Source organism: Vibrio mangrovi, from assembly GCF_024346955.1.
Taxonomy (GTDB): domain Bacteria; phylum Pseudomonadota; class Gammaproteobacteria; order Enterobacterales; family Vibrionaceae; genus Vibrio; species Vibrio mangrovi.
Map to the genome: position 1 here is coordinate 346,029 of NZ_AP024884.1, position 57,671 is coordinate 403,699.

General features: G+C 44.5%; 39 protein-coding genes (1 of these 39 only partly in view). 17 read left to right on the forward strand and 22 right to left on the reverse strand.

The features are described from left to right. Positions 1–468 precede the first annotated feature (468 nt). The 3 genes from OCU74_RS17860 (at position 469) to OCU74_RS17870 (ending at position 7,699) form a co-directional block, all read left to right on the forward strand. Positions 469–2,724: a two-partner secretion domain-containing protein gene (locus OCU74_RS17860; RefSeq protein WP_087481013.1), complete on the forward strand. Its 2,256-nt coding sequence runs from the start codon at positions 469–471 to the stop codon at positions 2,722–2,724. Positions 2,725–2,796: 72 nt separating this feature from the next. Continuing rightward, positions 2,797–6,768 carry a DUF637 domain-containing protein gene (locus tag OCU74_RS17865; RefSeq protein ID WP_159457416.1) on the forward strand — a complete coding sequence of 1,324 codons (3,972 nt, stop codon included), beginning with the start codon at positions 2,797–2,799 and terminating at the stop codon, positions 6,766–6,768. Then, complete coding sequence (locus OCU74_RS17870) at positions 6,761–7,699, forward strand: immunity 49 family protein (protein WP_087481011.1); 939 nt, start codon at positions 6,761–6,763, stop codon at positions 7,697–7,699. The genes OCU74_RS17865 and OCU74_RS17870 overlap by 8 nt, the downstream gene beginning before the upstream one ends. A 576-nt stretch (positions 7,700–8,275) precedes the next feature. Here OCU74_RS17870 and OCU74_RS17875 read toward each other — a convergent pair. The 10 genes from OCU74_RS17875 to OCU74_RS17920 all read right to left on the reverse strand — a co-directional run bounded on the left by OCU74_RS17875 (position 8,276) and on the right by OCU74_RS17920 (position 19,257). Continuing rightward, positions 8,276–9,076 (reverse strand): AraC family transcriptional regulator, encoded by an 801-nt coding sequence (locus OCU74_RS17875; protein ID WP_087481010.1) that lies wholly within the window; start codon positions 9,074–9,076, stop codon positions 8,276–8,278. 16 nt (positions 9,077–9,092) lie between these two features. After that, on the reverse strand, positions 9,093–9,695 hold the full coding sequence (locus OCU74_RS17880; RefSeq protein ID WP_087481009.1) for a LysE family translocator: 603 nt from the start codon (positions 9,693–9,695) through the stop codon (positions 9,093–9,095). 17 nt (positions 9,696–9,712) lie between these two features. Continuing rightward, entirely contained in the window at positions 9,713–10,360 is a 648-nt protein-coding gene (locus OCU74_RS17885; RefSeq protein WP_087481008.1) for a molybdopterin-dependent oxidoreductase, read from the reverse strand. Between the two features lie 14 nt (positions 10,361–10,374). Then, positions 10,375–11,127, reverse strand: a complete 753-nt coding sequence (locus tag OCU74_RS17890; RefSeq protein WP_087481007.1) for a formylglycine-generating enzyme family protein — start codon at positions 11,125–11,127, stop codon at positions 10,375–10,377. Next, positions 11,124–11,528 carry a DUF2000 domain-containing protein gene (locus tag OCU74_RS17895; protein WP_087481006.1) on the reverse strand — a complete coding sequence of 135 codons (405 nt, stop codon included), beginning with the start codon at positions 11,526–11,528 and terminating at the stop codon, positions 11,124–11,126. Before OCU74_RS17895 ends, OCU74_RS17890 begins: the two co-directional genes overlap by 4 nt. After that, positions 11,528–12,160: a hypothetical protein gene (locus tag OCU74_RS17900; protein WP_087481005.1), complete on the reverse strand. Its 633-nt coding sequence runs from the start codon at positions 12,158–12,160 to the stop codon at positions 11,528–11,530. The genes OCU74_RS17895 and OCU74_RS17900 overlap by 1 nt, the downstream gene beginning before the upstream one ends. Before the next feature lie 530 nt (positions 12,161–12,690). Then, on the reverse strand, positions 12,691–13,758 hold the full coding sequence (locus OCU74_RS17905; protein ID WP_087481004.1) for a polysaccharide deacetylase family protein: 1,068 nt from the start codon (positions 13,756–13,758) through the stop codon (positions 12,691–12,693). A gap of 189 nt (positions 13,759–13,947) precedes the next feature. Beyond that, positions 13,948–14,796: a hypothetical protein gene (locus OCU74_RS17910; protein WP_087481003.1), complete on the reverse strand. Its 849-nt coding sequence runs from the start codon at positions 14,794–14,796 to the stop codon at positions 13,948–13,950. 279 nt (positions 14,797–15,075) lie between these two features. Next, entirely contained in the window at positions 15,076–18,114 is a 3,039-nt protein-coding gene (locus tag OCU74_RS17915) for an AAA family ATPase (protein WP_087481002.1), read from the reverse strand. A gap of 9 nt (positions 18,115–18,123) precedes the next feature. Beyond that, positions 18,124–19,257 (reverse strand): exonuclease SbcCD subunit D, encoded by a 1,134-nt coding sequence (locus tag OCU74_RS17920; protein WP_087481001.1) that lies wholly within the window; start codon positions 19,255–19,257, stop codon positions 18,124–18,126. A 340-nt stretch (positions 19,258–19,597) separates the two neighbouring features. On the opposite strand from OCU74_RS17920, the gene OCU74_RS17925 reads away from it, so the two are divergent. The 4 genes from OCU74_RS17925 to OCU74_RS17940 all read left to right on the forward strand — a co-directional run bounded on the left by OCU74_RS17925 (position 19,598) and on the right by OCU74_RS17940 (position 27,397). Next, entirely contained in the window at positions 19,598–20,815 is a 1,218-nt protein-coding gene (locus OCU74_RS17925) for a YopJ family acetyltransferase (RefSeq protein WP_087480999.1), read from the forward strand. Between the two features lie 436 nt (positions 20,816–21,251). Next, positions 21,252–23,516, forward strand: a complete 2,265-nt coding sequence (locus OCU74_RS17930; RefSeq protein WP_159457415.1) for a two-partner secretion domain-containing protein — start codon at positions 21,252–21,254, stop codon at positions 23,514–23,516. Between the two features lie 67 nt (positions 23,517–23,583). After that, on the forward strand, positions 23,584–26,427 hold the full coding sequence (locus OCU74_RS17935) for a DUF637 domain-containing protein (RefSeq protein WP_087480997.1): 2,844 nt from the start codon (positions 23,584–23,586) through the stop codon (positions 26,425–26,427). Positions 26,428–26,572: 145 nt separating this feature from the next. Then, entirely contained in the window at positions 26,573–27,397 is an 825-nt protein-coding gene (locus OCU74_RS17940) for a metallophosphoesterase family protein (RefSeq protein WP_087480996.1), read from the forward strand. Between the two features lie 244 nt (positions 27,398–27,641). Here the strand turns inward: OCU74_RS17940 and OCU74_RS17945 are convergent, their stop codons facing one another. The 7 genes from OCU74_RS17945 to OCU74_RS17975 form a co-directional block, all read right to left on the reverse strand. Beyond that, positions 27,642–28,277 (reverse strand): LysE family translocator, encoded by a 636-nt coding sequence (locus OCU74_RS17945; RefSeq protein ID WP_087480995.1) that lies wholly within the window; start codon positions 28,275–28,277, stop codon positions 27,642–27,644. Positions 28,278–28,553: 276 nt separating this feature from the next. Next, a complete protein-coding gene (locus tag OCU74_RS17950) occupies positions 28,554–30,389 on the reverse strand; it encodes a M4 family metallopeptidase (protein ID WP_087480994.1) in 1,836 nt (611 codons plus the stop codon). A 642-nt stretch (positions 30,390–31,031) separates the two neighbouring features. Further along, a complete protein-coding gene (locus OCU74_RS17955; protein WP_087480993.1) occupies positions 31,032–32,015 on the reverse strand; it encodes an ABC transporter ATP-binding protein in 984 nt (327 codons plus the stop codon). Then, positions 32,015–33,016 carry an ABC transporter ATP-binding protein gene (locus OCU74_RS17960; RefSeq protein ID WP_087480992.1) on the reverse strand — a complete coding sequence of 334 codons (1,002 nt, stop codon included), beginning with the start codon at positions 33,014–33,016 and terminating at the stop codon, positions 32,015–32,017. The genes OCU74_RS17955 and OCU74_RS17960 overlap by 1 nt, the downstream gene beginning before the upstream one ends. Then, positions 33,013–33,903 (reverse strand): ABC transporter permease, encoded by an 891-nt coding sequence (locus tag OCU74_RS17965; protein ID WP_087480991.1) that lies wholly within the window; start codon positions 33,901–33,903, stop codon positions 33,013–33,015. The genes OCU74_RS17960 and OCU74_RS17965 overlap by 4 nt, the downstream gene beginning before the upstream one ends. A gap of 10 nt (positions 33,904–33,913) precedes the next feature. Then, positions 33,914–34,867, reverse strand: a complete 954-nt coding sequence (locus OCU74_RS17970; RefSeq protein WP_087480990.1) for an ABC transporter permease — start codon at positions 34,865–34,867, stop codon at positions 33,914–33,916. An 11-nt stretch (positions 34,868–34,878) separates the two neighbouring features. Then, positions 34,879–36,669 carry an ABC transporter substrate-binding protein gene (locus OCU74_RS17975; protein ID WP_087480989.1) on the reverse strand — a complete coding sequence of 597 codons (1,791 nt, stop codon included), beginning with the start codon at positions 36,667–36,669 and terminating at the stop codon, positions 34,879–34,881. A gap of 761 nt (positions 36,670–37,430) precedes the next feature. Here OCU74_RS17975 and OCU74_RS17980 point away from each other — a divergent pair. Further along, the gene (locus OCU74_RS17980; RefSeq protein WP_200807714.1) at positions 37,431–39,866 is read left to right on the forward strand and encodes a beta-glucosidase; all 2,436 of its coding nucleotides are present in this window, start codon (positions 37,431–37,433) and stop codon (positions 39,864–39,866) included. A gap of 341 nt (positions 39,867–40,207) precedes the next feature. After that, complete coding sequence (locus tag OCU74_RS17985) at positions 40,208–41,218, forward strand: AraC family transcriptional regulator (protein ID WP_087480987.1); 1,011 nt, start codon at positions 40,208–40,210, stop codon at positions 41,216–41,218. 107 nt (positions 41,219–41,325) lie between these two features. Here the strand turns inward: OCU74_RS17985 and OCU74_RS17990 are convergent, their stop codons facing one another. Continuing rightward, positions 41,326–41,934 carry a Yip1 family protein gene (locus OCU74_RS17990; RefSeq protein WP_087480986.1) on the reverse strand — a complete coding sequence of 203 codons (609 nt, stop codon included), beginning with the start codon at positions 41,932–41,934 and terminating at the stop codon, positions 41,326–41,328. 266 nt (positions 41,935–42,200) lie between these two features. Between OCU74_RS17990 and OCU74_RS17995 the strand changes: the two genes are divergently transcribed. The 4 genes from OCU74_RS17995 to OCU74_RS18010 are packed head-to-tail and all read left to right on the forward strand — an operon-like array spanning position 42,201 to position 47,216. Then, positions 42,201–43,685 (forward strand): pyridoxal-dependent decarboxylase, encoded by a 1,485-nt coding sequence (locus OCU74_RS17995; protein ID WP_087480985.1) that lies wholly within the window; start codon positions 42,201–42,203, stop codon positions 43,683–43,685. Further along, entirely contained in the window at positions 43,682–44,686 is a 1,005-nt protein-coding gene (locus OCU74_RS18000) for a ligand-gated ion channel (protein WP_087480984.1), read from the forward strand. Before OCU74_RS17995 ends, OCU74_RS18000 begins: the two co-directional genes overlap by 4 nt. After that, complete coding sequence (locus OCU74_RS18005) at positions 44,683–46,074, forward strand: cache domain-containing protein (protein ID WP_087480983.1); 1,392 nt, start codon at positions 44,683–44,685, stop codon at positions 46,072–46,074. The genes OCU74_RS18000 and OCU74_RS18005 overlap by 4 nt, the downstream gene beginning before the upstream one ends. Then, a complete protein-coding gene (locus OCU74_RS18010) occupies positions 46,071–47,216 on the forward strand; it encodes an MFS transporter (RefSeq protein ID WP_087480982.1) in 1,146 nt (381 codons plus the stop codon). Before OCU74_RS18005 ends, OCU74_RS18010 begins: the two co-directional genes overlap by 4 nt. Positions 47,217–47,526: 310 nt before the next feature. Here OCU74_RS18010 and OCU74_RS18015 read toward each other — a convergent pair whose 3' ends face one another. The 3 genes from OCU74_RS18015 to OCU74_RS18025 all read right to left on the reverse strand — a co-directional run bounded on the left by OCU74_RS18015 (position 47,527) and on the right by OCU74_RS18025 (position 51,846). Next, on the reverse strand, positions 47,527–48,747 hold the full coding sequence (locus OCU74_RS18015) for a glycoside hydrolase family 30 beta sandwich domain-containing protein (protein WP_087480981.1): 1,221 nt from the start codon (positions 48,745–48,747) through the stop codon (positions 47,527–47,529). Between the two features lie 368 nt (positions 48,748–49,115). After that, positions 49,116–50,060, reverse strand: a complete 945-nt coding sequence (locus OCU74_RS18020) for a substrate-binding domain-containing protein (protein ID WP_087480980.1) — start codon at positions 50,058–50,060, stop codon at positions 49,116–49,118. A 163-nt stretch (positions 50,061–50,223) separates the two neighbouring features. Then, on the reverse strand, positions 50,224–51,846 hold the full coding sequence (locus OCU74_RS18025) for a methyl-accepting chemotaxis protein (protein ID WP_087480979.1): 1,623 nt from the start codon (positions 51,844–51,846) through the stop codon (positions 50,224–50,226). A gap of 686 nt (positions 51,847–52,532) precedes the next feature. Between OCU74_RS18025 and OCU74_RS18030 the strand changes: the two genes are divergently transcribed. Continuing rightward, positions 52,533–53,483: a glutathione S-transferase family protein gene (locus OCU74_RS18030; RefSeq protein WP_087480978.1), complete on the forward strand. Its 951-nt coding sequence runs from the start codon at positions 52,533–52,535 to the stop codon at positions 53,481–53,483. Positions 53,484–53,603: 120 nt separating this feature from the next. Here OCU74_RS18030 and OCU74_RS18035 read toward each other — a convergent pair whose 3' ends face one another. After that, on the reverse strand, positions 53,604–54,995 hold the full coding sequence (locus tag OCU74_RS18035; protein WP_087480977.1) for an aminotransferase-like domain-containing protein: 1,392 nt from the start codon (positions 54,993–54,995) through the stop codon (positions 53,604–53,606). 117 nt (positions 54,996–55,112) lie between these two features. On the opposite strand from OCU74_RS18035, the gene OCU74_RS18040 reads away from it, so the two are divergent. The 3 genes from OCU74_RS18040 to OCU74_RS18050 all read left to right on the forward strand — a co-directional run. Then, on the forward strand, positions 55,113–56,123 hold the full coding sequence (locus OCU74_RS18040; protein ID WP_087480976.1) for a threonine ammonia-lyase: 1,011 nt from the start codon (positions 55,113–55,115) through the stop codon (positions 56,121–56,123). A gap of 210 nt (positions 56,124–56,333) precedes the next feature. After that, positions 56,334–56,516 carry a hypothetical protein gene (locus tag OCU74_RS18045; RefSeq protein WP_143693192.1) on the forward strand — a complete coding sequence of 61 codons (183 nt, stop codon included), beginning with the start codon at positions 56,334–56,336 and terminating at the stop codon, positions 56,514–56,516. Positions 56,517–56,573: 57 nt separating this feature from the next. Beyond that, positions 56,574–57,671, forward strand: partial view of a hypothetical protein gene (locus OCU74_RS18050; protein WP_087480975.1) — the 5' portion only. Its footprint extends 3,234 nt past the window's final position; only the first 1,098 of its 4,332 coding nucleotides appear in the window; its start codon is at positions 56,574–56,576; the stop codon falls past the right edge of the window.

Genomic DNA, 57,671 nt, shown 5'->3' on the forward strand with positions numbered 1-57,671 from the left:
CCGAGGGTCACCTAGCCAACTGACGTTGTTAGTGAACCTATTTTTGTTCATATTGACAGCCAATCACAATCTTGTGATTGGCTTTTTTTATGTTTGTCACATCTGTAATCTGGTAAGTTTTTACGATAGAAAAATATAATAAGCAACTATATGTTTAGTGGTTTATTTCATATTCTGGGGAAAGTAAATATATATTTATATAACAATGTTCATATAAAAATTATTTATTAATAAATTTCAATAAAAAACAGAGAAATATCCAGAAATTCACTGAGTTGAATATCAATAAATATTGTTTATTTTTATACCGATGATATCCTTCTGGCCTATATTTGTCATTTCCATGACATTCCTTGTAGCTTTAGTTGCCATAACAAATTGATATTAATCATTATATTATAAAATGAGCATATATTAATAGGTTGGTTCTATCTGGATTCACTAAATTCCGGGGTCAGTGCTGGTTATATGTATTCTGTTAAAAGAGTTCAATTATTTATCTGCGTATTTCTGTTGTTTGTTTTTCGACCAGCTTTTGCTGGTGTAGAAGCGGGGAATCAGAAGAGTGGAGCCGAACAAGTATCGGTTAGTCAAAGTTCAAATCAATATTATATCCGAATTGCGAAAGCAAATGACTATGGTGTATCACTGAACTATTTCGATAGCTTTGATACTCAGGGGAAAAATATTGTTTTACTTAATTCTCCTGTGATGAATACCAAAGTCGCTCAAGCTCCGGCTCAGACTATTGTGTTGATTGTGGATAGCGGTAATTTTGCCAACATCAAGGATATCCGGGTTGAAGGGCATGCAGCAGACGTTGTTCTTGCTGCGCCGAAAGGGATTCGCTGTAATGGTTGTTCCATCCACAATGCCGAGCGTGTCACGCTGGCGACGGGTACGATTGTTTCAGACTACGGTGAACTGGAAACGATTAAGATAACCAATGGTAGTATGGAAATTACCGGAGAGGGATTGAAAGCAACAGATTTATCTCTATTAGATATTGCTGCCGGTCGTGTGTTGGTGGATGCGCCATTCAGAACAAATATGAAAGGTAGTCTTTCAACCCGGAATAATCAGGAAGTCAAAGAAATTGATGCTGCCGGAGATCTGGAAGTTTCAAACGGAGACGTACAGATTATCGTTGGGCAGAATCATTTCCGGTATTCTGACCGACAATCCGATGCTTATTATAAGAACTTTTCAGAAAAAGATTTTTCGACATTATATGCACTTGAAATCACCAGCAAAGGCAAACTTTCTGTTGGTAACCTTCACCTTGAATCGACTTATGATAACGGTGCTGTTTTTGTTGGTGGTCTGATTAAAGTTCAGGGAGCCTGGTCTTATGTCGGACGTTATAATGATCAAAGTGTCGTTCCCTTAGAGTCGGTTAAAATCAGATCAAATGGTCATATTTATCTCTCCGATCAAATCATTGCTGCAAATAAAGTTGATATTGAAACGACGAATTCGGTTGATATTGCCGCTTTATCTGCCGGAGATGGTTATCTGCTGGATGGTATTCTCGGTACTGAAGTAAATATTGCCGCAGTTGGTTCTATTAATAATAAGGGTGCGATTGCCGCAGAGTCAGCCTATTTTTCAGCAGAAAATATCACCAATGAAGGAGATATTGAAGCCACCCGAGATCTGTATTTTAACGGAAAGAGTGGTGTGGCGAACCAGTATGGTGGTGTTATTTTAGGCGAAAATATCAAGCTGACATCCTACGGGGATGTAATCAATGGACAGCTTTACCCGTTTAAGTCATCTGAACTCTGTGCTTATAGCCGCACAGTGAATAGTTCATCTTCAGCTGAAGTTGGTGGCAAATTGGCTGTTCCCCCGTTTAAAGGTTGTGGGAAAGTCGCCGTTGATTCACTTAGTGCTTATATACTTGGGCAAAATATCAAAGTTGTTGCATTTAATTTTATCAATGCCAACCCTTATGAAGTTTCAAGAAATAGCCATACCGAGCCGGAACTTAATCTGGATTATGTAAAGAGTAGTCAGGTTGTTGTTTCGGCAGAATCAATTCTGGAACTTCGAGTGAAGGAGCGGTTCTGGAATATGTCGGCAATTGCTGAATCCTGGACGGGGAATGTTGTTTTACAGGTGCCGATTATTGACAACGAGCGATACCATATCTGGGCCGATACTTACAAAACAGTGATCGGTGATCCTAACGGGACTCATACCGACCGCTTCACTCAGTACATTAAAGCGTTGTCTCCTCCGGCAAGAATCAATGTTGGTGGCAGTTTAGTTCTGAAAAATAGTACGCTGAATAATGAACATAGCAGTGTTGAAGTGAGACAGGATGTTGTCGGTACGGTCAAGAATGTCTGGATGGAAGGGTTACAACTTCGTGAGATTGATGAAAATACGACAGTAACCCATCATTCCAGACGTTATTGTACTCGAAGAGTTCTTGGTCATTGTATGCATCATCATACCGATCATTGGAAAACATCTGTCACAGCATTGGTGAAGAATGAAGTAACCGCTGAATACCCGTTTATTTTCTATGTAGACGGCCATATTTATGAAGGCTTTGGTAGTGATTCCTATATATTACAGAACATTACATTTGGCCCTTATGCGACAGCTTATACCCCCCGACCTGAAACGCCGAAGGATTATCCGAGCCCCAGTAAATATCTTCCGATTGTCAGTGATGGCATGACAATTTTCATTGTGAATCCGGCCTATCAGTAGGCAGAAGAAACGTGAATCGTTGTGATGTTTTATAGAAATGATTATCAAGTAGATCGGAATCTGGTAAATAAAATGATGAAAAACAACCAAATACCATTATGGCAGCGTCTGACTTCCTCGGTTCTGTTGCCGGTTATTCTTACCCATCTGGCTTTCCCGGTTTATGCCGCAGTAAAGCAGAATGTTGCGCTGGAATCGATTACCAATGCTGTCGCCGGTTCCGCACGTTATGAACTGCAAGAGCAGGTCCGGGATTACCTTTATTCCGGGACAATAGAAAAAGATGAACTGGCAATTTTTGACGGATTCGAATTTTTCTTTACCCAGATTAAAGCCAGCTATCCTGAAATGTTGTCAGCCTATCAGGGCGAGAACACCTCGCTGGATGACATTCCGACCCGCTTCGGAACACCTTATGTTGAGCGGGGAATCATAAAACAACAGTTGACTCAACTGTTGAACAAGAGCTGGATTTCGGCGCCCGGCTACTCAAGCTATAACGAACAGACGAAAAAGCTGTATGAAAATGCCGTCAGTTATGCAAAATCTTCCGGAATTAAACTGGGACAGATGTTAACCGCTGAACAGATCACTCAGCTTTCTGCGAATATGATCTGGCCGGAGAGCCGGGTGATCAATGGACACGAGTATCTTGTTCCATTTGTGTATCTGACACCGGCTACGATTGAAGAACAGCGCTTATCTGAATCCACGTTATCTGCCAATTCGGCGGAAATACAAACACGTAGTTTTGTGGTCAATGGGGCACGTGTTGATTTCAGACATGATGCACTGCTGGACATCACCAATGACTTTATCAATACCAAAGGTATCATTTCCGGCGGACAGCTGACGATTCGTACCGGACGTGATTTGCAAAACCTTTCCGGAACCATTACCGGTGATGATGTTTCTCTGATTGCAAACCGGCTGGTCAATGACACGCTGGTGACGCGTATCGATTATGGTCATGGTTATGCGGAAGCTTTTGATCAGATTGGTTCGATTGTTTCACTGGGCGATCTGAATATTCAGACGACATCTGATGTGATCAGCCACGGCGGACAGTTCTCCGCTCAGGGTGATTTGCAGATTAAGTCACAGGGCAACATCATTCTGGTTCCTCAGGTTACAAAGAGTGAGCGGGCAGAATCCGGTGAACACTGGTCGGAAAGTGAATCATCACTGGTTAACCTGCAAACCAATCTCTCTGCTGTCGATGCGTTATCTCTGATTTCCGACGGACAGGTTTACCTTGAAGGTGCCGTACTGGAAAGTCAGGGATTACTGGAAATCCTTGCAGCACACGGTATTACCCTGAAAAGTGCCGCTGACATGCACTCCTTCGAGAGTCGTTTTGAAGCGGAAAGCGGTGGTGTTTTCGGGACCAAAGAAAGTGAGTCCGAGAGCCGCACTGAAGCCGAAATTGTCCGAACCCTGCTGAAAGCAGGGCAGAGTATGGTATTGCGTACTTTGCAGGGCAATATTCTTCTCGAAGCTGTGACTGTCGACAGCCGGGGCATTTCAAAAATTATTGCCGAGCAGGGTTCGATTGATTTTGAACTGGCGAAACTGCTGGAAACCTACAGTTATGAAAAGTCTTACGATGGTGCGTTGTCATTCCGCCATCAGGGGCATGGTTATCAACGCGAGGTCTCTTATTACTCCGAGTTCATTAACTCCGGTGGCATTATGCTCAATGCCTATAGTGGCGTTCGGATCCAATATGCCGGAGATAAACATAATTTAGATGCAACTCTGGCAACACTGGCGGAATCACCGGAACTGGCGTGGATGCAGGACATCCGCAATGATCCTTCGCTGAATATTGACTGGCAGGAAGTGCAGCTGGTCATGGAAGAATGGGATTATGACCAGTCCGGACTGACACCTGCAGCGATGGCAATTCTGGCGATTGCGATGGCAATAGCCACAGGGGGCGGAGGACTGGTCGTTCTCAGTGGTGAAGGTGCGGTGGCCGGTACGATGGCTGCTGCGGTGAATGCCGGTATTTCAACACTGGCTATGCAGGCATCTGCTAGTTTGCTGGCCAATGGCTTTGATATCAAAGACACGCTGAAAACGATGGCATCGAAGCAAAGCCTGACATCTCTGGCAACCAGTATGGTGACAGCCGGTGTGCTTGAAGGCATGAACACCGAATGGCTTTCTGGCGGTACTTATTCACAAGCCGCTCAGATGGTGATGCGCTCTGCGGTGAGTTCCGGCATTTCAACCGTTATCAATGGTGGAAGTGTCAGTGATTTCGGGGATTCATTTAAGACCAGTTTCGCGACTGCGGTGGTAACGACCATTGGTGCTGAGCTGGCTGAGAAAATTGGTGATGCTGCCGGTGCGCATGGATCGACCGAATCAAACCCAGGCGGCACGCCGCAAATCAGTGAAGCCACCAAATATATTGCTCATGCCGCGTTAGGCTGTGGTCTGGGCAGTGCGATGACATCAATCAGCGGCGGCAATAGCTCAGATTATAAGAGTGGTTGTGTTTCTGGTGCTGCCGGAAGTGTTATTGGGGAGTATGTTTCATCTCAGTATAAAGACCATGTTCAGGAGATCGAGACTGAGGTTGAAAGTAGTGCCAGAAGAATGCTGACTGGTGAGGAAACATTATCACGGCCAGAGCTGGAAAAAGAACTAAGGAGATTACAAAGCCTTGGTGTGGATATTTCCCGGTTTGCTGCTGCGGTGACCGTCTTTGCATTTGGTGGCAATGTCGATATCGCTGCTTATACTGCCGGAAATGCAGCCCAACATAATGCACTGCTTTTACTGGTGCTGATATATGCCATTGACGGCGTGATGTTGGCGATGACACTTTATGATGTAAAAAATGCTTTGGATCGGATTGAAGCGATTATTCAGGGAACGGCTCCGGTAGAAGAAGCAATCAGAGATGTCCTGATTGATTTGTTAGTCGATGTATCTCTTGGCAGGCTGAATAAAGCGGAATTTGTTGGTAAAAGCCTAGCATCTCTCATTGAGATAGTCACCAAGAAGCTGGATGACTTGAATCCATCTTTAGCCCATGCCTTTGAAAATATGGCATCGGATATCAGAAAAAGACAAAATGGAGAATCACCAGATCATCAGTACAGAACATCCGACGATATTCACTTAATCAGCGACAAATATCGGCCAGATTATGAGAAATATCGTAGCGAAATAAAGGGTAGAGGGCTTTCCCCAGAAGATTTTGAAAGAAATCGTGAAAAAGGATGGTATTTTGATGGTGATGCCGGTCGCTGGAAAAGCTCCAATCCAGGAAAAGTTTCAATCGATTATGATACAAATTTTGATGAAATAGCAGATATTGAGTTTGATATACAAAAACTCGGCTTAGATAGCAAGCGAACCTATCGTATTGAAATCGATGGTGAGTATGTTGAAAGGGATATCGAAGATTTAGTGGTAGAACGTGTCAATGCCAAGAAACAGTTGGAACATTTAGGTACAAATTCTGAACTAGATGATGAGATTACTTCTCTTGAACGCCTGAAATGGCAACATCGTCAGAAGCAATCTAGTGAAGCGATTGGCGAGCTGGTTTCTGATGGTGTTGTTCGTAATGAACTTTTCCCAGGAAGAGTCGTCGAAAAACTAAGAACATTACCGCCAAATCGTAAAAATAAAAATGGTCAATTTGACAGTGTTTATGTGGTTGATCGGGGTATGCCTAGTGAACAGGTCATCATTGTTGAGGCAAAAGGTGGGTTACCTGGTTCGGTGTCAAAAATGACGGGACGGAGTGTCAATAATAAAGGTTATGCCCAGGGGCATCCGGTATATAACAATGATATCCTTGATGTGATGAGAAAAGATTATTCACTGTCAAAAGGGCAGGTCGCTGTAGATAAAGCTGAGTTAACAGAGTTTAAAGAAACAATAGAGCTACTGACAAAGCATAAGACGATTAATAATGCAAAATATTATCGGATTGAAACAAAACTCAATCCGGATGGTTCGATTATGGATAATCAGGCTATTCGCTATAAACAAGTAAAAGAGGCTTTTACTAATGACTAAGGTTCAATTAGCGCATCATATACAGTATGAATATGATGAGGATGAGCGGAACGAGTTGCTCGAAGATATTTCTAAATTCCATCAGCTAAGCTATGAATATATAGAGTCAAAACCGTTAAGTGTATCTATCGGTGGATACGAAGATGCATTCAGTTTTCTAGGCAAAATGAACTATATGAACTGGGATAAGCAACAGACGATCTGGATGTTGCAGGAAGCCTGGGAATTGTTAGAGGTTCACTATCAGATTGCCCTGCATCCGGGAGAGCAGGTGATGTGCCAGTATGCCGGATTGTTATTTGAAGCCGAGGGGAAAATCACCCGGGCTTCGAATTCTCTATGGAGTTGGATTGATGCAATGTCGATCGCTATGATCCTGCGTCAGTCGGATTTACTGAATGTATTGTTGGCATTTGATGAAAGTTTTCTGGATATTGATGATGGTGCTCAATGTGCAGATCCAACGCACCGTTTTGAGAAAGCTCTACTGGCCCTTTATAAAGGCCTGTTTACTCCGAAGGCAGATATAGCAACATTGCTGCGTGATGTTGCAGAGAAATCAGCTCCGGAATATATCGGAGACAAGTACGCTCAAAATTTCGTATATGGGTTTTATCTGCCCTTGATCCCTTTAATCGAAGCGATGTACCGTTCGGACAGAGAGACTGCGTATCCGAAGGCTCTGTTGCGGGCTCTGGAAGCACATAAAAATCAGGCGAATTTTGAAGCATCAGAAGAAGAGTATTTTGTTTCTGATCATAAGTGGGACAGCAAAACCTGGGTGTCTCTGCCAATTACCGGGTTAGCTGCATTGGCCTATCAGCGCTGGAAACTGGAACCCAATGTTGAAACCAAGTATTTGCCTCAGTGGTGGGTGACTGGTGAAAGTATTCCGAAAAAACGTCTGTTTATTAATGAGGTGTTTAAATAACAGAGACAATTTTTTGGTTAGTTTGGTAGTGTTCAAATTTCTGTGTCATTTCTTTAAACTGAACCAAAAAGGAAATGACACCTTATGTCTGACGATAAACTGACCAGAGAAGTATTACTATCGATTGCGACCACGACATTCGACAATGTGGACTGTTTTCATCAGAACATCAACAGTGGCAATGAAGTGGAATAGTTTGAAATTGAATGATTTTGCAAAATGAAAATTGATTTGCATTTTAAGAAATACATATGAGTGCTACTGTATTGTAATTAGGTTAATATTTGTACGAATTAAATGAAATCAAATGGTTAAAAGCAAATAAAAAGTTGGCACACATACTGCAATAGTTATAGCGACCCTTATTAAGCCGAGGGTCACCTAGCCAACTGACGTTGTTAGTGAACCAAATTGTTCATATTGACAGCCAATCACAATCTTGTGATTGGCTTTTTTTATGCAAAGTCCTATATCCTCTTCTCATCATATCCAGGTGAACACCAGATTTGTGATACTTAGATACTTTTATTTAGTCTGAGGTGAGCTGATGTCAGGCCAGAATGAACCATGCCTTATTTAATTTACTTTATATTCAATCGGGGTTGCAGCAACTAATTTTTTGAAATTTTTGTGAAAATGGCTCTGATCGGTAAAACCTAAATCTGTTGCGATAGATGCGATTTTATTCCCTTCTTTGAGCTGTCTTTTGGCTTCATTGATACGCATGGCGATCTGCATTGCATGGGGAGTAATCCCATACGTTTTTCTGAATGCGTGGATCAGATGATATTCACTTAGTCCTGAGTAAGAAGCTATATCTTTTACAGAGATATTACACTTAAAATTATCTCTGATATATTCGTATGCTCTGGATACATTTCTTTTAGGTGACTGTTTATCATAAGAATATTGATTGGTCATCGCAAATAAGTTAGAAAAAAATGCAATGCAATTTTCTTCAATTTGCATATCGTTGTTACTTTTGGTGAGAATATTGGACAGTTTTTGCAGTTGAGTAAAAATTTGATGGTTTTCAAGGTGATTCACTGAAAAGGGGACAAACTCCTTCAAGTGTTGTCCCACAACCATGGATTGTATATGACTTAGCCATTTGGGGCATACATAAAGCATTTTGTAGCTCCAGTTGGTGTCCGGAGCTGGGTTGCAAGAGTGTACTTCCGATGGATTGATAATGACAATTGAACCTGTTTGAATTCTACACCGCACATTACTATTGAAGTAATCACTCAGGCCACTGTCGACAGCACCAATGGAGAACTCTTCGTGAGTATGCTTTCCATAACATGCTTTTGACTCTTTAGAAGAACGGAGCTCAATGGGAACAACGTCAGATCTAAAAAAAGATGGCTTTGACATATGGATTCATACTCACTCAATTTGATAGAGAGAAAGTATATAGTACCGTAACAGCCAATAACAACCCCATAACAATATTGAATAGCTTAAAATGCCTGGGTGTTGAGAGTATTGAACGAATTGTCACTCCCAGAACTGCCCAGACAGAGATGGACGCATAACAAACAACAAAGAAGATGCTGCAAAATATAAGCAGTTTTTCGAGCTCAGCCGAGTTGTCATGGAAGAATACTGAGATTCCTGCCAGAGAGACGATCCATGCTTTTGGGTTTAGCCATTGGCACATTATCCCCTGAAATAAGGATGGAGCACTTGTATTATCTTCTTCACTATCTGAAAGTGGATTTTGGGTTGCAACTTTATAGGATAAATAAAGTAAGAAAGCTCCGCCTAAGTAAGTCAGAATATCTGTCAGATATGGTGCTTCACTCAAAAATTGAGATAAACCAAAACCTAACAAAAATAATATTGTGACAAAACCTAGTGTTGCACCCATTATATGGGGAACTGTCCGTAAGTATCCGCAGTTTGCCCCTGTTACTGTGGCTAAAATATTGACTGGTCCGGGAGAAATAGAAGTCACCAGAGCAAATATAGCCATTGCGAGTAATATAGTCATTGCTTTTCCATCTAACTTTAAAAATCAGTCACTTCGCCGGTACCATCTATAAATCGATGCTCTTGCAGATCAACGATTCGGTATCTTTTGGGTTTTATTTTTCCTTCCTTACTATAACCGGCTTTAGATTCCCAGAAACCTTGATCAAACTCTTTCGTGAAGTGTAATTCAGACAGACACTTTACACCTTTGTATCTGTATAAAGAGAAGTCAACGAGTCTGAGAGGATAGCCTTCCTCTAAGGTTAATGGTTCACCATCTATGGCCCACACAAGCATTGCTCTGTTTTCTAAGGAATGCTCTAATGAAATGGTTGAATCATATTGACCTTTTTCAGTTCCGAGACTGAGTTGTTTTAAATAATATGGGTAGTATCGCGTCGTATTGATTCCTAAGTAATCAAGTAAGTCGGACAGTAAAATGCCTGTCCAGTTGCGCCTGATACTCCAGTTACAGACACATACAACCCGACGGTTTTCTGTAATCGTTGAAATTTTCTTTAACTCGTCAAATTTTACATGAATAGGTACTGATTCATCAGGAAGATAGACCTTTAATGACCATTCTTCCATATTTATTGAATCATGAGATTCTGGTGGCCCTTCCTGATAATACCGCAGAGAAGACGGTTTTTTTTCAATATAGGGAGTTTTCAATGTATCCATATTTTAATCATTCCTTATAGTATTTTTACACAGCGAAAACCAACAATATTATCCCGAACAGTCGGTGGGTAATTATCCCGACAAGTACATCTCATATAATCCTCATCGTGTAATCCTGAACCACCTCTGACAATATGATCCTCCTCAATATTGCTAATATAGAGTGGGTTAGCATTTCCATCATCCCATGAGTAGTTCGGGTGGTAGTTATCTAAACACCATTCTGCAAGGTTTCCTGCCATATCAATACAACCGAATGGAGATCTGTTTTGAGGATGAGCATCCCAATACGTGGACTTACGATCAAGTTCTTCTGGTTCACAATCCGGAGCATAGTTAGCGATTTCTGACGATGGTTCGCTATTTCCCCAGGGATAAAGACGTGAATCGTTTCCTTTTGCTGCATATTCCCACTGAGCTTCAGTTGGAAGTTCTTTTCCGACAAATCTGGCATATGCGTTGGCTTCATACCAACTAATTCCGGTTACAGGCTGTTTATCCTGATTCCAGTTCGGCTCGTGCCAATACAGAGGTTCTGTAATATTGTATTGCTTGATGAAATTGTATCCTTCATCACTCCAGTATTCTTTGCATTGATAGCCGCCTTGCTCGATAAATACTCTAAATTCAGCATTTGTTACCGGATGAATATCTATAAAGAAGTCACTCAAGAGCACTTCTGTGACAGGTTGCTCGTCAGGGCTGAGATCTGAACCTCGCTTATATGGGGAGCCAGATACTAGTACCATTTCTACTAAATTATTCATCGAATGAGTCTCATGTTTCCGGTGTGTTTACTTATAATCTTTTTGTCGCCATAAACTGCGATTCCCAGATACTCAATATCCTCATTTTGTACTGAAGCTAATTTATTTGAGTAATCCTCATAGTTTTTGGTTGTCTGAGCAATATTAGAGAAATCGATCAGTGTTGTATGAGGCATTAATTCTGATCGTAATCTTTTAATATCGTTAGGATCTCCTGCCAAAATAGGTATAGGAATACGAGTAATACCGAGATGTTTCTCTCCATCCCCATTTTTAATATCTTCACCTACTAGTTCAGGATGTATTTTCCCTAAACTTAAAGTTAATACGGCCGCAGTATTTGCAATAAGACCCTGTGGTAGTTCTTTATCGATTACTAATACACATTTTTTATTATCCATCAGGCAATTTCCTCTACCTTAACTTGATTACACGAGAAGACTACCCAAGTCATTTCTATATTCAGAGGACTTGATAGCCTATGGAGATGATATAAATCCAAGGCGTCCACATTAGCCAGACAGCAATCAGAGATATTGCTGGCAACTTGTCTGGCTCCCTTACTTGTTGAATCGGTGATTTCGATTTCTAAATTAGCTTTTGATAATCCCTGAACCACATCATCAGCTGATTTAATTAAACCATTCAGCCTTGATAATGGCGCATGGTGTGTTGCGATTCTAATCGGTTGCTGTTCACTTATTTTTGCCTTTAGAGATGCAACATCTTTACAGCTAAGATAGTAGGCTGGTGGGGCATAGTAAAAAGAGCCAAGTAACATCGTATCGGCATTCATGTAGAAGTTGTCTACCCGCTCATATGCGTTAGCGACAAGTAGCGCACAAGATGTATTTTTCTCTACGTGTTGTGAAGCAAGTTCAAAAGTATCAAAGAGAAGTACTTCCAAGGGCTTTTCTATCAAAGATGACAAATGTTTTGCTGCCGCCTGACTACTTGAACCATCCGGACCGAGGGTCGCAATGGACGTGATATGTGGGTTTTCCCTGAGCCAAAAGTTGTTATTAGATATCATTGTTCAATCCTTATAACTTGTTTGGTTCAACGATATCTATTCGTCGTATAGCCGTATTGTATAAAATTGTTGTTTATTGCCGTTGTGCAGCCAGAAAGGTGAAAATCCCATCTGGGCTTGATGGTAAGTCGTTTAGGTGAAGCAGAACTTTTATTGTTGAACCACTCATTATTTTCTTAGTCTCTGGCTCCGAAATATGACGCACAATGTGTGTTTTCGATTTCAGAGGCATTGGTGCTCTGTGCGCCAGTGACTCTTGCAAAGATGCAAGAGTAACCAGAAAATCTTTTTTGTTTGACGGAGCTGCTGGTGGTTCAGGACCGGTTTTTATGAGTCGTCCTGACTCAGAAAAACCTAGAAATCCATCCGTGGATTTCTTCCTTCGAGTAGTGGTTGATTTGCATTTGGTGGAACATTTCTATCAAAAGGAACTGGGGTGCAGGCGATCATGTGGCTGAAAGATGAAGCCTGAGCGCACCAAACCACAACATGGTAACTCGCACAATCCACCCATAACCCGAAAAAAATAATTAGCTATACGCTACAGTTTCCCCAGACTGTAGAGGAACACCGTGACCATCATGGTTGATCCAGACTGTGTGTTCTGAGTTATTAGAAAAAACTTGTCCGTCGTCACTGACTTCAACGGCTTCAAGTGTTTTCAGGTAGAGCGCTATTTCGCCCATGCTTGCGTACCAAATATCTTTGTGGCCGGAGAGTTGCTGACAAATCCCTTCCATAAACGTCCAGTTATATTCTGAATTGGGGTCGTCAAACTCCCAGCTGTGTCCCCAGATGAGAAACAGTGACAGCTTGGAACCGTCTTCGGCTAAGAATCTGTTGGTGATCTCCTGTGACTGACAATGATGGACACTCGGACGCCAGCGCAGCAGATCTCCGGGGAGTCGGAAATCATTGGTTTCAGGAACCACACGACCATAGACTAGTCCCCATTCTTTCATCCGTTTGAGCATAGTGAGGTTGTAGCTGCCAAACGGATATGACATACCGATCATCTTGCGACGTAACAGTTTTTCTAACCGTTTCTTCTCATCGTATATTTCTGCCCGGATATGTTCTTCTGTCGCGTGATACAGGAAAGGATGCGTCGAGGAATGCATCGAAATTTCGTGTCCCTTATAAACCGGTTTTGCTAATTCTGCGGGAACCTTACTGGGATCGTCCATAACACCGGAGTTAATATGAAAGGTTCCTTTAATGCCATACTTGGTGAACATCCGGGTTAAGCGGATATCCTGAATCACCCCGTCGTCATAACTCATCCCCAGCGCTTTCTTCATACCATTCGGGAATGTAAAGAAGTCATAGTGATTTGGTTTTATTGTCCAGAGATCACCATCAACATACCAGGCTTCCGCTTTATCCAGATAGTAATCTTCTGTTTGAGAGCCTTTCCCGTCGGTTAATACAAAACATACATTTTTTCTGCCTTTAATCTGATGGGTATGCCAGCCATCCCTTCCTTTTTTCAGGCGGATGCCGGGCCATTTAGTCTGCAATTTCTCAGGGTTTTTATCATCCCATAAATGGATATAGGCAGCTTTCCAGCTTGCGGGCTTCTTCAGGTGAATTCTCATAGAAAAATACAATCGCTCTGTTTAGGAAAATAACAACGCCATCAACGAAGAAAAGGAACTTTTATAGATTAATTAATAAAAATATAGATTAAGGGGTAAAAACTTACTAGGGCGTGTTGACCTGCCTTGATTAAATGTACGACAAATTGCTGAAAAAAACATCACGAAAGGTTAACACGCCTGAGCTTATCATTGTCTTACGATATTAAATTCCGGCGCATCCTGATCTACAACCCAACCTCCTTGGTCAGAGTAACCGTGACTGCATATACGATCGTATGTGCTTGAATCCTGAGTAAAGAGAAGCATCGCCGGTGGCCGGTGCGTGTATTTTAAGACAGCATATATTCCCCGTTCTTCACAAGGAACCGGCGCTGTAATCGTGTGAGATGGAATTGTATAGTTGAAAGGATTGTTATGATCTGCACCAATACTCGCCATGTGGCGGGTGAAATCGTTCACAAACGTAGCACAGTCACACTGATGTTGGTTGGAAATTCTGAAGCGATAGTGCATCCATCGCTGGTGTAACTCTTCTGCACCCTGATGGCAGAAGTCATAGTTTAAGACCCAAAAAGCATACAAAGTCGGTTTTCTGGAAATATAATCCAGCCGGTTGTAATCCGATGCCTGTCCTCCCTTCAGTGATAATCCCGGAGTGGCGTGATAGATATAAGTATTGTTTTCTTCCGACGCAAATTTTGGGAAACGGTGAATCCCAATCCGGGAATGGCCCATACCATGGCCGTAGGAAATCTGAGCCAGTGCAACCAGCGGTAAATCTCTGCCAGCCGCGTATAGAGACTCCCTGAGTGAACTCCAGTCCTGCCTCGCTACACATATATCCGGCATGTTTTGATTCCAGTTGGTAAAATTAGCAGCCAGACGATTTTTAATACTGTCGTGCAATCTGGGAAAAAGTCGCTTCGGAAAATAGCCTTTGAGTAACTGTTGCGAGGTCTGGATATCCGGTATCCGGGACCAGTCAATCATATCTTTAGATATTACTGACGCTTGATTAATCGTTAAATGATCCATCGTTCTTAGATGTGGTGATATATAATCTTAAACCGTAGGATTCCAATCTGTTATTTTCAAGTTACGCAGCGATAATTTCTCAATGGAATATATTTTAAATAAAATGGCTCTTTAATATGATGTGAAAGAACCACGATATTTATTTTCTGAGAGAAGTATTTTGATATATACCCAAGTAACCTCAAGATGCTGGATCCCGAGTGTCTTCAATCAGCGCTATTCAAGGAAAATGTCGGCAGGAATGGCCTTCCTATTTCAACGGCTTGAGCCGGAGCCTGATTACCCACAGACTTTGACCTTTGATCCCGTCAGCGATGGTTCGACATCAATACGCAGAGCCATCTGTTCTTTCAGGTCTGCGACGTGAGAGATGATACCGATCATCCGGCCGGTTTGTTGCAGATCGACCAGAGTCTGGATCGCAAGATCCAGCGACTCGGGATCCAGACTACCGAAGCCCTCATCAATGAATAATGTTTCCAGCCGGATGCCGCCGCTGTATGACTGAACGACATCGGACAGACCTAAAGCCAGCGCCAGTGCTGCCATAAAAGATTCGCCGCCGGACAGAGTTGCTACATCCCGGTTTTTGCCGGTGTAACCATCTTCTACCACCAGATCGAGGCCGCGTCCGGCGATGCCTTTGAACCCCTCGGTTTTCCGGGCGAGAATATAGCGGCCTTTACTCATAAGACTCAGCCGCTGCGAGGCCTGAATCAGTACATCATCGAGTAATACACCCAGCACAAAGCGGTGCAGGCTGATCCGGCTGCCGGTTTTGCCGCTGGCGACATCGTAGAGTGTGCCGTAAACCCGATACTCTTCTTCCAGTCTGGCGTTTTTCTCGTGCAATCGGGCAATATCGCTGCGCACCTTTTCCAGTCGTTCGAAGCTTGAGTGGATCGCATCAAGCTGCTGGCGGGTTTCTGTATAGGTTTGTTGTGCCTGAGTCAGGGCGAGATTGAGCGTTTCCAGATCCGGCTTCTGGGCATCTTTGAGTGTTTCGTTCAGATCGGTCAGGCTCTGTTCCAGCTTAGTTTTTGTCTGTCTGAAATTCTCAAGCTCCTGCTGCCAGTGTTGCATTTCCTGTTCGGTGCGGCGACTGTCGAGATAGTGCTGCTCATCGGTGAAATGACTGGCTTGCAGCGCCTGCTGCCATGCGTTTTCTGCCGACTCCTGTTGTGCTTTGGCCTGTTGTAACAACTGCTGATTGGTGGCGAGCTGACTGTTGAGGTTTGCATGATTCAGTGTTGCTTGTTGAAGCGTGTTCTGTGCTGTTGCCAGCCCTTGATTCAGTGTATCGATGGTTTTTTTAGTTGCTGTGATTTCCTGTTCGACGACATCGACATGGTGATAACGCGGATCAATCGATGCAGAAAGCTGTTTGAGTTGCTCCTGACCGGCATTGAGCAGTGAATCGTTGGCAGCTATCTGCTGACGCAGTTCAGCCAGTTTGGTTTCACCGGTTTCACAGCGTTGATTGAGCGTTGTAACTGACTGTTCCATTTTGACCAGATCGAGTGCGGATAACTGCTGTAAACGGTCTTGCACCGCCTGTAAATCCTGTTGGAGTTGCGCCGGTTGTGTTTCAGACTGTGCTCCCAGTTCGGTCATCATTTCATTCAGCTGTTGTTGTATCTGTTTGATGATGGCTTGATGCTGTTCGAGTTGTCCGGTGGTCTGATGATACTGTTGCAGTGCTTGTTGTTCGGTCGCTCTGGCCTGCTGTACCTGATCTTTACTGATTTCTGCGCCGGTAAAGGTCGCCGGAGCCGGGTGTTCACAACTTCCGCAGACCGGGCAGGCTTCTCCGGTTTCAAGCTTCTGGGCCAGAATCGCAGCCTGAGCGCTGTGCCACTGCATTTCCAGTTGGTCGGCCTGTTTCTGACGGTTGGAAAATGCTTCCTGAGCCTGTCGGACAGCCAGTTCTTTTTCGGCGGTACGTTGTTCTGTCTGATGCAGCTGTTTCTTGAGCGTTTCCAGCTTGCCGATATCGGTGGCTAAACGCTGCATGCGGGTGATTTCCGCTTCAATGGCTGGTTTTTCTGCCACTTCTTTGCGGGCATTTTCCAGTACCTGCTGGGTTTTCACCGCTTCGGCTGCGAGCTGTTCTTTCAGGGCGATATACTGAGCCAGTTTTTGCTCAAATTGTTGCTGTTGCTTGATGTTTTCTGCGATTTTAGCTTCCAGCGTCTGTTTTTCAGCAAGCTTGGTTTTGACGTTCTCCAACTGATACTGAGTTTGCGTGAGTCCGGGAACCTGCTTTGCATTCTCTGTGGCTGTATTGAACTCTTCCTGCTTGCGCTGTTGTTCCTGCCGCGCCTCATCCAGTGCCTTTTCTAGCGTGGTGACTTGCCGGTGAAACTCGTCGACCTGCTTTCCTGCGCTGCTCCGGTTGACGTAGGGCAGCTCGATTTTGGCGGCATTTCTGGCAATATCCAGCTGTTGCTGACGCAGCTCGATCTGCGGGCTTTGCTCAAGATGTGCGGCAAGTGCCGTACGGGCATGATTGAGCCGCTCGAACGTCTGATTGAGCGCTTCTGCTTTCTGAATGTCCGATTTCACCTGACTGAGTTTCGTCTGTGCCGTCTGTTCCTGATTCCGGGCAACCTCAAGCTGTTGGCTTTGCTGTATCTGCTGCTCTGTCAGTTCTTGTTCTGAGGTGACGCCGGCAACCTGTAATGCTCCACGGATCTGATTGTCGAATTCGTTTTTCGCTTTGCTGATATCGCTGGCTTTGTCTTTCAGAGCAAATTCGATTTTCTTATAGATATCGGTTTGAAAGAGCTGACCGAAAATGGCTTCCCGATCTTTGGAACTGGCCAGCAGTAAATCACGGAATTTCCCTTGTGGCAGCACCATAACCTGACGAAACTGAGTCTCACTGAGGCCGATCAGATTTGTGACTTCAGTTTTGACTTGCGCGGTTTTGCCAGTGATGAGTTTTTCTTCATCGGTGATGTCGTAAAGGGCGGCGGTGTGTTTACGTACAGTCATACCTTCACCGCGACTTTTCGGGGTTTCCTGCTCCGGAACCCGGCTGACACGATAGGTTTTATCGTGTAGGGCAAACTCCAGAATCACTTCCGTCAGCGTCTCGGCTGTCGCCAGATCACTACGCATCTGTATCCCCTGACGCTCATTGCCGGTGGTTTCACCGTAGAGTGCAAAGCAGATCGCATCTAGGATCGACGTTTTGCCCGAACCGGTCGGGCCATTGATCAGAAACAGCGGATGACGGCCCAGACGGGTGAAATCAATCTGCTCGGTTGCAGCGAACGGGCCGAAGGCCTGCATGGTCAGTTTCAGTGGTGTCATGCGCCTTCCTTACTGCTGAGATAACTGGTTGATGATGGTTTTGATCGCGCTGTCCTGTTCTGCCGACAGCTCGCAGTCCTGCACTTCGGTGAAGAAGTCCCGGAACATATCGATTTCACTGCGGGCCAGTCTGGCCGCAGCCATCTCCTGCTCAACGCCGATCAACATACCCGGTTTTTCGAGATGCAGAACATTGGGATAGACACTGCGCAGTTTCTCCATCGGGTTGAGGATCGCATGTTTGTCCATTAACCGAACCAGCAGATAGTCCTGATTTTTCGGATCGGTTTTCCCTTGTTCGAGGATGTCATTCAGCTCACCTTCGATAATGCGCATTTCATGCGGCGCAGTCAGTCCCACGGGCTCGGCGGCGACAAAACCGTCCTGATTCAGCTCAACTAAGGTCATGCCTTTTTTCTGATGTTGTTCGCTGAAACTGTATTTCATCAGAGAACCTGAATAGCGAATATATGCAGCGCCTCTTTGCTGCGGCTGGTGCAGGTGGCCGAGAGCAACATAGTCAAAATCAGTGAAATGCTCGTAGCTGACCCGATCTGAGCCGCCGATAGACAGCGGCCTTTCTGACTCGGATTCAATCGCTCCGTCGACAAAACAGTGACTGATCAACACCTGCTTCTGCTGTGGTGAAAACTGTTCGCGAACCTTCTGTGACAGGAATTCATGGGCTTCGTCATGGGTGGATACTGAAGTCTTGAATGCTGCGCGGACGGCTTCGGGATCACTATACGGGATGCCGTAGAAAGCCACTTCACCCGCCGATTTTGTGTGAATTACCACAGGTTTCAGCATTTCATCAAAGTGGCTGATAATGTGGAGTCCGGCATGTTTCATCTGTCCGGCACCGAAGCCGAGCCGTTCAGCACCATCATGGTTTCCGGGGATCAATATCATGGGGGTGTTCAGTTCGTCACAGACCTGATTGACAACCTGATTCAACAGCTCAATAGCGACAGTTGGTGGTACGGAGCGGTCATAAATATCTCCTGCAACCACAACTGCATCGACCGGGTTTTCCCGAATGAAAGCGATCAACTGTGCCAGCACCGCTTGTTGATCAGCAATCAGAGAGACACTGTGAAACTGACGGCCCAGATGCCAGTCTGAAGTATGAATAAATTTCATGATGATTGATTTCTTGGTTTGTGAACCGGGTAATCCCTGTCCGGGGAATGCTTGCCAGAAGGATGAAAGATTAGCTTACCGGATGTCTGGCTTCAAAGAAAATTCTCTTTTACGGAATCTTTGGATGATCTGCATCGCAGACCGAAGATCGGTATGCAGTGACGACATGACCCTGTGGCAGTATTTTCAGCGGACTGACTGACAGTTATGGAACTCATTCCATAGTTTGGCAACTCATCTATCTGAAGATTTCTGACCGGAACTGCAACGGGCAGACTGAGCGCGTGTCGTAGTTTGACAAGATAAATCAATCAGAAAGGAAAATATCCGGAGGGAAATCGTGCCGATTGGAAATGTGAATCATCATTCACCTGCCGGGATAAATCCGGCAGAACATACGGAAGGTGCTGAGACATCCTCATCCGGTGCGGTGAAGCCGAACTGGCCGACAGAAAACTGGATGCATTGCGGCGGTCGGGGTGCCGGACCGGAAGCGATACGTCATGCTGTACTACATAACATGCAGGAGATTCACCAACATCTGAGTACACTGCGGCAGCAAAACTGGTCGGCCGGCAGTATGGAGGCTGTTTTTGATACGGCATTACTGCCGACGATGATTCAGGCTGAAAAAGCTCATAATCCGGAAAATACAGTGATTTTTCATGATGACATATTTGATGAGCTGGGAGAGATTGATACTGAACAGACCCGTCAGGTACTGATGCAGACCCCGCAGATGTTTCACTATGTGGCTGCCGATATTCGTGAAATGAACGGCAGGCGCTCCGTCATTATTCTCGATTCATTAGCGGATAATCCCCGTAATTCGATCTATGACAACCCCGAGGTTAAAGATTCTCTTATGTCTTCGCTTTTCCCGGAAGATAAAGTTGCTGTGCTGTGTATGAACATGCAGAAATCTTTTTATGAATGTCAGATATTTGCGCTGAATGCGACTACCAAAATGGCGAAGCACGCTGATTTTATGGATGATCTGCATCAGCTAAATCTTCAGGGAAGCGACAAACTGGCAGAGCGGATCGGCGCGGGGAATGTGAGAGCCCTCCGTCGTATGGTGGTACTGGATGCACCGCAGTCATTACCTGCGCAATTTATCAAGCATGCTCAGACGCGTTCGTCACTGGCGCAGGCCAGTCTGGATATTCCGGTGAATAAATCAGGCCAGACGCTACAGCAGCGTCAGGATGAAAAAATGGTTGAACGGACTAAAATCCGGACTTCAGAAGGGCAGTCGCAGTTACAGACACTGAACTTCAGTGCTTCCATTGAAGATAAGCGGCTGACTTATCTCGAACGGGCAATAAAGTACATGGAAACGGCTTCGGCAAGCGAAGTCAACGCGCTGGCGGAGCGGTTTAACTTTCTCGGCAAAAACAAAATGATCGCCGGGCTGGCGTCTCAGCCGCGTGTTGTTGGTCCTGCCGAACAGATGAACCAACGACTGATGCAACAAAGCGGGCGTGTTGCCGATGGAGAACAGAATAGTCTGTTTAATCAGATTCAGGCAACAATTGAGCGGTTGCATGAGTCGTAGCACCGGATGGGAACAGTTTTATGATACTCAGCATGAGAGAAAAACAATTAAACCCAGAAAGTAGTCAATTATTGATGGTTTAATTGATAGTTGTTATTTTTTGTTATTCTTATATTATCAGAGCTGATATCTCTGTCAGAGATAACTCACTTTCAAAATTATTATCACCTGATGTTGATGATGGTTCTTCCTTCCTATCATTTCTACTTGCTATTAATTTACAAAATATTATCACAAATGTTCACTTGTTGAATTTCATATCAGTGATATGATTAATTTACTTAAATTGACATTTCTATGACATTTTAAAGTTTAATTTCTAGGGATTTATCATTTCATGATAAATGTTGTTATCTAAATGTAAAAATATCTCTGAATCGTAGGTATCACATTGACTAATATAAATTTGAAACTCAACGTCGGATATGAGTTTTCTGTGAAATACTTTTGGCTCATTATTTGTCTTTCTCTGCTTTCGATATTCCACCCGGCAGTAGCAGCTATCGAAGTAAAAGATGATGGTGGTGGTTCCGGACAAGCTTCTGTTCTTACCCAATCCGGTCAGTATTATGTCCGGATTGCCAAAGCGAATGAACAGGGCTTATCGGTTAACTATTTTAAAGATTTCAGCGCGCAGGGTAAGAATATTGTCTTGCTGAACTCATTTTTGATGAACCCGAAAATAGGTCAGTCTCCGGCACAGACCATTGTGCTGGTGGTCGATCAGAATCAGATAGCCGATATCCAGTCTATTCAGGTTGAAGGACATGCGGCAGATATTGTGCTGGCTGCACCTGACGGGATTCGGTGCAATGGATGCTCCATCAAAAATACGGAACGGGTCACTTTAGCGACCGGAGCAGTTCAGATTGAGAATGGTGAGCTGAAAGTTATTGATATCACTGGCGGTAGTGTCGATATTACCGGCGCTGGATTGCAAGCAACGGATTTATCGTTGTTGGATATTGCTGCCGGACATGTATTGGTGGATGCTCCGCTACGGACCAATATGAAAGGCAGCCTTTCAACCCGGAATAATCAGGAAGTGAAAGAGATTGATGCCGGTGGAGATTTAGAAGTCTCAAATGGTGACGTTCAGATTATTGTCGGTAAAAACCATTTCCGTTACTTGGATCGTCAGTCCGATGCGTATTATCAACAGTTTAGTGGTAAAGCCTATGATTACGCATCTCATGCTCTGGAGATTACGGATAAAGGAAAAGTTTCTGTTGGTAACCTTCATCTGGAGTCGACCTACGATCTGGGGTCTATTTTAGTCAAAGGACTAATCAGAACTCAGGGAAACTGGACCTATGTCGGACGATATAATGAACAGAGTATTGTTCCTTTAGAATCGGTCACGATTAAGTCAAACGGGAATGTCTATCTTTCTGAGCAGATTATCGCGGCAAATAAAGTGGATATTGAATCAACCAGAGCGATTAATATTGCAGCACTTTCTGCCGGTGATAATTATTTGCTGGACAGCATTCAGGGTGCGGAAGTTAAAGTTGTCTCTGTTGGTCCGATTAAAAACCAGGGAGCCATTTCTGCTGAGTCTGTTTATTTCTCCGGACAAAACATCATCAATGAAGGGGATATTGAAGCGACCCGGGATCTGTACCTGAATGGGCAAACTGGTGTGAAAAACCAATATGGTGGGATTATTCTCGGAGAGAATATCGAGCTGGTTTCAGAGCAGGATGTGATTAACGGAGAATATTATCCGTTTAAACCGGCTGAAATATGTGCAATGCGCAGTGTTGTGAATAATTCCCCCTCAGTTGAAGTCGGCGGTAAACTGGCTGTGCCACCATTCAAAGGATGTGGAAAAGTCGCAGCAAACTCTCTGAGTGCTTACATTCTGGGACAAAATATTAAAGTTGTTGCGCAGAACTTCTCTAATGCGAACCCTTATGAAGTCTCAAGAAACACTTATACGGATCCTGAACTGAATTTGGATCTGACTCAGAGTGAGCAAGTGGTGGTTTCTGCGGAATCGATCATGGATATCCGGGTGAATGAGCGTTTCTGGAATATGTCGGCGGTTGTCGAGTCCTGGACCGGAAATGTCATCCTACAGGCTCCGATTATCGACAATGAGAGATATCACATCTGGGCAGATACTTATGAGAAGGTTGTCGGTGATCCGAATGGGACACATACCAACCAGAGTATCCAGTATCTGAAAGTGCTTTCTCCTCCGGCAAGACTGAATGTCGGTCAGGATCTGATTTTAAACAGTGACATGCTCAATAACGAACACAGTAGTGTTGAAGTGAAGCGGGATGTTTCCGGATCAGTCAATAAAATCTGGATGGAAGGTCTGAAACTTCGCGATATTTTCAAACAGACGACCGTCACGCAGCATTCAAAACGCTATTGTAGCAAACGTGTCTTCGGCCACTGTATTAAACATAAGAGAAAACACTGGACAACTTCCAGCGTCGCACTTACTAAAAATGAAGAAACGGCACAGTATCCGTTTATTTTCTACGTTGATGGTCATATTCATCAAGGATTCGGCAGCGAGTACAGCATGCTGCAAAATATTACATTCGGACCAGAAGCTTCTGCTTATGAGCCACAGCCTACACCTGAACCGGTTAAGCCCGGAAAACCTGGCAAATACATTCCGATTTCAGTCAGTGACATGACCATTTTTGTTCTTAATCCTTCATACAAAGAAGGGGATTCATAATGGGCTGTCGTCGTGTATGTGTGAATATCAATGTAATTGAACGAATCAGAATCAGGTAAATAACAATATGAAAAAAGATCAAATACCGTCGTGGCAGCGTCTGACTTCTTCTACGCTGTTGCCCATTCTTTTTACTCATCTGGCTTTTCCGGTCTATGCGTCGGTTCAGCAGAGTATTGCTCTGGACTCGATTACAAACGCGGTTTCCAGTTCTGCACGCTATGAACTGAAGGAGCAGATTCAGGATTATCTGTATGCCGGAGCTATTGAACAAAATGAACTGGCTATTTTTGATGGGTTCGGATTCTTCTTTAACCAGATTAAAGCAAGTTATCCCGAAATGTTGTCGGCTTATCAGGGCAAAAATACCTCTCTGAACGATATCCCGGCCCGGTTCGGAACACCTTATGTTGAACGGGGAGTGATTCGTCAGCAAATCACTCAGTTGCTGAATAAAAGCTGGATTTCGGCTCCCGGCTATTCCAGTTATAACGAACAGACTCAGAAATTGTATGAGAATGCGGTGAGCTATGCTAAGTCTCACGGGAAGAAACTGGGGCAGGCACTGACGGCTGATGAAATCACTCACATTCCGGCAGATATGGTCTGGCCGGAAATTCGGGTGATTAATGGCAATGAATATATTGTGCCGTTTGTCTATCTGACACCGGGGACGATTGCAGATCAGAAATTGTCCGAATCAACGCTGGCGGCGGGATCTGCCAGTATTAAAACAGATACTTTTGTGGTCAACGATGCGGATGTTCACTTTAAACACAATGCTTTGCTGGATATCACGCATGATTTTATCAATACCAAAGGAAAGGTCTCGGGAGGAGAACTGACGATCCGGACCGGACGTGAACTTCAGAACTTATCCGGAACTATTTCCGGTGATGACGTTTCACTGATCGCCAATAAGTTGGTGAACGACACACTGGTAACACGCTTTGACTACGGCCATGGTTATTCCGAGAGCTTTGATCAGATTGGTTCGATTGTGTCCTTAGGGGATTTGAATATCCGGACCGCTTCTGATGTGGTGAGCCACGGCGGAGAGTTTTCTGCACAGGGCGATTTGCGGATTCAGTCACAGGGGAACGTTATTCTGGTACCACAGACTGCCAAAAGTGAGCGTGCCGAATCCGGAAGCTATTGGTCTGATAGTGAATCGTCATTGGTGAACTTGCAGACGCATCTTTCAGCGATCGATACACTGTCGCTGATCTCCGGTGGTCAGGTAGTTATTGCCGGGAGTGTACTGGAAAGTCAGGGGCTGCTGGAAATTCTGGCTGCCCACGGGATCACGCTGAAAAGTGTGGCGGATATGAATACCTTTGACCGCCGTTTTGAAGTGGACAGCGGTGGTCTGTTCGGAAGTAAGGAAAGTGAATCGGAAAGCCAAACTGAATCTCAGATTGTCAGAACCTTGCTGAAAGCCGGTCAGAGTATGGTCTTGCATACGATACAAGGAGATGTGTCGCTGGAAGCCGTTACGATTGATAGCCAGGGAATCTCGAAAATCATTTCTGATTACGGTGCGGTGGATTTCAAACTGGCGAAGCTGATTGAAAATTATAGTTATGAAAAGTCTTACGATGGTGCATTAGCTTTCCGTCATCAGGGCAATGGCTATCAGCGTGAAGTGGCTTACTATTCGGAGTTCGTCAATTCCGGTGGCATTATGCTCAATGCATACAGTGGTGTGCGAATTCAGTATGCCGGTGACAAGAATGATATGGATACCACTCTGGCGACTCTGGCGCAGACACCAGAACTCTCATGGATGCTGGATATACGCAATGATCCATCGTTGAATGTCGACTGGCAACAAGTGCAGTTGGTGATGCAGGAGTGGGATTATGACCAGTCCGGGCTGACACCGGCAGCAATGGCGATAATCGCTGTTGCAATGGCAGTTGCAACCAGTGGTGCAGGCATTGCCGTGATTGGTGGTGAAGGTCCGCTTTATACGGCAATCAATGTTGGCTTCAAGTCTCTGATTTCACAAGCGGGCAGCCGTCTCATTGCGAATGACTTCGATGTTAAGGCGACACTTCAGGATTTGTCATCGAAACAGGCACTGATTTCACTGGCAACATCGATGGTTACTGCGGGCGTTCTGAAAGGAATCGACACACATCTGTTTACGGAAGGAACGGATGCTGCGAATGCTATTCAGGATGCAACATCAATTGATATTGTCGGAAACAGTATTGAAGCACAGATTATCCGTTCGGTCGTACATTCAACTGTAAGTATCGGGATCAATACTGCAGTTCAGGGCGGTGACCTGAGTGATTTTGGTGAATCATTCGCCACCAGCTTTGCATCATCGATGGTTTCTATTATTGGTAGTTCCTTATCTGAAAAAATCAGTGATGCTGCCGGTCATAAAGGTGTGACAGACTCGAATCCAAGTGGTACTCCACAAATCAGTGAGGCAGTTAAATACATTGCTCATGCCGCATTAGGTTGTGGTATTGGCTCTCTGGGTACCGCGATTGGGGGCGGAAGTGGCTCTGATATGGCAATGGGATGTGCATCAGGAGCAACTGGCAGCGTGATTGGTGAGTATGTTTCTGAGCAGTATGGTGACATTATTGCCGAGAAAGATCAGAAGATAGAAGCGTGGACCCGGGATTTTCTGAGCGGTGGACTTCTGTGTCCGAAGACCATCAAAAAACTGATTAAAAAGCTGCATCAGGAAGCGATTAATGTTCCCCGTTACGCAGCATCAGTTGCAGTTTATGCCTTCGGTGATACTGGTATCAGTGGTAATACAGCAAATAATGTCGTCCAGCAGAATGCGCTGTATCTGCTTTCTTTCGCGTTTGATGAAGACAAAAATACCGGAGAAAGCGGTGCTGGTGACAGTAGTAATGCAGATGAGGACTCCTGCCTGATTTAATCATCTCATCAGATTTCATCTGAAGTAATCAAGAGGGATAAGCGTGACTTGCTTATCCCTCTTCTTTTTTCCGCAGATCGTCTATTTTTACAGTAGTCATTCGGTATATGAATCAACTGAGACTGATGTTTCATGGAGCAATGATATGGCTCATTCCGAAAACGCTGCATCCTCGTTAAGAACGCCTCTGGCCGTTGATGACCATGACTCCGGCTGGATGCCGTTTATGGCAAAACCACCAGCCGAAACGCCTTGTCTGGTCTACGCGGTGGCAGATATCCACGGTCATGACTATCTGCTTGAAGAAATGCTGGATAAGATTGAACAGGATATGCAAGAAACCACCGAAACGAAACCGCTGGTTATTTTTCTGGGGGATTATATTGACCGTGGTCCGGATGCCAAACGGGTGGTGGATTTATTGATCAGGGCCAGCCGGGTCAGAAACATGGCCTGTGTTTTCCTGCTGGGAAATCATGAACAGTGGCTGATTGATTTTATGCACAGCAGTGTGATTTTACCGGTGTGGGGATGTCAGGGAGGATTGGAAACGCTGCTATCATATGGTGTTCCTCAAAAAATGATTCTTTCCGGGATTCTCGATGCTGAAGTGGCGGATGAAGTACGCCATGTGTTTCTGGATCTGCTGCCCGAGTCGCACCTGTCATTTTTCCAGTCACTGGTGAACCATTTTGAGCTGGGGGATTATTTTTTTGTCCACGCAGGTATTGATCCGAATCGTCCGCTTCACCAGCAGCGTAAAGAAGATCTCATCTGGATTCGTCATCCGTTCCTGAGTTCGAAGCAAGACTTCGGAAAAGTCATCGTGCACGGGCATACACCCAGTGAACATGTCGAAAGCCTGCCTAACCGTATCAATCTCGATAGTGGTATCTACATCCGGCACGTTCTGAACTGCGCTGTATTAGAAGGCAGTTGCCGCTATCTGATTCAGGCGAGTGGAGGCTGATTTGTTGCTATGGCGGTCAATTGATGTGTTTGTATAGCTCATTCTCTTGTTCATATTCAAGAGCGACGGAAAAATCATATGATGACCTCTTTGAATTCGAACCCAAACGATTTCCTCACAGGAGTTTTCACGCCCCGCACCGGATTTTGCCGGTGCGGAAGTTAAGTTATCAGATTCTGGATAGAGAAAAGTGTGAAAAAAGTATGAGATTGTCTGTTATTGAACATAACAAAAGCGGTTCTGATCAGTTCACACTCTTCAACTGAAACAGACTTGCGCCCATGCCGATAAAGAGGCCTCCGCTGATCCGTTGAAACCACTTCACATTGTTTGCTTTAGACAGTGCACCTTTGGCTCTTTGTGCGATGTAGCCATAACACGACAGAGAAAGAAATGAGAAACACATAAAGATCGCCGTCATAACAATAAACTGAGGCATTACCGGAAGCGAGAGATCTAAAAACTGTGGAAACAGGGCCGAAAAAAACAGGATAGGTTTCGGGTTTGTTGCTGCAACCAGCAGCCCTTCTTTAAAATAGCTTGAAAGCGGCCGACGGCTTGCCGGTTCTTCTGACCGCAGAAGAGAAGCAGTTTTACGGCTAAAGCAGAGCTGACGGATACCTAAATAGATGAGGTAAGATGCTCCGACAATTTTAACCAGCATAAACAGCGTTGAAGACGCTAATAATATCGCACTTAATCCACTGATGGAGAGTGTTGAAAGGAACAGGATACCGATAATGTTCCCGAAGGCTGAAACCATCGCAACCTTTGAACCATTGATTGCGCCATTATAAATTGCCAGAAAAACTGCTGGTCCGGGGCTGATAATGTAGAAAAAGGACACAACCGCATACATCAGCAAAATATCGTAATTCATAGTTCCCTCTATTTTTACTTCAAATTTCAAATGTTAATTCGTTTCTGATGGGTTTTAAATGATCCCGGAATTCTGGTTTACGACCATTCACTGACTCATTATGCACAATTATGCGAAGATGCACTACATTCAGTACAATCGGCTTATAAGAACGATTTCATCGAGTCTTTCAGTGTGGCTGGGTTCTACTGGTTGGTGCTGAAATAAAAAGGTGCATGGCAGAATGTCTGTCCATGCACCTTGCTCATTAAGGGAAATAATCAGCTTTGTTCAGAATTATCTTAATCTGAGTGTTACACCAGAGTATGAACTGTAGCCATTCAACATGATATGGTATGTTGTATTGCTCCGGGTACTGATTGAACAAGATTCATTGTTACCACTTTTGTAAGGGCGGCAATCATATGAGCTTGTTGTTGGGCGGCTGCCAGCTTTGACATACAGGTCTACGTCACCACTACCACCAGAGATCTGTACCGTTGTGGTAGAACCGTCACCAGTGAAGGTGTAGTAAGTTTGTGAACCGCGGTTACCAGAAACTGAGACTGATTGTCCTTTCTCCAGAACGTTACCGCCAGTGTTACCGCCACCAGAACCACAAGATGCATTAACACCAACAGTGCTGAATGCACTGGTTACGTCAGAAGTGCTGTAACCCAGATCGCCTGCTGCTTTAACAACACCACAACCAGCTTCGTCATAGTTTGCATCAGATGTCCAGTACAGTTGGTTAGCAACTGCAAAGACTTCAAAGCCTTTACGTACGTTCCAGCCTGATTTGTTTGACAGAAGATAGAAAGCACGGTTGAACACACCACTAGAGTAATGCACGTTCAGGCCGTCATAGTAGTCAGAAGCATTGTCAATTGAGCGGCCATCCCGGGATGGTTTTTCAAAATAACGTAGTCCGCCTGAAGCTTTAGTGATATCAGCACCAACGGTCCAGTCTACACTGCCACGCATAAAGTATTCAGCAGCTTCACCAGCAATATCGGAGAACGCTTCGTTAATACCACCAGACATACCTTCGTAAACCAGACCAGAGTTCTGTTCAGTAAATCCGTGGCTGACTTCGTGTGCACTAACGTTGATATCAACAAGCGGATAGAAAGTTGACTGACCGTCGCCATATGTCATGGCTGAGCCATCCCAGAAGGCATTTTCATAGTTCTGGCTATAGTGAACCCGCATAGTCAGTTGGAAAGTCAGCGGAGAAGTGTTCAGCCAATCCTGATACATATCGAAAACGACTTTCCCAAAGTAATGAGCATCATTCAGTGGTGAATAAGCGCCGTTGATAGATTTGTAATCATTGTAGTTGGAAGAATCCGAGCATGTATATTTGTACGCTGTGTTACCAGAAGTACCACCGTTCAGGTTAACAGTTTTTACTGCACTGTTATTCATGGTACAAGTGCTGCCGGATTTATCAATAATGAATCCGGGGTAGTCTGAGCCGTAGTTATACTTGCCTGTTTTTCTGTTTCCTCCAGGGCCGGTTCCCTGCGCCTGAGCATGATTCAGACCATCCCAGGTTTTAATCACATCACCAGTTGTTGCATCAATGAAAAAGAATGGACGTGCAGGTTGGTCACTGGCAACAAAGAAGCTGACCTGATATACAAGCTGAGCGTGATTGTTCTCATCAAGGCGTACCAGCAGTTCAGATTTTTCATTTTCAAATGCAGAGTCAACAAGAGTTGCTGCATCTTTTTGATAATGAGATTTAGCAATGGAGATCGCTTGTTTGAGTTCAATTGCCGGAGAAGCAATTGCAATATCATCGGCAATGCCCTGAGCAATTAATCCGTAAACATCGGAAGCACCCGCAATTGCCCCTTTAGTTGCTGTTGCAACAACAGAAGTATTAAATACAGGAACTCCCATATAGGTCTGTTGATACCGAACTTTCACTTTACCATTTGGCAAAGTAATCTGTTTCACTGCTTTAAATCCTGTTTCCAGGGGAGCAACACTATGTGCTTGGGTATTTAATACCTGATTAAGGAGTGAACTGTCTTGCATTGTGACCATTTCTGCAGCAGAAACTGGCAACGCAGCAGTCATACCAGCAGCTAACACCCAATAAATGTGACGTTGTATTTTATGCATTTCTCAATCCTAGAGATTTGTTTTTTGGTTTATTAATTCCTGACATATCAGTAATTAACCCTATTGCGATAAAACGCAGAATAACAATGATGAACATTTTTAAAATCGTCTAGTCTTTTTTATAAAATTTTTTTTGCCTATGTTTAAAAATATTTACATCCTATCTGATGTAATCGATTTAAATATGAGGGCAATAAGTTAGCGGGGTTTCTTAAGCTAATGTGGGGTCTGGTATTCAGATTAATTAATAAAGTTATGACAATTTATAAGTACATAAAAATATCATTAACAAAAATGAAATCATATTTCATTTTATTGGTTTCATTGTGGGCTAATAAGCTGATGGAAGATTGATTGTGCACGTATAAATATTGTTCAACAGCTGATAATTATTATAGCCATATATTCTCTGAGGAGAAGGATAAATTTAGTGTAAAGTATTGTAAATATTATGCATTGTTAACTTTTTGTAGTCATTTGTGTTGTGATGTTTAATGGTGTTGGGTTATTGTTTTATTTTTGTTGCTTAAGATGGATTGATTGGCCGAATATGATGTGAATATCAATATTATCGGGAAAATCAGGAACCATACTCACTTTATTCGTGAGTATGGTTGTGAGGATATGATGGTTCTGTCCCTGCTAACTTACCGGATTAGCGGGATGCAGGTGACATGCGACCCAGTGACCATCCTGAGATTGCTCCAGTGTTGGTACTTTTCGGGAACATAATGCAGTTGCATGCTTGCAGCGAGGATGGAATGTACAACCACTGGGCGGATTGAGTGGTGAAGGTATATCACCGGCAAGTGGTACATGCTCGGTATTCCGGGTGGGATCCGGGACCGGCACTGCGGACAGTAATGCTTGTGTATATGGGTGTTTTGGTTGCCGGTATAATATCTCTGCGGGCGCTTTTTCAACAATCTTACCCAGATACATGACACCGACTTCATCGCATGTATGCTGCACAACCGCTAAATCGTGGGCAATGAATAGAAAAGAAATTCCCCGGCTTTCCTGAAGCTCTGCGATAAGGTTTAGAACCTGTGCCTGAACAGAAACATCCAGTGCTGAAACCGGTTCGTCTGCAATGATGAGTTTGGGCTCCAGAACCAGAGCTCTGGCAATCCCAACCCGTTGCCGTTGCCCACCGGAAAACTCGTGTGGATAACGGTTCAGTACCTGAGGACGAAGACCGACCGTATGAATAACTTCAGCGATCTTTGCTTCCCGCTGAGCAACGGTTCCTATTTTATGAATATCCAGTGGCTCCCGGAGAATATCGTGGATGGTCATCCGGGGATTCAGAGAAGCAAATGGATCCTGAAAAATCATTTGCATCTCTTTACGCATGGATTTCAGCTGGTGGGCATTCATTCGGGAGATATCCTGCCCGGAAATGGTAATATCTCCGGATGAGGGCTCAATCAGGCGCAGAATGCAGCGGCCCAGTGTGGATTTACCACATCCGGATTCACCGACCAGCCCCAGTGTTTTTCCCCGGTGGATTTGAAAGCTGACATCATCAACAGCTTTACAGACGGCATGAGATTGACTGAACAGGGACTTGCCTGTCTGGAAATGTTTCGTTAATCCTTTGATTTCTAATAATACATCATTCATCAGGATGCCTCAGATATATGGAAACATGCTGCCCGGTGTTCCTGTGAGCCGCTAAGAACGGGTGTGCTCTGGCGACATTGCGGTGTCACCCGGTGGCAGCGATCGGCAAAACGGCATCCTGTCGGCAGATGAAATAAATCAGGAACCATGCCTTCAATGGTTGGTAAACGTGCAATTTTCTGTTGTCGGACAACAGGAATAGACTGAAGTAATCCCTGAGTGTAAGGATGTTTGGGATGGTTGAAAATAGCCGTAACCGGGCCTTGTTCCACGACTTCGCCACAATACATAACGACAACTCGCTGACAGGATTCTGCGACAACACCCAAATCATGAGTAACCAGAATAACCGCCATATCAAGCGACTGTTTCAATTGTTTAATTTCATGCATGACCTGAGCCTGAATCGTGACATCCAGTGCGGTGGTTGGTTCATCAGCCAGTAGTAATGCCGGCCGACAGGAGAGAGCCATAGCAATCATCACCCGCTGACGCATTCCGCCGGAAAGCTGATGTGGATATTCCCTGATCCGTCTTTCTGGGGAAGGAATACCAACCATACGCAGCATTTCGATTGCTCGGGCTGCTGCCTGTTTCCGGGAGATTTTCTGATGGTTACGGATGACATCAACCATCTGAGTTTCAATTCTCAGAACCGGATTTAATGCAGTCATCGGTTCCTGGAAAATCATGGAGACTTCATTGCCACGGATATGGCGATAAGCTTTTTCATTTAAACCAACCAGCTCTTTTCCCTGAAAGCGGATGCTGCCGGAAACTATTTTCCCGGGCGGGCTTGGAATCAGCCCCATAATTGCCATAGAACTGACGGACTTGCCGCAGCCGGATTCTCCGACAATGGCGACACTTTCTCCCGGCATCACTTCAAAACTGATGCCGTTAATCGCCCGGGCAACGCCTTTGTCTGTCTGAAAATCAACGGTGAGACCATCCACTTTCAGTAACGGTTCTGCGGAAATTTCATGTTGCAGGTTGTTCATGACACCTTCCTTGGATCCAGAGCATCCTGTAGAGAATCCGAAAATAAATTGAATGCCAGAACCAGCACAAACAGCATGCCGGATGCGGCAAAGAAGTTGCAAAAGTGTCCTGAAGTTACTTCTGTACTGGCTTCGGCGATCATGAGGCCCCAACTGATGCTTTCTTTGACACCCAGTCCGAGAAAACTCAGGATCACTTCACTTTTGATTGCGGTGATAAACAGCAGTGTCATTTCGACCAGAAGAATATGGCTGGTATTGGGGATTAAATGACGAAAAATAATGCGGTAAGTCGGAACACCAAGTGCATGGGCGGCTTCCGTAAATTCCATATTTTTCAGTTTGATAACTTCTCCCCGAATAACCCGGGCTGTGCCGGTCCAGAATGCCAGCGTCATGGCTGTATGCATGGCATAAGGGTTTCCTTCCATCGCAACGGCAATCGCTGCGACTAAGAGAAAGTATGGAATACAGTCGATACAGTTCATCACCCACAGAATGAATTCATCCAGTACCGAACCGACATAGTATCCCATCAGAGAACCGGTAATGGCACCGATAGTGGTTGATAAAACCGCAACAACCAGACCGACTTCAAAAGCCGTTTTGGTACTGTAGATGGCGCGCTGGAAAATGTCCTGTCCATTGATCGTGGTACCGAACCAGTGTTCGGCACTCGGACCAGCCTGCCCGGAAGTCATTAGTACATCCCATTGCTGGGCAATCAGCCCGCTCCAGACTAATACCGCAATAGCAAAGTAAACCAGTACGATAGCCAGACTGACCATACCGATCCGATCTCTGCGGAATTTGTGAATCGCTTTGGTCCACAGAGATTCGCGTTTCAGGGGCTTCTCCTGAACTGAAGTGTTGATAATTTCTGTCATCGGATGCTCCTTATCTGAGTGAGATCCGCGGATCGACGAGTTTATAAAGGATGTCGACAGTACTGACGACGACAATAAAAACCAGAGTAATCAGCACAATAACTGCTTTGAGTACCGGTAGATCTCCGGTGGTGATCGCATCGTAGGTGATGAGGCCGACTCCGGGAATTCCAAAGTAACTTTCCAGTAGCAGAGAGCCGCCAATGATCACGAATGGAATAGAGAATACCACCCGGGTCAGAATCGGAATCAGGGCATTTTTGAGTACGTGTTTGAATAACACCTGTATGTGGGAATGACCAAATGCTCTGGCTGTACGAATATGATCCCGGGTCATTTCTTCAACGAAGAGCGCCCGGTAAAAACGGGTACTGTATCCGACAGAGACCAGAATGGAACAAAGGGTTGGAACGGTAACATAATACAGATAATCGCCCAGAGAGTTCACTTCCCATCCGTAGACCGGAAACAAGTTGAGCCCGTAACTGGAGCAGAAAATTAACTGCAAGACAATAATGATGATCAGGTAGGAAATACTCATTCCGATGACTGAGGATGACATCACCAGCTTATCGGCCCAGCGTCCACGGTGGTGAGCTGCAAACAGCCCCAGTGCAATACTGATGAGATGTCCGAAAATGAATCCTGGCAGAGCCAGGATGAGTGAGATCGGAATCGTACGTTCGAGGACTGTCGTGACCTGTTCGCCACTCGAATCAGAATAGCCAAAATCAAACGTCACCACCTGCTGCATATAGTGCAGATAGCGGATCCAGAATGGCTGATCATAGCCAAGCTGATGATGGATAGCATTTATCTCTTCAATCGTCGGATTCCGGCCCAGCAAATCATAGGTTTTATCCGGACCGAAATAGACCATCAACACAAAGCTGATCAATGTAACGCCAAAGAGCAAGGGAAGGCTGTAAGCCAGCTTGCGCAGACAGTAACGGAGCGTATCCATGTCATAAACCTCTACTGAACATCAACATATTTGAGGTAGTTACCGAGAATATCTCTTTGTGGAAACATGGTGACATTCTTATGCCACAGGCGGACCCGTGTCCGGGAAAAACTGCCCGTACCGACACAATCTTCGGTTAGTATCTGGTTCAACTGGCGATAGATTGCAGTCCGTTCTGCTCCGGGCTGCATAACCGCTGCTTTTTCAAATAATGCATCGTATTCGGGGTTGTTATAGTTAGCACTGTTTGCACCGGGAGAGCGGTTCGGACCATAGAACAGTTGCAGAGTATTTTCTGCGTCGGGATAGTCCAGCCCCCAACCCATTGGAATCATCTGAGTCCGGCTGTTTTTGATATCACGATTAAAGTCACCAAAGGTGGCATAAGATTTAAACTTGATCTTATTTTTTGGATAGCCGATTTTCATCAGATTACCACGAAACTGTTCGAAGAACTGCTTATAGCGGACGGACGAGGTTGCCGGATAGTTGAGTACCGGTAAGTTCCGGGCATTCCAGCCGTTATCTTTCAGCAGTTTTTTCGCGCCGGCAATGTCCTGAGTAATAGAGGTTTTGTCCATGTTGGGGTCAAAACCGTCCGTTCCCGGAACGATGAATCCCGGATAGGCTTCTCCCAGCCCCAAATAGAAGCGCGAAATACGTTGCGGCCAGTCAAATGCTTTCACAATGGCACACCGTAGGGCTTTATTCTGAGCATCGGTTTTCGGATTATCCGAATGGCTGAAATATTCATCATCGAAGTTGAAGACGTTAAATACCATGCCCGTTTCCCGCTGGACCCGGAAGTTATATTTGGCTGCATACTCTGGCTTAAGTGTAACCGGATTTTTAGACGCCAGTACGGTATCGAGTTGCTCGTTCTGGAGGGTTGTATTGACGATTTCGTTCCCTTTAGTGAATGAATTCCAGCGGGCAGATGCCTGTTTAACCCAGTTGGCTTCAACCCGATCAACGAGTGGCAGCGTCTTTCCTTCCAGTGCCGCAATACCGGTTGAACCATGAATTTTAGGGTCGTAGCCGGCATCAGCAAGGTGGAACACTTCATGGCGATAGGTCGGATTTTTCACCAGAACGGTTTTGGTTGTATCGTGTGAAATCAGTTTGAATGGTCCGCTGCCGACCGGATGAGTTGCGAGCTCACGGCCGTAAGTTTCAACGGCTTCATGAGGAACCAGAGACGAGTAACCCATTGCCAGCGTATAAATCAGCTGAGGATATGGTTTGACCAGTTTGATTTGAATCGTGTATTTGTCCGGAGCACTGAGCCCTTCGAGAGGTTTACTGTAATCGGCGCCGGCTTTTTTCCACTCTTCTATTCCTGCAATTTTGTTGGTCCATAGCCAGGCACCCTGTGATCGGTTGGCCGGGTCAAAATGACGTTTCATCGAATAGATGAAGTCTTGTGCGGTTACTTCCCGGCCTTTTCCGTCAGGAAAAGCTGGATCATCGGTGAAATGAACACCTTGCTTGATATGAATGGTATAAGTCAGGCTGTCTGCCGAAATATCCGGCATTGCTGTCGCAAGGTTAGGTTTTAGTTCAAAGGGAATCTTAAGATACTTATATTCATACAAAGTGTCATATACGGCAGTTACAATTGTATTCGCATATGTTGTTCCGGCCTGAACCGTATCAAATGTGGTTGGTGTTCCGTCTTCGGAAAAGCGTAGAATTTTTTGTGTATCTGCTGCCGATGATGTTTCGGCAAATACCGGTGTACTGATATAAACAAGAGAGGTCGCCAGTGCTGCAACCAGCGGGCGTAATATAAACTGTGACATACAAATTCCTTTTGTATCTTATTTTTGTCTGATGCTGATGATTTTCGGAATAATCCCAGCTTTTATGCTTAGTGAAACACACTATGAAACACAAGGCATTTGTGTCATGTCAACAATAGTATGAAAAATATGAATCGAGCTGTTTTAAAAATAGTGGTCGATCACAAAAAACTGCGATATTAAAAAGTGTTATTTAAATAGGATGTGGGAAAAATGTACTTTATTTCACCAGTCTGGTGACGTGAACTGAAAGTCAGAAAAATGAATTCTCAATTTATTATGCAGTAATATTCATATTTATGTTATTTGTGGAACAGAAGTAACATCAGAAATGAAAAATATATAGGTAATAAGAACTAAAATAGAGCTCATATTAATTTTAAATCAGCCTAATTAATATTATTTCAAAGCCGTTAATAAATTCAGTGACGATGTTCTATTCGATATTATGCTGTGAAATTTTTATAGTGACATCGTTTAATATTTAGATTTTCTCAAAAATGAGATTGGTTATTGTTCGTTATCCTGCTAAAAATCACACTTTTTAATAAATCTCTCCAAAGCAAAAAAAATCTCCGATGTGCAAAAACATTACTAATCAAAATAAATTAATATTGTTTTGAACATTAGGTGACCCTGAAAACATATCCATTATTTAATGGAAAGTCTTTACTTTCAGTATGATGAGAATAATTTGGAAATGTTTTAATGAGAATATAATAGATAAGTCTGATAGGAATGAGATCAGTATGGAATTAAAAATGAAAAAGAAAATACTCACAACTATTATTTCAGCAACGATGTTGATGGGCTACGGATTTTATCCGGATAATGCTCAGGCAAAATCAGATAGCACACAAATTAAATCCGAGAACACATATGTAAAATGGCATAAAGGAATAGATTTTTATGACATCATGGCTAAATTCATTGTTGCAAGAATGACCGATGAAGAAAAACTGAAAATGTTGGTCGGGGCGGGAATGAATCCTGAAGACGGAGACGTTGTTAACCTGAAAGATCCGGTGAAAGGGGTTGCCGGATATATCCATGGTGTTTATGACGAAGCACGAGGATTAGATATTCCAGCCATGAAACTGGCGGATGGCCCGGCAGGTATCAGGATTGATCCAACCCGCGATGGTGATAACAATACTTATTATACGACAGCATTTCCAAACGGTTCTTTGATGGCATCAACCTGGAATACGGAACTAATCCGTAACATTGGCCGGGCTATTGCAAGCGAGGGAAAAGAATATGGTGTTGATTTCTGGCTGGCTCCGGGAATGAATATTCAGCGTAACCCGCTGAATGGTCGTAATTTTGAATATTATTCTGAAGATCCGCTGGTGAGTGGACTGATAGCATCGGCTATGGTTCAGGGAGTTCAGGGTGAAGGTGTTGCAACGACAATCAAACACTTTGCGGCCAATAACTCAGAGACTAACCGCTTTTTCATCAATGCTGTGGCTACTCCGCGTGCACTCCGGGAAATTTATCTGCGGGGATTCGAGTATGCTGTCAAACAATCTCACCCTTGGGCCATTATGTCTTCGTATAACCAGATTAATGGTACTAATACCGGGGAGCGAGCTGATCTGATGACCGACATCCTGCGCGATGAGTGGGGATTTAATGGTCTGGCGATGAGTGACTGGTATGCCGGATACAATCCTATCGACCTGCTCAATGCCGGTGTTGATGTTATCCAGCCCGGTGGTGAAAATTCGGTTATTCCCGGTTTGGGAGACTGGGGTGAATATGTTGTTAAGGCATATGAAAACGGAGATATGACCAAAGCTACCCTTGATCGTAACGTGCAGCATATTGTTGCTCAGGTTCTCAAAACGCCGTCGGCAAAACGTTATCCGATCTCGAACAATCCGGATTTGGATTCTCATGCGACATTGGCCAGACAGGTGGCGGATGAAGGAATTATTCTGCTGAAAAACAAAGACGCGGTCTTGCCGGTTGCAGCTACACAGCAGATTGCTTCATTTGGTATCACTCAGGTCAATACGCTAAAAGGCGGAACCGGAAGTGGTGATGTGCATCCGAATCATGTTACCCGGGTTATTGATGGGTTGGCTGCTCAATTCCCAATGAATCAGGATCTGGTTTCATTCTATAACGATTATTTTGAAGAAAATAAAGTTGTCACTACCGACGGCATGGGAATGTCAGAAATTGTTCTTTGTGAAGAACCTTCAGTTGCCGAGCTGGGAGCTCAGATTAGCAATGCGGCACAAAGTAGTGATGTTGCTATGATTACACTCGGACGTATGGCTGGTGAAGCTGCGGATCGTCAGGTCGAACGGGGAGACTACTTACTCACCGAAAAAGAACTGGATCTGATTTCATCCGTTTCAACCGCTTTTCATGCACAGAATAAGAAGGTCGTTGTTGTCCTGAACATTGCCGGTGTGATTGATGTCAGTGAATGGCAGGATAAAGTCGATGGTATTGTGCTGGCTTATATGCCGGGACAGGAATCTGGTGACGCCATTGCCGATATTATCTCCGGTGAGGCTAATCCTAGCGGCAAACTGACACAAACCATTCCGCTGTCTTATTCGGATGTTCCGTCTTCAGCAACATTCCCTGGTGTCGATGAAGATAACGACGGTGCATTGGATCACGAATATTACAATGAAGATATTTATGTCGGATATCGTTATTATCAGACTTTTGATAAGGAAGTCGCTTATCCGTTCGGTTATGGATTGTCATATACATCGTTCAAATTCTCACAATCGAAAGTACTCAAAAATGCATTGAACCGTCGTCATCATAAAAATGGTGTACTGATTAAAACCACGGTGACGAATACCGGTGATGTCTCAGGGAAAGAAGTGGTTCAGGTCTATGTTTCAGCACCGGAAGTCAAACTGAAAAAACCTAATATCGAACTGAAAGCTTTTGCCAAAACAAGAGAGCTGGCTCCTGGAAAATCACAATGGATGCTGCTTGATATTTCTCCGGAGACACTGGCAAGTTTCGACCCTGATAGTAACCAATGGATTGTCGAACCGGGTACTTATAAGGTTTATATTAGTGATTCATCCGATATTTCCTCGGTCACTCCAATTAACTTTGTGGTACGCAAAGAAGTCGTAGTCGATAAAACAACGCCGGGAGCATTAGCATTAGAAGAAGGCGTTACGGCTGAATCATTTGTTACCGTTAAAGAATAAAAGATTCACATCACCCATTTGGCGGGCATTGCCCGCCTTTTTTGTGTCACTTAATTATTTGCTGGATCTTATTGATCGTTGCATGAACCGAAAGCAAAATCCGCCAGATTAGCAAGGCTTAGAGTGATAATAAGATCATTAACTGTATTGCACATTATGATGCATATTACACAATCCATATTTCGCTTTTGTGTTGTATCACTCTATGACAAATCAGTGCAGTTTCAGGGAAGAGATATTTGTTAAATTGATACGGTACTCGTGTCTGTATTTCCTATTCGAATGTGTCGGCTGATTCGGGCGAGTGACTTTTCTTTCAAAGTTTCAGGGAAGGAGCGTATATGAAAAAAAGTGTCTCTAATATATTAGCCCGTAACATGGCCCAACAATTATCTTCACACCATATTGATATTCAAGCGATTCTGAGAAAATGTGGTATTAGTGAGTACGAGCTGAACAGGCCGAATGGCAGAATCCCGGAGCAGACTCATTACCAGTTCATGCTGGAGACGATGAAGTATAGCCGTTATGTCTATGAATCGTCTTCGATTGACTCACTCTTTGCAATGTTTCCGGAGTTGATTGGTTTGTGTATGAACGAGTCTTCGTCGGTTCAGGCCGCAGAAAGTTTCATCCGTTATCGTGTTCTGATTGGTAATTGTGACCGTTGTGGTCTTCAGGTCGATGATAACCGGATAAAGCTGACCTATGTTGATGACGGCCCGGAAGAACTGTCGACCAGTGCTTTAGGAAACTTCATTATTTTTCGGGAGCTGCTGAAATCCTATCTGCCAGTGATGTCTGTACAGGCGGGGCTGACTTATGTCGGTACACTTTCCCGGAGTGTCGTGAACGATAGTCTGGAAACACAGTGCCTGCTGAATCAGAGTGAAAACTATCTCATCATCGAAAGCCCTTATCTACAGGATGCGAATGGGCACTTTAATCAGAGGCTGAATCAGTTGCAGAAAATTCAGCTGGATAGCATGTGCCACCGGATCGCTGAGGAGCAGACGTTTGCTGCTGTGGTTGAAGAACTGATCGAGTCACTTCTGTTTCACAATAATATTCACCATGAAAACTCAGTACTTGATTGTGTTTGCCGTCACCTGAAAATAAGCCGCTGGACGCTGAATAATAAGTTACGTCAGGATAATCAGTCATTTACGGATGTATTTAACCGGGTCCGGCTGAAAAAAGCCTGTGAACTACTGGCTGAAACCCGGAAAAGTATTAAAGAAATCAGTGAGCTGGCTTATTTTTCTTCTCAGGCTGTTTTCTCAAGATTTTTCCGGCTTCATGCCAATATGTCCCCGGTCCAGTACCGGAAGAAGCTGGCAGATAGCATATAAGTTTGTCGCAGGTTTTGTTTCAGTGATCATACGAATACACAGCAGAGGTTCCTGTTGTGTATTCGTATGTTTGTATGGCCGGTCTTAATATCGTGTATCTGAAAGCGTTAAAAGAACTGCCAGACAACGCTGTTTTCAGAGCCCATACTCCAGAGCAGAACGACCACAGCAAGCAGAGCTTCCAGAATCAGCACGCCGGCACCAAGAGTAGCTCCGGATAGAATAAAGCCTCGTTTGTGACTGATCCCCAGAAAACTGGGCGTTCCTTTATACAACAGATAGGCGGTATAGATAACTCCGAACAGCAGTGCGAGCAGACAGAGCCAGAACACCGGATATATGGCAAAGATGCCACTCAGGAACATCGGAGTCGCGATATACCCGGCGAAGATGATGCAGTCACGTCGTTCCGGACGGTTCGGTATATTGCGCGCCAGCCAGTGAATCAGGCTACCGACAATCCCGACGGCCATCAGAATCAAAGCATAGAATGCAACTCCCAGTGCAATGCCGTTCATCAGAGAAACTTTATAGGTTTCCTCCCCGCCAAATGTCCATCCGACCTGAGTGGTTCCGATCAATGAACAGACCACCGGAATGGCGGCCATCCACAGTACATGATGTACATACAGGTGGCTGACAGTTTCGTGTTCGGCATTGATATCTCGCCATTCACGTTCCGGATGATGTAATAATCCCCATACATGATTACTCATAACTAGCCTCTTGCTTCCTGTTGTTAGAATCATTCCTGTTCGTTGGAATGGGTGGTCAAAAAATTGATCAATATCAATAAGTATAGACTGAACTCTGCAAGGCCACATATTCTGAAATATCCACATGAACAACCCCGTCTAAAACCTGTGTTTCACCGCGTAATACATCCGCTATCTATCTAATCTGTCGATAGTTATACCAATATCCGCATCTTCTGCGGCTGAAAGCTTACAACAGCACCGGAAGTCATAAGATGGAGTAATAGATGGACATTCAACAGCAATTGGCGATTAAGGAAAGTCGATTAGGTGCATCTGAGAGAGAAGCAATTCTGTCAAATTATTTTGCGACACTGAACCGGCAGAAAAAATCTTTTCTGGGTTACCAGACGAATCAGCAAGTGGAGTTCTCCCCGGTATTATTGCCTTTTCTTTCCCTGAACCTGCTGAATCTTGGGGATGGGTTTGAAGAAGGCAGTTATCGGATCAATGCCAAGCAGTTCGAGCGTGCGGTTCTGGAATATTACGCTCAACTCTGTGGCTTTTCCGGGCCACATACTCAGCGTCGGTACTGGGGATATCTGACCGCAATGGGGTCGACAGAAGGGAATATCTACGCACTCTGGAATGCCCGGGATTTTTTATGCGGTCATCCGGTTGAAGGATATGCCGATGCCACGGTCGTCCGTCATCCACCGGTTTTAATCTGTTCGGTGGCAACTCACTATTCTGTCTATAAAGCCAGCCAGTTGGTTGGAGTGAACCTGTTTCATGATATCGGACCTGCATTGGGGGAATGTCCGATCAATCAGGGCAACTGGCATCAGCCTCTGGGCGTCGATGAACGTGATGCAGTCAATATCGATGATTTGTATGCACTGGTTGAATTTTTTATGACGGCCGGATACCCGGTTATTCTAGTTCTGAATCATGGGGCAACATTCAGTGGTGGCAGCGACGCAATTTATGAGATTCTCAACCGTCTGAAGCCGCTGCTGGGCAGAAATACCCCTCAGCAGCGGCGCTACTGGATTCATGTTGATGGTGCTCTGGCTGCCAATTTTTCCCCTTATCTGCGCTCTGCCTCTGAACCTTTCTCGGTTACTGATGAACCTTACGAATTCCGCCATCCGGAAGTTATGTCTCTGTGTACCAGTCCTTATAAATGGCTGGGAGCGCCCTGGGCCTGTGGCGTTTATCTGATGCAGGAACGTTATAAAGTTGGTTCTGCTGCCCGGCCGGTTTATATCGGCAGTCGTGATTCGACAGTTTCCGGCTCGCGGCAGGGCGTATTTGCATTGTATCTGTGGGAGCGACTCACAAGCTTGGGGAAAGTGGGGCTGCAACAGCTGACACGATTCAATGATACGCTGGCCGATTATACCCAAAGCCGGATTGAATCACTGTTTCACCATCTGGACCCGACGGGAAAACATCTGATAGTCATGCCAAGGCCGCAGTACAGTAATATTGTCCGTTTTACTGCTCCTGATGCGGCGGTGATCCGGAAATTTTCTCTGGCCCAGAATGATGTCATGATCCATGGCAAGCTACAGCGTATGTGTCATGTTGTCGTATTGAGTCACGTTACTCAGGAAGCGATTGATGCATTACTCGATTCATTATCTCATTCCCGTGCTTTTTCACTATCGGCCCAGCCGAAAAATCCCCTGACTGATCTGAGTTCGATCCGCTCATTTTATGGGGAGTTACCGGATAGTCATTCATCTAAAGAGGAATCCTTCATATGATGCTGAAAGGGATTTTATGGGGAATCGCCGCCCTGATTTATCTCTGTTCTCCAGAACTTTATGCCCAGTATGTGGTTGATACGTCCGTATCGATCAACAAAATCTACGGTGTTAATACGGTCGATCAAACCTATAAAGTCGATGGTTATCTGGTGACCTCCTGGTACGAACCGGATACAACCTATCGTCCGGCCAGTGGTGAGCGTGTTTATGAAAATCATCAGGCGGAACAACTGATGAATGCAGGAATGTGGGTACCGGCTTTCGAGTTTATCAATATTATCGGTAAGCGCCAGACAGCAAATATGCGTCTGGTGATTACGGCAGATGGCCGGGTGACATACAACGAACGGTTTCAGGGACTTTTCACCACAGAAATGGATTTTCGGCAGTTTCCGTTTGATCACCAGATATTTGAGTTAATCATGGAACCATTTTCCTATGAACAGGCTCAACTGGTGTTCGGATCTGCCCGGATCGATATTGAAACACTGGATAATCAAAGCCTGAGTGAATGGCAAATGCAGGGTGAACCGGAGGCCAGAGTGAGCCGTTCGGATTATGCGCACCTGCAAAGTGGCGCACTCAGCCATTTCTCCCGCCTGACCATCAGTATCGAAGCTTCCCGTAAACCGGACTATTATCTGTGGCGTTTTATTCTGCCGCTTTCTCTGATTCTGGTTGCCTCATGGGCGGTGTTCTGGATTGAAGGATTTTCTGAGCGGCTGATGACTTCTTTCACAATGATGCTCACGGTTGTGGCTTATACCTTTTACACCAGTAGTCTGTTACCGAGACTACCGTATACCACGCTGATTGAGCGGATGGTCATCATGGGATATGTCAGCATTTTTGCAGCAATTTTAGTAATTGTATTTGTCAAGATCAGAGAGGAGAAGGGCAGGCCGGTGAAGCATGTGATACCCCGCTGCCGGGCCATTTTCCCGACACTGTTTCTCATTGCGATGAGTATGCTGATAGGAGTGAATAGTGGCCTATGAAACTCTCCCAATCGACTAAAACGTGTCTTGATGCAACCCTTGCTGCTACGGTTCTGATCGCATTACTGGGGATTACCACCTATTTGCTTTATGCCAAATCAGTCAGTGCTCTGGAAGAACAGATTAAAGCCGGGCTAATTTCAACGGTCAGTGCGTCGGCAACGACACTGAATGGTGATATTCATCGCCATTTCAATGCAGAAACATTGCCCGATGATCCTGAGTATCATGCGATGGCGATGCAAATGGAGCGAATCCGGCAGGCTGCAACAGATGTCCGTTATATCTATACCTGTATTTTAAAACCGCAGGGGATCTATTTTATTGTCAATCCCAGTCCGCAGAATGATGGCGACGGAGATGGTCTGCCCGATCCGCCGCCGGCTTTAATGACACTTTATGATGACGCGCCTCAGGAATTGATGGATGCACTGAAAAATCAGGAGATCGGCGTTTCTGCCGTACCTTACCGCGATCAGTGGGGCACGTTCATTAGCGCGTATGCACCGTTTTATGATGCAAAAGGTGAGTTTGTCGGTGTGCTGGCGATGGATCTGGAACTCAGTGGTTTCTATAAGCGGCTGAGTAATATTCAGCGCGTATTCGGCAAGGCAAAAATCATCATTCTGTTTCTTGGACTGATTGCCGGGCTGGTGGTGTGGTGGATTCGCCGTTCCCACGTGAATAATGTGCGTGAACTGAAAGCAGCAGAAACACAGGCTGCATACAGAGTATCCCAGTTTCGTCATAGCCGGGATGCCTTGTTGGAAGTGGTACGTTATTTTTCTCACCAGTTATCAGAGCAACTCAGCCATGGGAAGAAAGACCGTTCTTTGAGTGACTGTCCTCAGAAGATTCTCAGGCAGGCTGAATCTTATCATCAGGCAGTTTATGACTACGCCCTCAGTCAGGGGGATATTTCAACCGTGATTGAGTCGTTTTACTTGTCTGACTGGTTTGGCAAGCTGAATTCGGTACTGCAACAGGCCGGAAGTGGTCAGCACGAATGGCTGGGAGAAATGCCGCATCCCGTTCAGGGTGATTGTCAGGCTCTGCTGGAAGCATTTTCTGAATTGTATTACTGGCTCAGTCAGATCCTGAACCAGCCGGTGAGCGGGCAAACCAGTATTGCGGAAGAAGGTCTGGACCGCTGGCATCTGGTGACGGAGATTTCAGTTCACGGAGATGTGGGGCAGACGCGGTGCCGACATCTTTTACAACTTTCCGCAGAAGACGGTGCAGTCAATCGGTTAGTCACATTTTCTTCAACCGATCTACATCTGCTGAAAGTCATTCATATATTGCAACAGTTAGCGTGTGAACTCACCCTGAATGACTACGGTGTTCTGCACATTGCCTGGCAAGTCGGTAAGGAGAAAGGAGAATGAAAGAATATGCGTCCATTCTGCTCATCATGGCAACGCTGCTGGTTCAGCTTTCTTCCGGAATCAATTATGTCACGATACCGGTTGTGATGGACGGGCAGGGCATCGGTAATACAGCGATCGGAATCGCGATGTCTTTTGAAATTATCGGAGTCTTGCTGTTTTACCGTCCGCTCAGCCGGTACCTGAGTCACTTCGGGATTTTTCTTTCCCTGCTGATACTGACGTTATGCAGAGCACTAAGTCTGTTAGTCATGGCTCATGCAACACTTTATAGCCTGTGGCTGATCGGTATTTTCAGTTATGGCCTGTCAACCGGTATGTTGCTGGTGTTGCTCCAGACCTGGCTGAATATCAGTGTTCAGGGGAAACTTAAAGGCTTGATGATGGGATTGTACTCCTCGGCACTTTCCTGCGGGATTGCTTTAGGGCCAATCGTATTGCAACTGACTCATCTGACGATGAACTGGCGTTTTGAAGCCGGAGCACTGATTACGCTGTTGCCGCTGCTGCTCTGTTTTTGCCTGAAGGCGCGAGGACAGTCGATGCATAGTCTCGGCGTTGTCCGGGTCGGTTTTGCTTTCCGGCATGCGAAAATCATTCTGGTGGCTGCATTTGTCGGTGGGATCAGTTTCTTTGGCTTACCGGGGTTTCTGACACTATACGGATTACACAATGGACTGTCTGAACCTCAGGCGCAGTTGTTACTGACGATGTTTATGACCGGAAGCGTCAGCCTTGGTATTCTGATGAGCACTTTTGCATCGATTCTGAACCGGCGGACTGTCGTGCTGTTCTGCATTTTTGGTTCGGTGGTCTGTGCCGTATTTTTGTCGATGGCAGTTTATGCAAAATACTGGGTTGCTCTGGCGTTATTGTTTGTCTGGGGAGGCTGCATGGGCGGCATTTACGGGATTGGTTTGACGGTAATGGGAGAACGCTTCTGTCAGCAGGATCAGATGTCAGCCAATATGAGTTACACCCTGATGGACTCTTTTGGTGGCATTATCGGTTTGCTGATGATCGGAGCAATGCTGGACGGATTCGGTTCTGAAGGAATGACTGCGGTTTTCATTACTTTTGGCTGCCTTTTGCTGATTTTCTTTGTGTATGAAATGCTGATCCCGCGGCGGACCTATGAGTAGTGAAATTTGTCTTTTGCAAAATGGGACTTTATTTTCATTTTGAAAATTGATTATGGGCAGATGCGCCATCAATGGATTTAGCATCAAGCGAATGCCTATAAAAACAGTTGGTTATATTTTATCTAAAACTTGGCACGTATAGTGCAATTAGTTGAATGACCCTTTAAGCCGAGGGTCACCTAGCCAACTGACGTTGTTAGTGAACCTATTTTTGTTCATATTGATAGCCAATCACGACTTTTGTGATTGGCTTTTTTTATATGAGTCATGGCTGGATCGAAGTGACCAACCTATCCTTGCTCAAACAAGATTAGTTAGAAACAAATGTTTGTACCGCCCAGGGATCAGCATAAGCAGTGAACTGGTTGTTGCTGACAGAGTAATTACCTCTGTAGTCCATATTCATAGAAGCTGAGGTTGAATATTTTGTCATTGAACTCACGGTACCGTTTCTCAAGGTAAAATTAAGCTGCTTATGAGAGTTGGTTTTATTGACGACGACAATCACAAGTTTGCCTGAACTGTTTTTATACGCGGTGACATATACATTACTTTCCGGCGTTTCAGTTGCGGCAATCCGTACATAACCCGGACGAACAAATTTTGAAAACTGTGACATGATGTAGCCACGTTTACTGACATTACCATCTTCCGTTAACAGACCGTAGCTACGACGAATATACCACCAGATATAAGCACTATAATTTGCAACCATACTTTGATGTATCTCTAAACCAACATTTATTGCTTCGTTCCAGTTATTTGCATCTTCAGTATTGGTATAGTGTTCTGTCATCCAAAGTTTTTTACCTTTTTGCAGAGCAAGCGGATAATTTTTCGGTGTGGCACCATATAGATGTCCACCAATAATATCAACGTAACTATTGGCGACATTATTATTTAAAATAGGATCTGAATAAGCGGTATTAAATCTTAATGATTCGGGTGCAACAATTTTGAGTGCAGGATCAAGCCGCCAGCCCTGATCATTCAGATAAGCAACAAAATCTGCACCTGACCAGTCGCAGGATTCATAATCCGGATGCCAGTCTGGTTCATTCTGTAAAGACAATGCATAAATAGGTGCACTTTTACCGGCCATATAACTGGTAAAATCCATTAAATGATTTGTATAACCCCAGTAATGTTCTGTTTTCAGTTTGCCGCCGTTCTTTAAGCTGTTGTTGTCTTTCATATAGGCTGGCGGTGTCCAGGGCGTTGCCAATAATTTAGCACCATATGAATAAGCAATTTGAGCGATTGGTACCTGCTTATTCCATTGATTGGAATCGGGATCGATTCGCATGCGCATAATGGATAAGCCCATTTCACCATTGCCTGTACCGAATGCTTTAGTGGCCTGTGCCGAAGTCAAATCGTTAATCCAGCCCGGTGCATTCATGCCACCAAAACCATCAATTTCTTGATATTGAGTATTAAAATTAACAGTTACATTACCGGCAAATACACCTAAGCTCATTGAGCTAAGTATAAAAGCTGTTGAAATGCCTAATGAATTTTTTATTTTCATACTTATCTAGCCTTCTTTGTTAGTGCTAATTATCGAATGGCAACGATTGCTACCAGATTTTTTATCAAACCACAAAGTTTATGTAATTTGATAAAATTTAAAACTGAACACTTCGTATTATATATGATGTGAAAAATGAGAATAGATGACTAAATCTCAGTATTCCAGTTGTAATGAAACAGGTTTGATTTAATTACTGAAATAAATGTTTTACTGATAGGTAACTAGAATTAAATATATTGAAATTTCGGTGTGAGAATATGATTGATAAGGAAGGCTATAGAATGGTATTGATGTATTACCCCAATATATTGATGAGAAATAATATTGGGGTTTAGTGTAAAAAACAAGAAACTGATATTTTTATATCATTCATTTTTCGGTTTAGCAGTTATTTTATCCTGCCGGGAGATAAACTGGATGGGTGTATGCATTTTGCCCTGAATTTTTTTCCCCTGAAGCGCCTGATGAATGAGCCAGACACCCTGATATCCCATCTTAAACGGCAGTTGGATAATATAGCCGTATAGTTTGCCTTTCTTCAGGCTATCAACGATCATCTTTTGTTCATCAAAGCCGATATGGATGATATTTGTCTGCTCCTTATGATTTTCTCTGGCGATCAGAACACCAATAGTCGTGGTATCGTTAGGTGTAAAGATTCCGTCAACCCGCTGAAACTGCTCAAGGAGTTTTCCGGCCTTTGAACGGGCGTCACCTACTTGTGTTCCCAGATAAGTTTCAGCGACGATTTTCAATCCTATCTTTTTGGCCTCATCTGAGAAACCACGTTCTCTGGCATCTGTCGATGCAACGCCTTTCTTCAGTCGGAACAGCAGAATATTACCGTGGTAACCCAGCGCTTCTCCCATTTTCTTTGCAGCAAGTTGTCCCGCTGCATAGTTATCGGTTGTAACTGAGGCCAGCCGTTCTCCTCCGGTATCTCTGTCAATATAAACGGCAGGGATATTTTCACCTTTCAAACGGGCAATATCCTGATTCCTGCTGATGTCTGAAGGTGCGATAACCAAGCCCTGGCAGCGAAACAATTTCATGGTGTTGTCTAATACAAATTTTTGTCCCACAGCATCTGAATCTTCCACTGTGCCTCTGGCGTATACTTTGAGTCCCAGCTCTTTTCCTGCCTGTGTAGCGCCTGCAACAACCTGGGACCAGAACGGACGAGTGACACTGCCGGAAGTGATGACTGTGACACAATTCTCTCTGTCTGCCGGTTCGGGGCTGGCTATAACCGGAAGTGCCAGAGTCAGGATGAGACTGGATAGTAAAATCGATGCAGCTCTGCAATTCATTATCTTCTCCTTCGTAGTCGAGGCACATTTTCAATTATAAGTCTGATTTCATTACTATGAATGAATAAATTCAAACAAATAGCAGTAAAATGTCTTTGGTATTTCAGCCGGACATCAATACTCAGTCAGTTGCATCTCAATAATTCTCAATCCCGGGTGCTATTCAGCCGGTTTTGAACTGCCTGCTCAGGGCCAGTAGCTGTCTTGCGCCGCCTTTCAGCTCTGTTGCTGCACCAGATACCAGTTCAGTATCTTCATAGGCCTGCGTGATTCGGGTTACAGCCAGTTCCATCTCGGTCTGAATATCATTGGCCTGTTGCTGTGTTTGCTGACTGTCGTCCACCCAGCGAGTTATTTTTTCCTGCTGGTTCAGAATCGTTCTGGCACAGTGTTTTAATTGTTCGTAGCCGGTTTGTGAAGCCTGAGTCAGATGAGTCATCTCTTCTACGGAGTTTTCCATCTGAGTACATGCATCGGTAATACTGCCGGTAATACGGGCCAGAGTTTCCTGAATCAGTCCCAGATTTTTCTCGGTATGAACTGACAGTGAACGGACTTCGTCGGCAACAACGGCGAATCCTCGTCCGGCTTCACCAGCCCGGGCGGCTTCGATTGCTGCATTCAGTGCCAGCAGGTTAGTCTGCTCTGCCAGTGAATGGATCATGTCCAGAATGGCATTGATCTCCTTAGTGTCTTCACTGAGTGCTGTCAATTGCTCGGAAAGAGTCAGCTCATTACTCAGGTTACGGTTCACCGCTTGATCCAGACTGGAAAAAGCACTTTCAATATGATTCAGTTCAGCCACGGCATTGGTTAGTTCTTCCGACAGTTGCATACTATTTTGTGCGCTGATAGCCAGTTGACCATACATGGCATCACTCCGGTGGCTGGTGCTGCTGACCTGCTCCTGACTCTTGGTCAGGTTGTGGCGGATATTGTCGGCGTTTTCCGATACCTGATCCGAGAATCTGACATTGTGATTAGCCGCTTCGCTGACCTGAATGATTCCGGCGGAAAAACGGGAAAAAAGCAGGTTCATATCTTCACTGATTGCCCCCAGCTCATTTTTGATATTGCTGTCGAATTTCTGGGTTAAATCAAGATTTTCGGCTGCCGCCGCAAGCTGAGAACGGATTTTTTGCAGGTGATGCAGTAATGGCGTACAGAAAAACCAGAATGCCATTGTTGACAGAGCGAATCCCAGCAGGGCAATCCCTGCATTTGTAATCAGGTAACCATTCAGCGTCTTGTTGATATGGTCAATTGGTACATCAGCTCCGGCAAGATATAATTTACCGGCGGGGGAATGAAACGGAATGAAGACCGAACGGAAATTGCCCTGATTGTCTGCATATTCTTCGAAGGCAATCCGTGGATTCTGAAAAACGTCCAGCAATAGCTCGCTGGCGTCTTCATATTCGCTCATGTAGCGTTCGTAAGAGCCATCGGTGATATTCTCCTCCGGAGCACTGGTAATACTCTGAAATACCTTCCCGTCTTTTTCAACCATGGTATATACATAAGTCATCTGTGCCCGGTCGGCAAACCGGGAAAGTTCTTTCACCCGTTGCAGGTATTCTTCATCACTGACGCTGCTTCTGTCCTGATAGTCGGTGCCGAGAATGGTTGGTAAAGCTGTTGCACTGATCATCAACTGGGAATCAATGCTTTTGAGTAACAGTTCTTTCTCACTACTGTAGGAAAAATAAGTAAAGAAACAACTGATGAGTAGATTGATTAAAACTGCCAACATCAGTAGTTGCAAACGTAGGCTCTGAATATTCATACAAGCTCCATGCAATGAATGGTCAAACTTCCCACAGAGGGAAAGGGTTCGGTGATTATCATGTCTCTGTTCTTTGAGATGATTCGGACATATTTCCTTTGTTGTCAGCCTATTATGGGGTCATTTCTGTCAGAGAAAAGATTTCTATCATGCAAAATGATAAAAAATATATGCAATTATCAGATATGAGTATATATGAATATTTTTTCACCGATACAAACATATGGCAGATACTGTGACTCATATGAAGGCGTGACAGAGCCAGAATGGCTTTCTGAAAAGTCTATTTTTTAACCTGAATGATGTTTTGCAAAATGGGAATTTATTTTCATTTTGCGATTACACTATGTCTGTGTATGCAATAAAACTAAACGCAAAAATATAAAATATATAAAAATCATAAGATTAAATGCAATTAAAAAGTTGGCACGCATTGTGCTTTATGTAGAGTGACCCTTATTAAGCCGAGGGTCACCTAGCCAACTGACGTTGTTAGTGAACCAATTTGTTCATATTGATAGCCAGTCACGATCATTGTGATTGGCTTTTTTTCGTCTCCAGTTTATCCCTCGTTGTTATTATCAATTTCACGTTGATAATTAATCAATGTTCCTCATATTTATTGTTGATTCATTGATGATTAAAGTAACTCCTATCGAAAAGAACAAGACAGAGAGAGTAAGAACATGCTTGTAAATGGTATCTGGACAAAAGACTGGCAGCCGGTTCAGGCGAAAGATGAACAAGGCCGTTTTATCAGACAAACTTCTGGTTTTCGTCACTGGATTACACCGGACGGCGAACCGGGTCCGACCGGTGACGGTGGATTCAAGGCAGAGAAGGGCCGTTACCATCTGTACGTTGCATATATCTGTCCCTGGGCTTCCCGGACTCTGATGGTTCGTGCACTGAAAGGTCTGGAAGACTACATTTCGATCAGTGTGGTTAATCCGGTTATGACTGATCAGGGCTGGCAATTCGGTCATGCAGATGGTGCCGATTTCGATGAACTTAATGGTTGTGATTATCTGCACCAGCTTTATACCAAAGTTGATCCTCAGTATACCGGCAGAGCGACAGTGCCTGTCTTGTGGGATAAGCAGAAACAAGTGATTGTGAGTAATGAGTCGGCTGACATCATCCGGATGCTCAACTCTGCATTTGATCACCTGACCGGTTCTACTGTCGATCTTTATCCTGAACCGTTTCGGGAAGAAATTGAGACACTTAATCAGAGAATCTATCAGCAGTTGAATAATGGTGTGTATCAGGCTGGTTTCGCCAGCAGCCAGTTTGCTTATGAAGAAGCTTATCACAATGTTTTTTCGATGCTGGATGAGTTGGAATCACGTCTTGCAGACGGACGTCCGTTCCTGTTTGGTGATGCTCTGACAGAAACTGATGTGAGAACCTTTGTGACGTTAGTGCGTTTTGATGCTGCCTATCATGGTGTATTCAAGTGTAACCGTAATTTACTGGCACAGATGCCCCATCTTTATGCTTATACCAAACGTATTTATGAGATTGATGGGATTGCAAAAACAGTTCGTATTGATCATATCAAGCAGGGCTATTATTCAATCAAGGCTCTGAACCCCGGCAGAATTATCCCGGTTGGTCCTGACAGTATTTTCTGATGTATTGTATTTCCCGGTTCTGCTGGCAGGTACTGCCAGCAGTTTCCCGGTTAGGAAAAGAGAATGGACAGGCAGAAAGTGACTACATCAATACCGTTGTACAGTCGTTACGCCGGTGGGTTATAGATCAAAATCATAGGGTGTATCAGATTCTAATAGCTCTTTTAAAATAATAAGTCCTCGCATCAGCTGCTCTCTGCTGCCGGGACATCCGAGCGATATCCTTACCGCAGGCGTTACTTTCCCTGCCGGTAAGGTAAAATGTTCCGCTGATTTTACCGTAACTCCTTTTTGTTCTGCGGCATGAATGAAATCACTGAGGCGCCAGGTATCGGGCAAAGAGAGCCATAAATGGAATCCGCCTTGTTGGTATTGTGGTTTCAGTGGCTGCAATTCATCCAACGCCATCTGTGACCTTCGGATAGTTTCATACCTTATTGCGTCTAAAATCTGATCTAAGCTCTTGGAGCAGATCAATTCACAGATAAGCCCTGACAGTAACGGACTTAGCATCCAGCTATGGTCTTTTAAACTCATTTTTAAACGTGAATATAATCTTTGGGGTGGCTGTATATAACCGACCCTGAGCCCTGGGGCAAAACACTTCGAGAAAGAACCTAAATGCAGAACCCATTCCGAATCCAAGTTGACTAAAGGTTCCGGTGGATTATCAGGGAGTAATCCATTCACATCATCCTCAATAATGAGGACATTATATTTTTTACAGATAGCGACGACTTCTTTGCGACGAAGTGCCGGCATTACCGATGTTGTCGGATTCTGTAGGGTCGGCATTAAATAAAGGAAACGGGGTTGATAATGCTGACATGCGGCATCCAGTGACTCCGGAACAACACCATCTTCATCAATCTCGACACCTCTCAGGTTCAGTTTTTTATGCCTTGCCAGACTGAACAACCCGGGATATGTCAGTTTCTCGGTTAAAATCGTATCTCCGGTATCTGTCAGCGCGTCAAAGATCATTTGTACACCGTGTTGTACGCCAGAGGTCAGTAGCAGTTTATCTTTATCTATATTCCGGCCATGTGACTGTAACCATTGAGCGATGATTTTACGATGTGATTCAATCCCTTCCGGTTGCTGATAAGCTAAAAACTCATTAAATGACAGTGAGGCTCCCGACAGAACATGCATCGCTTGTTTGATTTTGTCACTCTGACCAACTAACGGTGGCATGTTGTAGCCAAAATTACATGTGGTCGGTTGTTCATCAGCACTGCACTGAAATTCCCAGTATCCTTTCTGTTTATCGGTGACATAAGTTCCTGCACCTACTCTGGCTTCAACCAAGCCACGGCGTTCTGCCTCTGTATAGGCCCGGGTAATAGTTCCGACCGTCACATTCAATTGATCGGCTAATGCTCTGTGGGTCGGCAGTTTTTCATTGGGTTTGAGTAATCCCTGCTCAATTTGGGTTGATAGCTGATCCGCAATCTGTTTATAAATTGCTCTTGAATCGTCTTTTGATATTTCCATTCTTATCATTGTCATGGTGACAATAAACCTTTTGTACGGATATTGATCTATTGATACCATAAATTGTACGTTAATTAAATCAATTCAGGTGTAATTTACGATAATTGTATCGGTACAATATGAGGTTTTACGATGGAAAGTTTAAAGCATCATCCCATATCTTTGTTTGAAGTACTCAAAGCAAAATCAACGATATCCCGGTATCTGTCACCGTCTCCGTTAATCCGGTATGAAAATCTCAGTCGAACTCTGAATTGTCATCTGTACATCAAGCATGAAAACTATAACCCGACGGGAAGTTTTAAAATTCGTGGGGGAATCAACATCATGTCTCACATAAAGGACAGACAAATCAAAGGAGTGGTTACCTTTTCTACGGGGAATCACGGGTTATCTGTCGGTACGTCAGCAAAACAATTTAATATTCCATCAATCATTGTCGTGCCGAATGAGACCAATCCCGCCAAAATACAATTGATTAAAGACACAGGAGCTAACGTTATCGAAGCCGGGAATAATTTTGATGAAGCAGCGCAGGTTGTGACTGCACTCAATGAAGAAAAAGGATATTACTATGTTCACCCGGCCAATGAGCCGTTACTGATCAATGGCATAGGAACAGAATTTCTAGAGATTATTGAAACACTGCCTGATATTGATGCCATCATTCTTCCTCTTGGCGGGGGCAGTGAAGTCGCCGCTACTGTGACAACCCTGAAAATTCTGAAACCGGAAATTGAAATCTACGCTGTTCAGGCCAGAGCATCCTGTGCTGCTTACTCTTCATGGAAGAATAGAGAAATATGTATGCGGAATAACGGAACTTTTGCTGGCGGGCTTGCGACAGGAGCCGGTTATGAAACCACATTTAATCTCTATAAAGATGCTTTAGCGGATTTCATTTTACTGGATGAAGCAGAAATACTGCGGGGGATTGCATTAGCTGCACACTATACACACAACATGGTTGAAGGCGCAGGAAGTTCAACGTTGATGGCTGCCTGGAAACTGAAGGAACGTCTGGCCGGAAAAAATGTGGTATTACAATTCAGTGGAGCTAACGCATCTGCTGCTGAAATAAAAGCAGCATATCGTTTACCGGCACTGGAAACCGGTGAATTCAGTAATACGCTTCAGAGATGAAGTTTTCTGTTGTCCATTGTTTACTGACATCTATTCTTGCTGCGATTTCACAGGAAATTGCAGCACAAATCCCACTTTATGCCATGATCTGACACAGATCAAAGATATGTCGAAGAAATATTTTTTCCCGGAACCCATCCTGAAAATGCCGCCACACATCAGTGAATCATTTATTCAGCGTCATCGGAGCAGAGGCTCTGAGCAGGGCTGTTGAACTGTAATATGGCCGCTTCCGGTATTGAAGTGGCGATGCATTATACAGATGACACCGTCTTATCTAACCGTGTATTTCATATACGCGAAGTGCCAGCGACGATGGTTTTCCGTAAGTTTATGCCCCGGCTGCATCATCCCGACAACCGTGAGCAGAACTATGCGGTCATTAAAAAATAATGTCGGCACCTGACTGGCAATGTCAGTCATGGTCGTTAGATATCCAGGAGACGATTAATGAGAACGCATTTTCACAATTCCGGTCCGGTGCATGCTGTATCCCAACAGAGTCAGCAGCCAAAAGCATCGATCATGCAGGGAACATCTTCCCCGCAGCAAAAATCAGTGACTTCATTGAATCAACACGGGCAGACAAGCCGTTCAATACCGAAAGTTCACCAGCAGGAAACGGATGCGACCGGCGCTTCACCGAAGAAGCACAGTCACAGAGCATTGAGCCTGAAAGGTATCAGAGAGCGGTTGTTTCACCGTTCTCAGAATCACGTCAGCCAGAGCAAAAATAATCCCGCAACAATGGAAGGCCGTACGGATCGTCATACTTCTGCCAATTTTTTACATACCAAATTGGGAACGATTGCAGAAAGTAATCAAGAAGTTGGTGAGACTGATGCTGAAGTTGCATCCGGTGCATCACAAAAAAATACTAGCCCAGTAAAAACGGGCCTCTTGGTTGCAGATGAAACTGAACACACAAGCGAAATTACTGAGCATGAACCGGTAAGTGAGCAGTTTAAGGAACGTTTGCAATCAACCCGGCTGAAAGCGGTTAAACCAACCGCAGAAACGCATGTAGCAACGGATTCAGCTCTGAATGAAAGCGGGACGGCGGCAGAGCAGAAACCACCTGTCAGTTATATTGCCGGGCCGGATAGTGCTTTCTATTTTGTGAACCATCAGGGGGATGTGTTTCATTTTGACCCCGGTACCGGGGATATTCTGAAAAGTGGGCTGACGGATGTGGATCAAATCTCTTTAGGTGCAGATGGGCATATTTATGCCCGTTCTGGTGACCAGATGGCGATGCTGGACAAAAACGGCATGCCGGCCGGCATTGTCAACGGTGAAACTTCGATACAGTCGCTGGATGTTCCGGGAGGAGTACAGGATTTTTCGGTCTCCGGTTCGAAAGATCGGATGTATATACTCAATGCTAGCGGAGAACTGTTCCTGAAACACACTACCCCGGAGAACAGTTCGTCAGAAGGTAAGGCTGCTGCGCAGACGAATACGGTGGCATTACCGATTGAATTGATGTCCAGCGAGCCCCGTTCGGTTGCCAGTTCTGCTGATGGTTCGTTATGGATGATGGATGCC

Coding starts and splice junctions, on each gene's coding strand:
- OCU74_RS17885 (WP_087481008.1), bottom strand. CDS start 10,360: ATGGATACATTGAAAACTCCCTATATTGAAAAAAAACCGTCTTCTCTG.
- OCU74_RS18015 (WP_087480981.1), bottom strand. CDS start 48,747: ATGAAAATAAAAAATTCATTAGGCATTTCAACAGCTTTTATACTTAGC.
- OCU74_RS17875 (WP_087481010.1), bottom strand. CDS start 9,076: ATGTCAAAGCCATCTTTTTTTAGATCTGACGTTGTTCCCATTGAGCTC.
- OCU74_RS17900 (WP_087481005.1), bottom strand. CDS start 12,160: ATGATATCTAATAACAACTTTTGGCTCAGGGAAAACCCACATATCACG.
- OCU74_RS17975 (WP_087480989.1), bottom strand. CDS start 36,669: ATGTCACAGTTTATATTACGCCCGCTGGTTGCAGCACTGGCGACCTCT.
- OCU74_RS17920 (WP_087481001.1), bottom strand. CDS start 19,257: ATGAAATTTATTCATACTTCAGACTGGCATCTGGGCCGTCAGTTTCAC.
- OCU74_RS17990 (WP_087480986.1), bottom strand. CDS start 41,934: ATGAGTAATCATGTATGGGGATTATTACATCATCCGGAACGTGAATGG.
- OCU74_RS17940 (WP_087480996.1), top strand. CDS start 26,573: ATGGCTCATTCCGAAAACGCTGCATCCTCGTTAAGAACGCCTCTGGCC.
- OCU74_RS17910 (WP_087481003.1), bottom strand. CDS start 14,796: ATGGATCATTTAACGATTAATCAAGCGTCAGTAATATCTAAAGATATG.
- OCU74_RS17915 (WP_087481002.1), bottom strand. CDS start 18,114: ATGACACCACTGAAACTGACCATGCAGGCCTTCGGCCCGTTCGCTGCA.
- OCU74_RS17865 (WP_159457416.1), top strand. CDS start 2,797: ATGATGAAAAACAACCAAATACCATTATGGCAGCGTCTGACTTCCTCG.
- OCU74_RS17945 (WP_087480995.1), bottom strand. CDS start 28,277: ATGAATTACGATATTTTGCTGATGTATGCGGTTGTGTCCTTTTTCTAC.
- OCU74_RS17995 (WP_087480985.1), top strand. CDS start 42,201: ATGGACATTCAACAGCAATTGGCGATTAAGGAAAGTCGATTAGGTGCA.
- OCU74_RS18020 (WP_087480980.1), bottom strand. CDS start 50,060: ATGAATTGCAGAGCTGCATCGATTTTACTATCCAGTCTCATCCTGACT.
- OCU74_RS17980 (WP_200807714.1), top strand. CDS start 37,431: ATGAAAAAGAAAATACTCACAACTATTATTTCAGCAACGATGTTGATG.
- OCU74_RS18000 (WP_087480984.1), top strand. CDS start 43,682: ATGATGCTGAAAGGGATTTTATGGGGAATCGCCGCCCTGATTTATCTC.
- OCU74_RS17870 (WP_087481011.1), top strand. CDS start 6,761: ATGACTAAGGTTCAATTAGCGCATCATATACAGTATGAATATGATGAG.
- OCU74_RS17935 (WP_087480997.1), top strand. CDS start 23,584: ATGAAAAAAGATCAAATACCGTCGTGGCAGCGTCTGACTTCTTCTACG.
- OCU74_RS17960 (WP_087480992.1), bottom strand. CDS start 33,016: ATGAACAACCTGCAACATGAAATTTCCGCAGAACCGTTACTGAAAGTG.
- OCU74_RS17965 (WP_087480991.1), bottom strand. CDS start 33,903: ATGACAGAAATTATCAACACTTCAGTTCAGGAGAAGCCCCTGAAACGC.
- OCU74_RS17905 (WP_087481004.1), bottom strand. CDS start 13,758: ATGAGAATTCACCTGAAGAAGCCCGCAAGCTGGAAAGCTGCCTATATC.
- OCU74_RS17860 (WP_087481013.1), top strand. CDS start 469: ATGTATTCTGTTAAAAGAGTTCAATTATTTATCTGCGTATTTCTGTTG.
- OCU74_RS17985 (WP_087480987.1), top strand. CDS start 40,208: ATGAAAAAAAGTGTCTCTAATATATTAGCCCGTAACATGGCCCAACAA.
- OCU74_RS18035 (WP_087480977.1), bottom strand. CDS start 54,995: ATGACAATGATAAGAATGGAAATATCAAAAGACGATTCAAGAGCAATT.
- OCU74_RS18025 (WP_087480979.1), bottom strand. CDS start 51,846: ATGAATATTCAGAGCCTACGTTTGCAACTACTGATGTTGGCAGTTTTA.
- OCU74_RS17880 (WP_087481009.1), bottom strand. CDS start 9,695: ATGACTATATTACTCGCAATGGCTATATTTGCTCTGGTGACTTCTATT.
- OCU74_RS17895 (WP_087481006.1), bottom strand. CDS start 11,528: ATGGATAATAAAAAATGTGTATTAGTAATCGATAAAGAACTACCACAG.
- OCU74_RS18005 (WP_087480983.1), top strand. CDS start 44,683: ATGAAACTCTCCCAATCGACTAAAACGTGTCTTGATGCAACCCTTGCT.
- OCU74_RS18010 (WP_087480982.1), top strand. CDS start 46,071: ATGAAAGAATATGCGTCCATTCTGCTCATCATGGCAACGCTGCTGGTT.
- OCU74_RS17890 (WP_087481007.1), bottom strand. CDS start 11,127: ATGAATAATTTAGTAGAAATGGTACTAGTATCTGGCTCCCCATATAAG.
- OCU74_RS17955 (WP_087480993.1), bottom strand. CDS start 32,015: ATGAATGATGTATTATTAGAAATCAAAGGATTAACGAAACATTTCCAG.
- OCU74_RS18040 (WP_087480976.1), top strand. CDS start 55,113: ATGGAAAGTTTAAAGCATCATCCCATATCTTTGTTTGAAGTACTCAAA.
- OCU74_RS17970 (WP_087480990.1), bottom strand. CDS start 34,867: ATGGATACGCTCCGTTACTGTCTGCGCAAGCTGGCTTACAGCCTTCCC.
- OCU74_RS18030 (WP_087480978.1), top strand. CDS start 52,533: ATGCTTGTAAATGGTATCTGGACAAAAGACTGGCAGCCGGTTCAGGCG.
- OCU74_RS17950 (WP_087480994.1), bottom strand. CDS start 30,389: ATGCATAAAATACAACGTCACATTTATTGGGTGTTAGCTGCTGGTATG.